The 56,748-nt window shown below is 58.7% G+C and carries 54 protein-coding genes (2 of these 54 cut by a window edge); 31 read left to right on the top strand and 23 right to left on the bottom strand.

All coding sequences use genetic code 11. The annotated features are described in order from the left end of the window. Positions 1–472, top strand: the 3' portion of a protein-coding gene (locus ACFWW2_RS14685) for a lytic transglycosylase domain-containing protein (RefSeq protein ID WP_393929010.1). 119 nt of this gene lie to the left of the window's left edge; 472 of the gene's 591 nt are visible here — the last part of the coding sequence; its start codon lies beyond the left edge, outside the window; it ends in the stop codon at positions 470–472. Here ACFWW2_RS14685 and ACFWW2_RS14680 read toward each other — a convergent pair. From ACFWW2_RS14680 to miaA, 7 genes are all read right to left on the bottom strand, one after another. Beyond that, the gene (locus ACFWW2_RS14680) at positions 469–1,299 is read right to left on the bottom strand and encodes a DUF1206 domain-containing protein (protein WP_393929008.1); all 831 of its coding nucleotides are present in this window, start codon (positions 1,297–1,299) and stop codon (positions 469–471) included. The genes ACFWW2_RS14685 and ACFWW2_RS14680 overlap by 4 nt on opposite strands. A gap of 52 nt (positions 1,300–1,351) precedes the next feature. Next, entirely contained in the window at positions 1,352–3,436 is a 2,085-nt protein-coding gene (locus tag ACFWW2_RS14675) for a dipeptide ABC transporter ATP-binding protein (protein WP_393929006.1), read from the bottom strand. A gap of 98 nt (positions 3,437–3,534) precedes the next feature. Beyond that, positions 3,535–4,980: an ABC transporter permease gene (locus ACFWW2_RS14670; RefSeq protein WP_393929004.1), complete on the bottom strand. Its 1,446-nt coding sequence runs from the start codon at positions 4,978–4,980 to the stop codon at positions 3,535–3,537. Between the two features lie 12 nt (positions 4,981–4,992). Continuing rightward, complete coding sequence (locus ACFWW2_RS14665) at positions 4,993–6,039, bottom strand: ABC transporter permease (protein WP_393929002.1); 1,047 nt, start codon at positions 6,037–6,039, stop codon at positions 4,993–4,995. 124 nt (positions 6,040–6,163) lie between these two features. Beyond that, entirely contained in the window at positions 6,164–7,819 is a 1,656-nt protein-coding gene (locus ACFWW2_RS14660; protein WP_393929000.1) for an ABC transporter substrate-binding protein, read from the bottom strand. 218 nt (positions 7,820–8,037) lie between these two features. Beyond that, positions 8,038–8,856, bottom strand: coding sequence for a helix-turn-helix domain-containing protein (locus ACFWW2_RS14655; protein ID WP_393928998.1), 819 nt, complete (start codon positions 8,854–8,856; stop codon positions 8,038–8,040). A gap of 54 nt (positions 8,857–8,910) precedes the next feature. Further along, a complete protein-coding gene (gene miaA, locus ACFWW2_RS14650; RefSeq protein WP_393929419.1) occupies positions 8,911–9,813 on the bottom strand; it encodes a tRNA (adenosine(37)-N6)-dimethylallyltransferase MiaA in 903 nt (300 codons plus the stop codon). A gap of 105 nt (positions 9,814–9,918) precedes the next feature. Here miaA and pyrH point away from each other — a divergent pair, with 105 nt between their 5' ends. The 14 genes from pyrH to lpxB all read left to right on the top strand — a co-directional run bounded on the left by pyrH (position 9,919) and on the right by lpxB (position 22,598). Next, positions 9,919–10,665: a UMP kinase gene (gene pyrH, locus ACFWW2_RS14645; RefSeq protein ID WP_393928996.1), complete on the top strand. Its 747-nt coding sequence runs from the start codon at positions 9,919–9,921 to the stop codon at positions 10,663–10,665. An 8-nt stretch (positions 10,666–10,673) separates the two neighbouring features. Continuing rightward, positions 10,674–11,321, top strand: coding sequence for a hypothetical protein (locus ACFWW2_RS14640; RefSeq protein WP_393928994.1), 648 nt, complete (start codon positions 10,674–10,676; stop codon positions 11,319–11,321). Between the two features lie 110 nt (positions 11,322–11,431). Then, positions 11,432–11,995: a ribosome recycling factor gene (gene frr / locus ACFWW2_RS14635; RefSeq protein WP_393928992.1), complete on the top strand. Its 564-nt coding sequence runs from the start codon at positions 11,432–11,434 to the stop codon at positions 11,993–11,995. Positions 11,996–12,029: 34 nt separating this feature from the next. Then, positions 12,030–12,755, top strand: a complete 726-nt coding sequence (locus tag ACFWW2_RS14630) for an isoprenyl transferase (RefSeq protein ID WP_393928990.1) — start codon at positions 12,030–12,032, stop codon at positions 12,753–12,755. Positions 12,756–12,757: 2 nt separating this feature from the next. Further along, positions 12,758–13,561, top strand: a complete 804-nt coding sequence (locus tag ACFWW2_RS14625) for a phosphatidate cytidylyltransferase (RefSeq protein ID WP_393928988.1) — start codon at positions 12,758–12,760, stop codon at positions 13,559–13,561. Then, positions 13,558–14,727: a 1-deoxy-D-xylulose-5-phosphate reductoisomerase gene (dxr, locus tag ACFWW2_RS14620; RefSeq protein ID WP_393928986.1), complete on the top strand. Its 1,170-nt coding sequence runs from the start codon at positions 13,558–13,560 to the stop codon at positions 14,725–14,727. Before ACFWW2_RS14625 ends, dxr begins: the two co-directional genes overlap by 4 nt. A gap of 3 nt (positions 14,728–14,730) precedes the next feature. Further along, positions 14,731–16,062, top strand: coding sequence for an RIP metalloprotease RseP (gene rseP / locus ACFWW2_RS14615; RefSeq protein WP_393928984.1), 1,332 nt, complete (start codon positions 14,731–14,733; stop codon positions 16,060–16,062). A 78-nt stretch (positions 16,063–16,140) separates the two neighbouring features. After that, positions 16,141–16,266 carry a hypothetical protein gene (locus ACFWW2_RS14610; RefSeq protein WP_393928982.1) on the top strand — a complete coding sequence of 42 codons (126 nt, stop codon included), beginning with the start codon at positions 16,141–16,143 and terminating at the stop codon, positions 16,264–16,266. Positions 16,267–16,387: 121 nt separating this feature from the next. Beyond that, positions 16,388–18,691, top strand: coding sequence for an outer membrane protein assembly factor BamA (gene bamA, locus ACFWW2_RS14605; protein ID WP_393928980.1), 2,304 nt, complete (start codon positions 16,388–16,390; stop codon positions 18,689–18,691). Then, a complete protein-coding gene (locus ACFWW2_RS14600; RefSeq protein ID WP_393928978.1) occupies positions 18,691–19,218 on the top strand; it encodes an OmpH family outer membrane protein in 528 nt (175 codons plus the stop codon). Before bamA ends, ACFWW2_RS14600 begins: the two co-directional genes overlap by 1 nt. Positions 19,219–19,304: 86 nt before the next feature. Next, on the top strand, positions 19,305–19,766 hold the full coding sequence (gene fabZ, locus ACFWW2_RS14595; RefSeq protein ID WP_393928976.1) for a 3-hydroxyacyl-ACP dehydratase FabZ: 462 nt from the start codon (positions 19,305–19,307) through the stop codon (positions 19,764–19,766). Beyond that, positions 19,766–20,548, top strand: a complete 783-nt coding sequence (gene lpxA / locus ACFWW2_RS14590) for an acyl-ACP--UDP-N-acetylglucosamine O-acyltransferase (RefSeq protein ID WP_393928974.1) — start codon at positions 19,766–19,768, stop codon at positions 20,546–20,548. Before fabZ ends, lpxA begins: the two co-directional genes overlap by 1 nt. Further along, positions 20,548–21,447: an LpxI family protein gene (locus ACFWW2_RS14585; RefSeq protein ID WP_393928972.1), complete on the top strand. Its 900-nt coding sequence runs from the start codon at positions 20,548–20,550 to the stop codon at positions 21,445–21,447. The genes lpxA and ACFWW2_RS14585 overlap by 1 nt, the downstream gene beginning before the upstream one ends. Next, entirely contained in the window at positions 21,444–22,598 is a 1,155-nt protein-coding gene (gene lpxB, locus ACFWW2_RS14580) for a lipid-A-disaccharide synthase (RefSeq protein WP_393928970.1), read from the top strand. Before ACFWW2_RS14585 ends, lpxB begins: the two co-directional genes overlap by 4 nt. Here the strand turns inward: lpxB and ACFWW2_RS14575 are convergent. The 5 genes from ACFWW2_RS14575 to ACFWW2_RS14555 form a co-directional block, all read right to left on the bottom strand. After that, positions 22,524–23,432 carry a DMT family transporter gene (locus tag ACFWW2_RS14575; protein ID WP_393928968.1) on the bottom strand — a complete coding sequence of 303 codons (909 nt, stop codon included), beginning with the start codon at positions 23,430–23,432 and terminating at the stop codon, positions 22,524–22,526. The two genes, lpxB and ACFWW2_RS14575, sit on opposite strands and share 75 nt — an antisense overlap. A gap of 121 nt (positions 23,433–23,553) precedes the next feature. Beyond that, positions 23,554–24,708, bottom strand: coding sequence for an OmpP1/FadL family transporter (locus tag ACFWW2_RS14570; RefSeq protein ID WP_393928966.1), 1,155 nt, complete (start codon positions 24,706–24,708; stop codon positions 23,554–23,556). A gap of 156 nt (positions 24,709–24,864) precedes the next feature. Beyond that, entirely contained in the window at positions 24,865–25,722 is an 858-nt protein-coding gene (locus ACFWW2_RS14565; RefSeq protein WP_393928964.1) for a DMT family transporter, read from the bottom strand. Beyond that, positions 25,719–26,063 carry a hypothetical protein gene (locus ACFWW2_RS14560; RefSeq protein ID WP_393928962.1) on the bottom strand — a complete coding sequence of 115 codons (345 nt, stop codon included), beginning with the start codon at positions 26,061–26,063 and terminating at the stop codon, positions 25,719–25,721. Before ACFWW2_RS14560 ends, ACFWW2_RS14565 begins: the two co-directional genes overlap by 4 nt. Before the next feature lie 38 nt (positions 26,064–26,101). Then, positions 26,102–26,878, bottom strand: a complete 777-nt coding sequence (locus tag ACFWW2_RS14555; RefSeq protein ID WP_393928960.1) for a YdcF family protein — start codon at positions 26,876–26,878, stop codon at positions 26,102–26,104. On the opposite strand from ACFWW2_RS14555, the gene ACFWW2_RS14550 reads away from it, so the two are divergent. Together ACFWW2_RS14550 and ACFWW2_RS14545 are read left to right on the top strand one after the other, a co-directional pair. Next, complete coding sequence (locus tag ACFWW2_RS14550) at positions 26,781–27,389, top strand: hypothetical protein (protein WP_393929433.1); 609 nt, start codon at positions 26,781–26,783, stop codon at positions 27,387–27,389. The two genes, ACFWW2_RS14555 and ACFWW2_RS14550, sit on opposite strands and share 98 nt — an antisense overlap. 124 nt (positions 27,390–27,513) lie before the next feature. Next, complete coding sequence (locus tag ACFWW2_RS14545; RefSeq protein ID WP_393928958.1) at positions 27,514–28,188, top strand: YrbL family protein; 675 nt, start codon at positions 27,514–27,516, stop codon at positions 28,186–28,188. A gap of 31 nt (positions 28,189–28,219) precedes the next feature. On the opposite strand, the gene guaA is transcribed toward ACFWW2_RS14545, so the two are convergent. After that, on the bottom strand, positions 28,220–29,779 hold the full coding sequence (guaA, locus tag ACFWW2_RS14540) for a glutamine-hydrolyzing GMP synthase (protein ID WP_393928956.1): 1,560 nt from the start codon (positions 29,777–29,779) through the stop codon (positions 28,220–28,222). Positions 29,780–29,917: 138 nt separating this feature from the next. Here guaA and ACFWW2_RS14535 point away from each other — a divergent pair, with 138 nt between their 5' ends. Then, positions 29,918–31,468, top strand: a complete 1,551-nt coding sequence (locus tag ACFWW2_RS14535; RefSeq protein WP_393928954.1) for a trimethylamine methyltransferase family protein — start codon at positions 29,918–29,920, stop codon at positions 31,466–31,468. Here ACFWW2_RS14535 and ACFWW2_RS14530 read toward each other — a convergent pair. Continuing rightward, entirely contained in the window at positions 31,461–31,757 is a 297-nt protein-coding gene (locus ACFWW2_RS14530) for a DUF6477 family protein (protein WP_393928952.1), read from the bottom strand. The genes ACFWW2_RS14535 and ACFWW2_RS14530 overlap by 8 nt on opposite strands. A 247-nt stretch (positions 31,758–32,004) precedes the next feature. Between ACFWW2_RS14530 and ACFWW2_RS14525 the strand changes: the two genes are divergently transcribed. Both ACFWW2_RS14525 and lipA read left to right on the top strand, forming a co-directional pair. Continuing rightward, positions 32,005–33,126: a DUF6456 domain-containing protein gene (locus ACFWW2_RS14525; RefSeq protein ID WP_393928950.1), complete on the top strand. Its 1,122-nt coding sequence runs from the start codon at positions 32,005–32,007 to the stop codon at positions 33,124–33,126. Positions 33,127–33,280: 154 nt separating this feature from the next. Then, a complete protein-coding gene (gene lipA, locus ACFWW2_RS14520) occupies positions 33,281–34,240 on the top strand; it encodes a lipoyl synthase (RefSeq protein WP_393928947.1) in 960 nt (319 codons plus the stop codon). A gap of 3 nt (positions 34,241–34,243) precedes the next feature. Here lipA and ACFWW2_RS14515 read toward each other — a convergent pair whose 3' ends face one another. From ACFWW2_RS14515 to hpt, 3 genes are all read right to left on the bottom strand, one after another. Continuing rightward, positions 34,244–35,095, bottom strand: a complete 852-nt coding sequence (locus ACFWW2_RS14515) for a c-type cytochrome (protein ID WP_393929417.1) — start codon at positions 35,093–35,095, stop codon at positions 34,244–34,246. A 34-nt stretch (positions 35,096–35,129) separates the two neighbouring features. Continuing rightward, positions 35,130–35,606 carry a c-type cytochrome gene (locus ACFWW2_RS14510; protein ID WP_393928945.1) on the bottom strand — a complete coding sequence of 159 codons (477 nt, stop codon included), beginning with the start codon at positions 35,604–35,606 and terminating at the stop codon, positions 35,130–35,132. A gap of 150 nt (positions 35,607–35,756) precedes the next feature. Further along, positions 35,757–36,305, bottom strand: coding sequence for a hypoxanthine phosphoribosyltransferase (hpt, locus tag ACFWW2_RS14505; protein ID WP_393928943.1), 549 nt, complete (start codon positions 36,303–36,305; stop codon positions 35,757–35,759). Between the two features lie 84 nt (positions 36,306–36,389). On the opposite strand from hpt, the gene ACFWW2_RS14500 reads away from it, so the two are divergent. Both ACFWW2_RS14500 and ACFWW2_RS14495 read left to right on the top strand, forming a co-directional pair. Next, positions 36,390–36,833, top strand: coding sequence for a type II toxin-antitoxin system RatA family toxin (locus tag ACFWW2_RS14500; RefSeq protein ID WP_393929415.1), 444 nt, complete (start codon positions 36,390–36,392; stop codon positions 36,831–36,833). Then, positions 36,833–38,197 (top strand): MmgE/PrpD family protein, encoded by a 1,365-nt coding sequence (locus tag ACFWW2_RS14495; RefSeq protein ID WP_393928941.1) that lies wholly within the window; start codon positions 36,833–36,835, stop codon positions 38,195–38,197. Before ACFWW2_RS14500 ends, ACFWW2_RS14495 begins: the two co-directional genes overlap by 1 nt. Here ACFWW2_RS14495 and ACFWW2_RS14490 read toward each other — a convergent pair. The 4 genes from ACFWW2_RS14490 to ACFWW2_RS14475 all read right to left on the bottom strand — a co-directional run bounded on the left by ACFWW2_RS14490 (position 38,187) and on the right by ACFWW2_RS14475 (position 41,614). Continuing rightward, a complete protein-coding gene (locus ACFWW2_RS14490) occupies positions 38,187–39,368 on the bottom strand; it encodes an ammonium transporter (RefSeq protein WP_393928939.1) in 1,182 nt (393 codons plus the stop codon). The two genes, ACFWW2_RS14495 and ACFWW2_RS14490, sit on opposite strands and share 11 nt — an antisense overlap. 148 nt (positions 39,369–39,516) lie before the next feature. After that, positions 39,517–39,999, bottom strand: coding sequence for a CinA family protein (locus ACFWW2_RS14485; RefSeq protein WP_393928938.1), 483 nt, complete (start codon positions 39,997–39,999; stop codon positions 39,517–39,519). Positions 40,000–40,001: 2 nt separating this feature from the next. Then, positions 40,002–40,484 (bottom strand): phosphatidylglycerophosphatase A, encoded by a 483-nt coding sequence (locus tag ACFWW2_RS14480; RefSeq protein WP_393928936.1) that lies wholly within the window; start codon positions 40,482–40,484, stop codon positions 40,002–40,004. Next, positions 40,481–41,614 carry a bifunctional 2-C-methyl-D-erythritol 4-phosphate cytidylyltransferase/2-C-methyl-D-erythritol 2,4-cyclodiphosphate synthase gene (locus ACFWW2_RS14475; RefSeq protein ID WP_393929413.1) on the bottom strand — a complete coding sequence of 378 codons (1,134 nt, stop codon included), beginning with the start codon at positions 41,612–41,614 and terminating at the stop codon, positions 40,481–40,483. The genes ACFWW2_RS14480 and ACFWW2_RS14475 overlap by 4 nt, the downstream gene beginning before the upstream one ends. Positions 41,615–41,799: 185 nt before the next feature. Here ACFWW2_RS14475 and dusB point away from each other — a divergent pair, with 185 nt between their 5' ends. The 9 genes from dusB (at position 41,800) to hflX (ending at position 53,530) form a co-directional block, all read left to right on the top strand. Continuing rightward, entirely contained in the window at positions 41,800–42,801 is a 1,002-nt protein-coding gene (dusB, locus tag ACFWW2_RS14470) for a tRNA dihydrouridine synthase DusB (protein ID WP_393928934.1), read from the top strand. Beyond that, complete coding sequence (locus ACFWW2_RS14465; protein ID WP_393928932.1) at positions 42,798–43,874, top strand: two-component system sensor histidine kinase NtrB; 1,077 nt, start codon at positions 42,798–42,800, stop codon at positions 43,872–43,874. Before dusB ends, ACFWW2_RS14465 begins: the two co-directional genes overlap by 4 nt. After that, complete coding sequence (locus tag ACFWW2_RS14460) at positions 43,874–45,247, top strand: response regulator (protein ID WP_393928930.1); 1,374 nt, start codon at positions 43,874–43,876, stop codon at positions 45,245–45,247. The genes ACFWW2_RS14465 and ACFWW2_RS14460 overlap by 1 nt, the downstream gene beginning before the upstream one ends. Positions 45,248–45,446: 199 nt before the next feature. Further along, positions 45,447–47,600 carry a sensor histidine kinase NtrY-like gene (locus ACFWW2_RS14455; protein WP_393929411.1) on the top strand — a complete coding sequence of 718 codons (2,154 nt, stop codon included), beginning with the start codon at positions 45,447–45,449 and terminating at the stop codon, positions 47,598–47,600. An 8-nt stretch (positions 47,601–47,608) separates the two neighbouring features. Continuing rightward, positions 47,609–49,009, top strand: a complete 1,401-nt coding sequence (locus ACFWW2_RS14450) for a sigma-54-dependent transcriptional regulator (protein ID WP_393928928.1) — start codon at positions 47,609–47,611, stop codon at positions 49,007–49,009. Beyond that, on the top strand, positions 49,009–50,385 hold the full coding sequence (trkA, locus tag ACFWW2_RS14445; RefSeq protein ID WP_393928926.1) for a Trk system potassium transporter TrkA: 1,377 nt from the start codon (positions 49,009–49,011) through the stop codon (positions 50,383–50,385). The genes ACFWW2_RS14450 and trkA overlap by 1 nt, the downstream gene beginning before the upstream one ends. Next, entirely contained in the window at positions 50,385–51,905 is a 1,521-nt protein-coding gene (locus ACFWW2_RS14440; RefSeq protein ID WP_393928924.1) for a TrkH family potassium uptake protein, read from the top strand. The genes trkA and ACFWW2_RS14440 overlap by 1 nt, the downstream gene beginning before the upstream one ends. 114 nt (positions 51,906–52,019) lie before the next feature. Beyond that, positions 52,020–52,253: an RNA chaperone Hfq gene (gene hfq, locus ACFWW2_RS14435; protein WP_007204924.1), complete on the top strand. Its 234-nt coding sequence runs from the start codon at positions 52,020–52,022 to the stop codon at positions 52,251–52,253. A gap of 5 nt (positions 52,254–52,258) precedes the next feature. After that, entirely contained in the window at positions 52,259–53,530 is a 1,272-nt protein-coding gene (gene hflX, locus ACFWW2_RS14430) for a GTPase HflX (protein WP_393929408.1), read from the top strand. Here the strand turns inward: hflX and ACFWW2_RS14425 are convergent. Next, positions 53,527–55,989 (bottom strand): penicillin acylase family protein, encoded by a 2,463-nt coding sequence (locus ACFWW2_RS14425; RefSeq protein WP_393928922.1) that lies wholly within the window; start codon positions 55,987–55,989, stop codon positions 53,527–53,529. The genes hflX and ACFWW2_RS14425 overlap by 4 nt on opposite strands. A 57-nt stretch (positions 55,990–56,046) precedes the next feature. Further along, positions 56,047–56,748, bottom strand: the 3' portion of a protein-coding gene (locus ACFWW2_RS14420; RefSeq protein WP_393928920.1) for a branched-chain amino acid ABC transporter permease. Its footprint extends 600 nt past the window's final position; the window shows 702 of its 1,302 coding nt (coding positions 601–1,302); its start codon lies beyond the right edge, outside the window; the stop codon is at positions 56,047–56,049.

The following is a 56,748-nucleotide window of genomic DNA, read 5'->3' as shown; positions in this document are numbered from 1 at the left end:
TTTGGATGGACGCGCGGCGCAGCAATACAACAATTCCGTTCGTCTTCAGCCGCCGCGCATCGAGGTGCCGGGCGCACCGGGGTCGGTACCTGCCTATACAGGCGGCTATCGCGGGCAGTATCTGGATGTGGCCCGGTCTGCGGCGCGTCGATACGGTGTGCCTGAGGACCTTTTCCTCCGGCTGGTGCAGCAGGAAAGCGGGTGGAACCCGAATGCCCGATCGCACAAGGGCGCGCTTGGCCTGGCGCAGTTGATGCCGCAAACGGCGCGGGCTTTGGGCGTGGACCCAAGCGATGCAGCGCAGAACCTCGATGGCGGTGCGCGCTACCTGCGCCAGCAATATGACAAGTTCGGCAACTGGCGGTTGGCGCTAGCCGCGTATAACGCTGGGCCTGGCGCGGTGGAGCGGTACAAAGGTGTGCCGCCATATCGCGAGACCCAGAATTATGTGCTGGTCATTTGGGGTCGTTAACGCAGTTCGTCGGCAAGTGATTTGATGTCGGGGTCTGACAGGCGCGGCACTGTGCGGTAGGCAGCGTTGACAAAAAGAAATAGCGCAAAACCCAGAAGCCCGACACAGAGGAAGGTCACGAGGATCTGTCCATAGACCTGATCAGACAGCCAGTCGAATGTCTGATCCAGCCCCCCGGCCTGATCGGCGTCATTGACCCAGAATGCATAGATCAGAAAGACGCCGATGATGGTGACAACAATGCCCTGCGCCGCCACACCGAGCCGCAGCAGGCCATCCCAATGGGTTGTGAAATGGTTTGCGGCCAGTTTCTGGCGGTAGGATCGCGACCACGCCTTGTGCAGATAATAGAGGCCAGATCCTAGCGTCAGCAGACCGGCGATGCCGACAAGCCAGACGCCGAACGGCGCAGACATGATGGTTTCGGTGGCCTGTACGATGCGGGAATTGCCGCCATCGCCGCTGTCGCGTCTGAATACCAGCGTAAGGGCGGCGATGCCGATTGCGGCGTGGATCAGGCCGGTTGTGATCATGCCGGCCCGACCGATGATGCCGGTGGCGTCCGATCCTTCTTCCTCAAGATCGGCAACGCCATCGATCACCCGCCAGAGCGTGTAGCTCAGCAATCCCGCACCGATGATCAGCAGGATGATCATGCCAAAGGGCGACGTTTCGATCTGGCGCAGTGCCGCCGATGTGCCTTGCGCATCGCCGCCTTGCGAGATGGCCCAGAGCGACAGGCCTGCAATCGCCAGATATGTCAGCCCGCGGCCTGCGTAGCCAAGCCGCATGACCGGAAGCGCCCAGTTCATCTTGTCGGTTGCCATTGAAAATCCCCTTTGTTCGAAGGGACAATCGCTGAGTGCCGACAAGGTTCCCTTATTCAGCGGCGATCTGGATCACGGGTTCCATATTGGCCAGTTCTGCATCGCTCAGATGGCATTTGATTTGATGACCTTCTGCCACCATGCGGACCGGTGGCACCTCTCGCTCGCAAAGGTCACCGGCGACCTGCGATTTCCAACGACAGCGCGTCTGGAATGGGCAACCGCTGGGCGGGTTCATGGCTGAGGGGATATCACCCTCCAGCACGATATGTTTTTTCTTTACCGATGTGTCGGCGATGGGAACGGCGGATAGCAAAGCCTCTGTATAGGGGTGGTAGGGGGGCGAGAATACCTGATCGGTGGTGCCAAGTTCGACGACATGGCCCAGATACATGACCATGACGCGGTCACTGAGGTAGCGCACGATCGACAGGTCGTGGCTGATGAACAGCAGCGTTGTCTTATGTTCGCGTTGAATTTCCATTAACAGATCGGTCACTGCCGCCTGAACGGACACATCCAGCGCCGAAACAGGTTCATCCGCGACCACGATCCGGGCGTCGCCTGCAAAGGCGCGTGCGATGCCAACCCGTTGTTTTTGCCCGCCTGATAGCTGTCGTGGCATCCGGTCGGCGAAGGCGCGGGGGAGTTTAACAAGGTCGAGCAGGTCCAGCATGCGGTCGCGCCGTTCGGCATCGTTATTACCGATCCCGAAGATTTCCAGCGCCCGCATGATCTGGCGTCCGACGGTCATTGAAGGATTGAGCGTATCGAACGGGTTTTGAAAGACCATCTGGATGTCGGCCACCGTTTTGGTGTCGCGGTTTTCGATGGCGACATCACCAATGGATTGATTGTCCAGCAGAATTTGGCCTTCGGTCGCCGTCTCTAGCCCCATCAACACCTTGGCGAAGGTGGATTTGCCGCAGCCGGATTCCCCTACGATGGCGAGCGTTTCGCTTTCGCGGGCCTCGAACGACAGGGTTTCGTTGGCTTTGACCACCTTTTTGTCGCCGCCGCCGAAAAGGGCATTGGCCGCGACCTCGTAATATTTCTTGAGGTTGTCCATTTTCAGAACCACCGGCCCGATATCGCCTTTCTGTTTCTTTTCAGCAATTTGCGGCGGTGCGGCCCAGTCGATTTCCTCGTGTCTGAGGCAGCGGGTCTGGTGGCGATCATTGCCTTTGACCTGCACCATGGGCACGAAACCGGCGTCGCAACGCCCTTCTTCGAAATAGTCGCAACGGGGGCCGAAATTACAGCCTTTGGGGCGTTCGTGGGGCAGGGGGAAATTGCCGGGGATCGCGATGAGCGGGCGCGCGTTCTTATCCGCGCCGGGCAGTGGGATCGACCGGAACAGGGCCTGTGTGTAGGGGTGCTGCATTTCGTCGAACACGTCTTCGATACTGCCGCGTTCGACGGCCTCGCCGGAATACATGACGCAGATTCGGTCACAGGTTTCCAGCACTAGGCCTAGGTTATGGCTGATAAAAAGCATCGATGTGCCGTATTTCTTGCCCAGATCCTTGACCAGTTCGACGACCGCTGCTTCGACTGTCACGTCAAGCGCCGTGGTCGGTTCATCAAGGATCAGAAGCGCCGGTTTTGACATTAGTGCCATGGCGATGACGATGCGCTGTTGCTGCCCGCCGGAGAGCTGGTGCGGATAGCTTTTGAGCATGCGTTCGGGGTCTGGCAGTTTGACGTCTGTGACGACTTCCAATGCCCGCGCATAGGCCTCTTTTTCGGAGACACCTTCGTGGATCATCGGGACTTCCATCAGCTGTTTGCCGATCTTCATCGCGGGATTCAGGGATGCCATAGGTTCTTGATATATCATGGCAATTTCGTTGCCGCGGATGTCGCGCAGCCGTTCGGGCGACATCGTGTTCATCTCTTCGCCCTTGAACTTGATCGAGCCGCCGACGATGCGCCCATTCACGCCCAGATCCTGCATGACCCCAAGTGCCACGGTGGATTTTCCGCAGCCGGATTCCCCAACAAGACCAAGGGCTTCGCCTGGCATGACCTTGGCGGAAAAGTCCATCACCGCGGGGATTTCGCGCAGGCGGGTGAAGAAGGAAATGGACAATTTGTCGATTTCGAGGATGGGTTCGGCTTGATCGAGCGTGGCCATTAACTTTTTCCTTTCAGCGCCGATTTTTGCTGTCGGCATCGCGTCGGACTTGCGTCGGCAAAACGTCGGACCCCACCGCACGCGGGGTCCGTTAACTATTAATCTTTCAGGCTTTCCTCGCGCAGTCCGTCGGCCAGAAGGTTCAGCCCCAGAACGAGGCTGAGGAGCGCGACGGCAGGTGGCAAGGCCGGGTGGGCGAAGATCAGAAGCAGCTTGCGCCCTTCATTGATCGTGGTCCCCCAATCGGGGCTTTCGGACGACAGGCCCAGACCGAAGAAGCCGAGGGTCCCGAGCAGGATGGTCGTGTAGCCGATCCGCAGGCAGAAATCGACGATCAGTGGTCCGCGTGCGTTGGGCAGGATTTCCCACAACATGATGTACCACGCGCCTTCACCCCGCGTCTGGGCGGCGGCCACATAATCGCGCGTCCGCAGATCGAGGGTCAGGCCCCGCACGATCCGGAAGACCGTGGGTGCGTTCACGAAGACCACCGAGACGAAGACGACGAGGATGGAGATATCAAAGAGGTCGAACCATTCAGGCAGGAAATCGATGACCGTGCCTTTCTGGTTGATCACTGACAGATAAAGCCAGCCGAGGATGCCCAGCACCGGGATCAGAATGGCGTTACGTTTGGCCGGTTGGGTGTAGTAGCGCGAGTTCAGCAGCACGCCGAAAAAGATCAGCGGGAAGATGAACAGGAACGCGGCCATATATGAGGGGATGCCCGTCAGCACGATTTCCGGTGTGACCAGCAGGTAAAAGAGCAGGATCACAGGGAAAGCCAGGATCAGGTTGGCAACAAAGGAGAGGAACGTGTCGAGCTTACCGCCATAATAGCCTGCGGGCAGGCCCAGCGTAATGCCAACCATGAAGGCAAAGACCGTGGCCAATGGCGCGATGGCAATCACGAAGGTGGACCCGACAACGACCCGGCTGAAGATATCGCGGGCGAGGTTGTCACCCCCAAGAAGATAGTGGGGAATAGCCCCGTCTGTGCCTTCCGGCACGGGGATGCCGGGGCCCTTGTTCTTGAGCCCGGAGACCTGGCTCAGATAGTCATGTGTCGCGATCAGATCGAACAGGCCGACAAAGAGTGCGGTGAACACCCAGAACATGACGATCCCGAAGCCGATCATGCCAACCGTGCTGTCAAAGAGTTTGCCATAAAGGCCAAGCTTGCGTTTGTAGAGGATCGAGAGGCCGAAGGTGACCAGAAGCGCGACCCAGACGGGCAGGAACTGGCGTGACATTTCGCCAATGATGCCGCCGGTGCCATAGGGCGTGACGATTCCGCCGATCAGGTAGGCAAGTACCAGTACCAGAACGAAGAGGAAAAGATACTTGTTCACCGTTTCGACGGTGCCCAGAAGCCCTTCGCGCCCTTGCAAGGTACCATCCGCATTGGCCTGCAGCGTCATGGGCGCGGTGAAGAAGCCAAGCACGATCTGTGCAAAGATCCCGATAGCGAGGATTACAACGCCCAGCCCGAGTGCCGGGTTGAGGAATGCGCCGAGCGCGCCTGTCCATGTGAGAGGTTCCATGTCCATTTCCCCTTAAGAAATACGAATGCGTGGGTTGAGGAAGACGTAGCCGATATCGGAAATCAGCTGTGTGATCAGCACCACGAAGACAGAGACGACCGAGACGCCGAGCAGCAATTCGATGTCGTTATTGCCGGCGGCCTGCACCAGCACCCAACCGAAGCCTTTGTAGTTGAAGAGCGTTTCGACGATCACGACCCCATTCAACAGCCACGGGAATTGCAGCATGATCACCGTAAAGGGTGCGATCAGGGCGTTCCGCAAGGCGTGTTTCAGCACGATCTTGGGGAAGCTGACCCCCTTGAGCCGGGCCGTGCGGATGTATTGTGCTGTCATCACCTCAGTCATCGAGGCCCGCGTCATACGGGCGATGTAGCCCATCCCGTAGAGCGCAATGGTGATCACCGGCAGGAAGAAGTTTTCGAAGGTCGCGTCGTCCATTGCCGCGGTCGCCGTACCCTTGAACCATTGCATGCCGAAGGTGGCGGTGGCGAACACGGAGATAAAGACAACACCAGAGACGTATTCGGGCGTCGCGGTAGAGACGATGGACACTGTGGAGAGGGTGCGGTCTGTCCGCGACCCTTCACGCATCCCAGCAAGCACACCAATAATCAATGCGCCGGGCACCATGACCATCATCACCCAGAACATCAGTTTTCCGGTCAAGCCAAGCCGGGTCGCGACTATGCTGCCCACCTCATCCTTGAACACCGTGGAAAAGCCCCAGTCACCTTGCAGGATACCGCAGAAAGTCGATACCTCGTCCAATGGTTGGCCCGGTTCCTGACAGCGCGCGCGCGTTTCTCCATCGGAGCCATCGATGACGTAGCCGGGCAGCACGCCGAGCCATTGGCCATATTTGACGGGCAGGGGTTGGGAATAGCCGCGGTTTTCCAGCCAGCTGACAACCGCGTCGTCTGTCATCCGGGCATTGCCCTGGGTCTTGGCCAGTTTTTCGAGATTTGGCCCCAGATTGGTTAGCCAAAAGACGATAAACGTCAGACATAAAGCCGTGAGGAGCATCACCCCAAGGCGGCGTAAAATAAACAGTCCCATAAAGGCCCCTGTTGGTCAGCAGCGTCAGGTCATTGCCCGACTTCTTGTTTTGGGCGGCCCCGGTTCACCGGTGATCCACCTGTCGTGAAAAGGGCCGCCCCATCGCTGGGGCGGCCCGAAGGATTTAGGCGGCAAATGCCATCTTGTAGACCTGCGGCAGATACGCGATGTGCATATCCCAGCCCACGATGCCCGGCTTGGCGTGCCGGTAGAGCGAGCGCCAGTACGGCTGGATCGTCACGCCTTCGTCACGCATGATCGCCTGCAGCTTGGCCATCACTTCGCGCCGTGCATCAGCATCAGCGATGGAGTTGGCTTCGGCCAGCAGCGCGTCGAATTCGGCGTTGGCAAAGCCGCTTTCGTTCCAGGCTTCGCCGGACCGGTAGGCCAGTGCGAGGATCTGGGTGCCAAGTGGCCGGTGGTTCCAGTTGGTCGAGCTGAACGGGTATTTTGTCCAGTCGTTCCAGAAAGTGGAGCCGGGGATGATCGTCCGCTTGACGTTGAAACCGGCGTCGCGCAGCTGGGCTGCCACGGCATCGGTGGTGTTCTTGCGCCAGTCATCGTCGATCGAGATGATTTCCATCTCGAAATCGGCCATGCCTGCCTCTGTCAGCAGTGCAAGCGCACCTTCGGGATCGTATGGCATCCCTTCGATGTCAGCATATTCGGGGTGCATTGGCCCGACATGGAAGTTTTTGGCGGTCTGGCCGCGATTGGCGTAGCCGAGTTCGAGGCAGACCTCGTTATTGACGGCCATGGCGATCGCCTGCCGCACCCGCACGTCTGCATAGGGCTGTTTGCCGTCCACTTCCGCCAGTTGGTTGGGCCGGATGGCGATAGTGGCACCTGATGCCACTTCGGACCGTTCCCAACCGATGCTTTCCATGATGTCAACGAAATCGCCGACTGTTTCATAGAGCATGTCAACCTCGTCAGCCGAGGCTGCTGCGACCCAGGCCGATGGGTCCGTGCCGTAGTCGATGAATTCGACGCGGTCGAGGAAGGCGCCTTTGCCAGCCTCGTAACCCCACCATTCGAAGCCTTCGTTGCGGACCAGCACGCCTTTGACCCCGACCTCGAGGCTTTCGGGTAGGTATGGCCCGGTGCCCACAGGATTGCCCGTCATGTTTTCAGGATCGAAATCGGCCGGTGTGATGGCCGCGGGGTAGTCTGCCATGCCTGCGATCAGCGAGATGTCGGAGGCGGGCAGGTTCAGTTTGACGGTGCTGGCGTCAACCACTTCGATGCCGCCTTCGACGGCCTGACCGGTGGCTTCGTCGATCAGTGTGGCGAAACGCCCGGCCATGGAGTTGCCTTCGACATTCTTGTCACACCAGCCGGCGATGTTGCGCGCCACGTCTTCGGCGGTGAAGTCATCGCCGTTGTTCCACTTGACGCCCTGGCGGACGTTGAGTGTGTATTCGGTGGCGTCTTCGTTGACTTCCCAGCTTTCCAGCAGCATCGGCGCGAACGACCCGTCATTGTTGTATTCGACGAGATACTCCAGCCAGCCGTTGGAGTAATAGGCGATCTGGGTCCAGTCATAGGTGCGCGGATCCTTGAGCGCGCGGACTTCCATCTGCATGCGCAGCGTGCCGCCTTGCTGGGCGTGGCCATCTGCCTTGGCAGGTGCGGTAAGGCCCAAAAGGCCATAGGCTGCCGTCGCTGTCAGGCCGAGGCTGGTGGCCCGCGTCAGGAATTCCCGGCGGCTGAGTTTGCCCGCCTTTTCCTCGGCGGCGTACATAAGCGCGGCTGGATGAATTTTCGTGGATTGCGTCATTCTGTTCTCCCTGTGACACATCTTTGTTTTGAGGATGGAGAATAGATCGCCTTGGCTGCGTTTACGCTTCATCCCGTCCCGCGCTATCACCGCATAAGTTGGGGGGGCAGGTCAACCGACGCTTTTGTCAAACATATGTCATTTACGACAGGTCACCCACCAAAAAACGACATGTTGGGTCTGTGAAAATCAAAGCGCTTTGGCGCTGCAATGCAGCGTCAGCTGCGGTTGGAGCCGCCTCTGCTGCGCCGGAATTCGGAGGGTGTCAGGCCTGACTTGCACTGGAAACTGCGTGTGAAATAGGCCGGTGACTGGAACCCAAGCGCCTTGGCCACATCCTGAATGGGTGTTGCCGTATCCCGCAACAGGGTGCAGGCCTCAAAATGGATCCGGTCGTTGAGAAGGTCCAGCGCTGATCGGTCGCAGGTCTGCTTGCAACAGCGGGTCAGATGGGTCGGGGTGACGCCGAGTGCTGCCGCGTAGTCGGTCACGCTGCGGTCTGAGTGAAAATCGCGGGCGATCATCTGTGTATAGCGCGCGACCAGTTTGGCTGCAGCACTGTTGCGCCGTTTGTCGATGGTCTGTGGATCGCGCGCCTGCAACTGCCGTTCGACAAAGATGCTGAGCAATCCAAGATGACAATGGGCCGCGCGGCTGTCGCCTGTCGGTTTCAATTCGCTTTCGATGGCTTCGATCAGATTGCTCAGGTCCTTTTGCGGTACCACGTCGAGCAATCGCAGATGGAACGGTGTATCCGGCCAGTCGCCGGTATTGGGCAAGGACAGGATTTGTCCAAAAACGGTCGGCCCGACCTCGATCCCGTACATGGTGTGTGGCGGAATGAAGATCAGGTTGTTGGGCCCATAACCGTTGGTCAGACCCGCAACAATGATCCGCCCCTGTCCCTTGGTGATATGGATCAGACGCGGCGTGTCGTGGCTGCGCATCGCCTCGGTCCGCCAGCGCAGGGCCGGGCCGCCATAGGTCAAGGGCGTCAGCGCAAGCGCCGACGGCTGGATTTCCGTCATCATGGTCATCAACTTTGCCTCAATGTTGATTTTTGACAAGTCTTGGCAGAAAGCCCTGTCAGATCAATCCATTGGTTGATCGGCGAATCGCAGTGTTGCGGAAATGTCAGGTTGGCTGGCGTCGATATGTGCCCATGCTTTGTGCCGGGACCGGAACCATGTGCGTTGCCGTTTTGCATATTGTCGCGAGGCGATGATGGCGGCAGCGCGGGCGTCCTGAAGGCTGATTTCGCCCTTTAGATGAGCGATCAGTTCCGGCGCCCCGATGGCCTTGGCCGACTGGTGGCCAGAGTCCCAGCGGGGCAGCATGACGCGGGCCTCGTCCAGGGCACCGTGTTGCAGCATCAGATCGAAGCGTTTTTCGATCCGTGCGTTGAGCCAGTCTTTGGGTGCGTCCAACGTGATGGCGATGGTTTGGGCCAGCGGCAGAAGGGGCGGCGGTGTCGTATCCTGCCATGACGCAAGGCTGCGCCCGGTGTTCTGCAGCACTTCCCATGCCCGCTGCACACGCATCCGGTTTTGCGTGTCGATCCGCGCCTTTGTGTCGGCATCCAGATCGGTCAGTAAGGCGGGCAGGGGGAGGGCGTTCGCCTGTTGGCGCAAGGTAGCCGGGGTGGCCGGAATGTCGACCAGCCCGTTGGTGAGCGCATTGAAATTCAGGCCGGTGCCGCCGACGATGATCGGGCGTTTGCGCCCCTGCAGGAAGGGCGCCACGTCCCGCAGCCAGTGACCCACCGAATAGTCGGCATCGAACGGCACGTGCCCGTAAAGTGCGTGTTCGGCCAGTGCCAGATCGGCGTCGTCCGGTCGTGCGGTCAGGATGCGCCAGCCATCGAACACCTGCAGCGCGTCGGCGTTTACGATCACGCCGCCTTGTTCCTGTACGATCCGCAGGGCCAGCGCGGACTTGCCGGATGCTGTTGGTCCGGCAATCAGTACCGGCATGTCGGGGTAAATCGTGATCATCGCGCTATTACTGCCGAACCTGTCGAATATGGGCAAGCGGCCATTGAACACCGCCCGCTTTTCCGACATTTTGCGCGCTAACATTCTGCGCTTCAGGGGGACGCCATGACCGACACCGCAATTCAGCCCGCGCCGGCGGCTGAGACCACGTATAAACGCGTGATGCTCAAGATTTCGGGTGAGGCGCTGATGGGCGACACGTCCTTTGGGTTGCATCCGCCCACGGTGCAGCGCGTCGCCCGCGAGGTGAAATCCGTGCATGATCTGGGCGTCGAGATCTGCATGGTGATCGGCGGCGGCAATATCTTCCGCGGCTTGCAAGGCTCTGCCCAAGGCATGGAGCGGACGACGGCCGATTACATGGGGATGCTGGCGACGGTGATGAACGCGCTTGCGATGCAATCCGCGCTGGAGGAATTGGGTATTCATACCCGTGTGATTTCGGCGATCACCATGAACGAAGTGGCCGAGCCCTACATTCGACGCCGCGCGGTGCGCCATTTGGAAAAGAAACGTGTTTGTATCTTTGCGGCAGGGACTGGCAATCCGTATTTTACGACCGATACCGCCGCAACGCTGCGTGCAAATGAAATGGCCTGCGAGGCGATTTTCAAGGGCACCAAGGTGGACGGTGTCTATGACAAGGACCCGGCCAAACACGATGATGCGGTCCGCTATGAGAGCGTCAGCTATGACGAGGTGTTGCAGAAACATCTGGGTGTGATGGATGCGAGCGCGATAGCACTGGCGCGCGACAACGCCCTGCCGATCATTGTCTTTTCACTGGATGAACCCGGCGGGTTCCGTGGCATTCTGGCGGGCGAGGGGACTTATACGATTGTGAAGGACTGATTTGGACCATGACTGCTTTTGATCCCGATGTCTTTGACACTTTATGCCGTGTTCTGGCGGATGAATTTGGTGCCGATCCCAAACAGTTGACGCCGGATCTGGAATTGATTGCCTTGGAATTGGATCAAGAGGAGTATCATCGACTTTACGAGCGCATGGCGGAAGAAACGGGCGTTCACTTGCACAAGATCGTCAACTCGATGCCTATCTATTCGATGGATGAAGGTGAGTGGACAATGAGAAGCCTTCAGAATTTGGCGGCGTTCAGTGATGATGCAGCGAAATACCTAGATCGTTGTGACGTGCGATCAGAAAAAGAAACCTTACGCAGCATTGCGCAGTCTTTTGCTGAGGGGCGGTATGTGTCGTCCGGTCAGTTCTTCGATCCATTCTTTCCGCCGCGCAGCAAGACCTATGTTATTGGGTGGTCGGTTGGCATCGTTCTTGCATTGGTAATCATTGGCCCCATGATCTGGGCGCTTTGGCCTTGCAACCCGTTCCGCTGGGCCTGTCACGGAGGGCCGATGGGGCGATATCTTTTTGTAGTACCGTATACGGGTGGGCTTGCTGCGTTTCTTCTGGCTTCTACATATGTGCCGGGTCTGCTGGCATTACGTTCAAAGCGCTTGCGTCGCGATCGGCGGGCGTCAAGATAAACCTGATCGAAAAATGCCGAAACGGTACGCATATCCCGACCTATACAAGTGCAGGCTATTCCCGTAATACGATGAAAAGCCGGGCAAAGCCCGTAGTGGAAGAGCAGAAGATGTCAGACGATTTTGAACTTGATACCGATGATCTGGCCCGCCGGATGGATGGGGCCATTGCCAATCTGCGCACCGAACTGGCCTCATTGCGTACGGGCCGCGCGTCCGGGTCCATGCTGGAGCCCGTGATGGTGGATGCCTACGGGTCGATGACCCCGATCAACCAGGTGGGCACTGTCAACGTGCCCGAACCCCGGATGGTCACGATCAACGTGTGGGACAAGGGTTTGGTCGGCAAGGTCGAAAAAGCCATTCGTGAGAGTGGGTTGGGTATTAATCCTCAGCTCAACGGTACGATCATCATGCTGCCGATCCCTGAGTTGAACGAGGAACGCCGCCGCGAGCTGACCAAGGTCGCCGGCCACTATGCCGAGAGCGCGCGCGTGTCCATTCGCAACCTGCGCCGCGACGGGATGGATCAGATCAAGAAAGCCAAGTCCGACGGTATGTCGGAAGACGATCAGAAGTTCTGGGAGAGCACTGTGCAGGAAATCACAGACGCCCACATCAAGATCGTTGATGAAACGCTTGAAACGAAACAAGCGGAAATCATGCAGGTTTAAAACTCTGCCCCTGACGCGCAGAAAGGCGGCCGGAATGCCCAAGGACATCGACCCCAAGACCAACCCGCATCACGTGGCGATTATCATGGATGGCAATGGCCGATGGGCCCAGCAACGGGGTCGCCCACGCCTGTTTGGCCATCATGCCGGTGCGCGCCGCGTGCGCGAAATTGTGGCCGCCTGTCCGGGGCTGGGTGTCAAATATCTGACGATCTTTGCCTTTTCGACGGAAAACTGGAAGCGGACCCAGACCGAAGTGGCCGGTCTGATGAGCCTGTTTCGCACCTATCTGGAACGTGAGGCGAAGGCTTTGTTAGAGAAGGGTGTTCGCGTCCGCTTTATCGGGGACCGTATTCGCCTGGATGACAAGCTCGTTTCTTTGATGGATGATTTGGAGCTGCTGACGGCTGACAATGACACGGTGCATCTGACTGTCGCTTTGAATTACGGGGGTCGCGATGAGGTGACCCGTGCGGCCAAGCGGCTGGCCTATGAGATTGAGCAGGGCCGTCTGACCCATGATGAGGTCGATGCCGAGACCCTATCGAAATTCCTGGATACCCATGTGTTGCCCGATCCTGATCTGGTGATCCGCACCAGCGGCGAAGCGCGGATTTCGAACTTCTTGCTGTGGCAGTCGGCCTATTCCGAGTATGAGTTTGTCGATACCCTGTGGCCCGATTTCACCAAGGCCGAGTTTGCCCGTGTCCTGGCGAGTTTTGGTCACCGTGACCGCAGGTTCGGGGCAGTTCCGGCCTGACAATGGAAACACCCCCGCAAAACCCGACAAAGTGGGATGATCTGACCGTTCGTATTGCATCAAGTGCGGCGATGACAGTGATTGGTGCGGCGGGTGTGATCCTGGGTGGTGTCTGGTTTCAGATGCTGGTTGTCTTTGTCTCGGCCGTCACGGTCTGGGAAATCTGGATGATGATCCGCCCGGCAGAGCCTACCAAGGGCATGCTGATGGCCGCACTTGTGGCGTCGATCATGTCGGGCCAGCTGGCCAATGATACCGGCTGGACGTTGCTGTTATTTCTGGTGGTGCCGATCATCGGGGTGACCCAGTTGCGTACAGAGCAAAAGACGTTTTTCATCTTTGCCCTAGGGATCCAGATTGCCGGGTGGGGTCTGGTCCATTTCCGCATGGATTTCGGGTTTGTCTGGCTGCTTTGGCTGATGTCAGTGGTGATTATCACGGATATCTTTGGCTATTTTGCAGGCAAGTCGATCGGGGGTCCGAAATTCTGGCCCAAGGTCAGCCCCAAGAAAACATGGAGCGGGACTGTTGCCGGTTGGATCGGGGCAGGAATTATCGGGTTCATCTTTACCCTGTTTACCAATGCCGGTCTTGTCATCGTGCTGATTTCCATGGTGCTGAGCTTTGCCGGGCAGATGGGTGACATCGCCGAAAGCGCGCTGAAACGTCGTATGGGGGTGAAGGACAGCTCAACCCTGATCCCGGGCCATGGCGGGTTGTTTGACCGGTTTGACGCCTTGCTGGGTGCGGCGCTGTTCATGCTGCTGGTGGCTGTTGTCTTTAACGTACCGGGAGTGGCCTTTTGAGGCGGATCACGCTGTTTGGGGCAACCGGGTCTGTGGGGCAAAGTGCGATTGACCTGATTGCGCGTGATGCTGATGGTTATGATGTGGTGGCGTTGACGGGAGGGCGCAACGTCACGCAGTTAGCGGCGGATGCGCGCCGGTTGGGTGCTGATCTGGCGGTGACCTGTTATCCAGAATGTTACAATGAATTGAAGGATTTGCTGGCCGGAACGGATGTTGAGGTGGCGGCAGGGCCGGATGCCATTGCGGCCGCGGCGGCCCGGCCGGTGGACTGGGCGCTGTCGGCGATTGTTGGCTCTGCCGGGCTGGTGCCCGGTCTGGTCGCGCTGGAACATGGCACCAAGCTGGCGCTGGCCAACAAGGAATCGCTGGTGACAGCTGGGCCGCTGTTGCTGGGCACCGCCAAGGCGCATGGGGCTACCGTTCTGCCAGTGGATAGCGAGCATTCGGCTGTGTTTCAAGCGTTGGTGGGCGAGGATATGGCCGCCGTGGAGCGTGTTGTTATCACCGCCAGTGGCGGGGCGTTTCGGGATTGGCCGGTGGAAAAGCTGGCGACGGCGACATTGGCCGAAGCATCCAGCCATCCCAATTGGGACATGGGGCAGCGCATCACCATTGACAGCGCGTCGATGTTCAACAAGGCGATGGAGCTGATTGAAACTAAGGAGTTTTTTGGCGTTTCCCATGACATGATCGAGGTGCTGGTGCATCGCGAAAGCCTGATCCATGCGATGGTGGGCTTTCGTGACGGCGCGCTGATGGCGCATGTGGGGCCGCCCGATATGCGCCACGCCATTGGCTACGCGTTGCATTGGCCGGACCGCAAGCATCTGCCGGTGGAGCGTCTGGACCTTGCAAAGATCGGGTCGTTGACCTTTGAGGCCCCTGATGATGCCCGTTATCCGGCGTTGGCGCTGGCCAGGCGGGTGATGCAGGAGGGCGGTCTGTCGGGGGCCGTGTTCAATGCCGCAAAGGAACGTGCGTTGGATGGGTTCATTGCGGGTGACATTGGGTTTCTGGATATGGCAAGGGTTGTTGAGACGACGCTCGACAAAATGTCATCATCTGACGGGCTGCAAAATGCCGAAATCACGTTAGATAACGTGCTAGAAACAGATCGGCTGGCCCGCATACGTGCGGCCGAAGCCATCAGCCATATGGGATAAAACGTGGAATTGATGCAAATCGTGCCGATGTTCGGCAACCTGGCCTTTACGATTGTCGCGTTCATCGTGGCCTTGTCCGTGATCGTGGCCATCCATGAATATGGCCATTATATCGTTGGGCGATGGTGCGGCATCCATGCGGATGTGTTTTCGCTGGGGTTTGGCCCCGTCATCTATAGCCGGGTGGACAAGCGCGGCACGAAATGGCAGGTCGCCGCCTTGCCGATTGGCGGCTACGTGAAGTTCATGGGCGATGCAAATGCTGCGAGCGTGGGGTCGGACGGGTCAGTGGACCCTGCTGATGCCCGCAAGACGATGTTAGGCGCCCCGTTATGGGCGCGCACGGCCACTGTTGCTGCTGGCCCGATTTTCAACTTCATCCTCGCCATTGCGATCTTTGGCGGCACGATCATGTATCAGGGCCGGGTGGCTGAACCGTTGGCGATTGGCGAGTTGCGCCCACTACCTGCGGCTGAGGCATCTGCGCTGCAGGTGGGCGATGTGCTGTTAGCGATTGAGGGTGTGCCGGTCACCGAGGAAGGTCGCGAAGACAGCGTAATTGATCTGGTGCCGGTGAAAGAGCAGTTGGATTACACCATTTTGCGCGATGGCAGTGAGATGGTTGTGCAGGGCCCCTATATCATGCCGCCGATTGTGGCCGGAGTGACCCCGCGGTCGGCCGCCGATGATGCAGGCATCAAGGTTGGCGACGTCATGACGGCCATTGATGGCGTGCCGGTTTTTGCCTTTTCGCAAGTGCAGGATATTGTCAGAGCTGCTGAGGGCGGCGATCTGGCGCTGCAGCTGTGGCGCGACGGCACAACGGTCGACGTGACGCTTGCCCCGCGCCGGGTTGATGTGCCAATGGATGGAGGGTTTGAGACCCGCTGGCTGATGGGCATCAGCGGAGAGACGTTCTTTCGCGAACAGACTGAATTTGTTGGCCCATGGGATGCAGTCAAGATCGGGGCAGAGCGGTTCTGGTTCCTGACGACTACATCGCTGTCGGCGCTGAAACATATCATCGTGGGCGAGATTTCGACCTGTAATCTGGGTGGCCCGGTGGCCATCGCCGAGACCAGCGGGTCAATGGCATCGCAGGGCGCGCAAAGCTTTATCTGGTTTATCGGGGCGTTATCCGCTGCGGTCGGTTTGATTAACCTGTTCCCGATCCCGGTGCTGGATGGCGGTCACCTAGTGTTTTATGCCTATGAGGCCGTGACCCGCCGCAAACCGAATGATCGTGTGGTGCAGGTTTTCATGTTTGTCGGCCTTGCGCTGATCCTGTCGCTGATGTCCTTCACGATCCTGAACGATACATTGCTTTGTCCGTAAACTCCGCAATTGGCGCCACTGTTTTGCCGCATTTTGCCCTTACGTTAATCTTGAGTTTATCTAAGACGGAGTGGTGCAATGGAAACGTTGACAGCGGGATATCGCGGCCTGCGGATACTGATCCGGCTGAATATTGACTGGTTGCGTTTTGCCCTTATTCTTACGATTGCGCTTTATAGTGCGTCATACGTGATGTTGAGCTAGTCCCAGCTTACATCACCAAATACAGTAGGAAACGCGCCTTCGGGCGCGTTTCTTGTTTTTGACAATGTGTCGCAGACGGGCTACTCCGGTAGAAAATGGGTTGGTAGCACAGGCGATAATAATGAAAAAAATTTGGGGGCGCGCATTGGCGCAGGGCGTAACACTGGTGCGGCGCGCCAGTTTTGTGTTGATTTTGGCGGGGATGGGCGGTGCCGCGCTGGCGCAAAGCTTTGCCTTCAATGCGGTTAATATCGAAGGCAACCTGCGTGTTGCCGACGGCACGATTCTGACATTTGCGGGTATCGAACGCGGCGAAACCCTGTCGGCGGGTGAATTGAACGATGCCGCCCAGCGTATTCGCGACTCAGGTTTGTTCGAAAGCGTCGAGGTCACGCCGGTTGGGCGCACGCTGCTGATCAATGTGGTCGAGTTTCCGACCATCAACCGCATCAACATTGAAGGCAACGCCCGTATTCGCGATGAGCAGTTGCTGACGCTGGTTCAGTCGCAGCCGCGCCGCGTCTACAACCCGTCACAGGCCGAACAGGACACGGCCGCCATCACGCAGGCCTATGCCCAGCAGGGCCGCATCAATGCTGTGGTGACCCCGCGCATCATTCGTCTGCCGGAAAACCGTGTTGATCTGGTGTTCGAAGTGGTCGAGGCGGGCGTGACCGAGATTGAGCGGATCAGCTTCATCGGTAACCGCACCTATTCGGAACGCCGTCTGCGTCTGGTTCTGGACACCAAGCAGGCGGGCCTGTTGCGCAGCGTGATTGCCCGCGACACTTATTCGCCAGAGCGCATTGCACGGGATCGTCAGTTGCTGACCGATTTTTACCGGTCGCGCGGCTATCCTGATTTTGTTGTTCAAAACGTTGATGTCGCCCTGACCCGCGAACGCGACGCCTATCTGGTCACGTTCAACCTGCGCGAAGGTCAGCAATTCACCTTTGGGAATGTGTCTATCCGCAGCGAAATTCCGGGTGTTAATGGCGCTGACTATGAACAGGCGCTGCGTATCCGAAGAGGTGCGACCTATTCGCCGGAACCGATTGAGACCGACATTTCCCGTATCGAGATACTGGCACAGCGGCGCGGGGTCCGTTTTTTGCAAGTCGAACCGCGCATCACACGCAATGACCGCGCATTAGAGTTGAACGTTGAATATGTACTGGTGCCGGGCCGTCGCGTGTTTGTCGAGCGGATTGATATCGAAGGCAATGGTACGACGCTGGACCGTGTGATCCGCAACCAGTTCCGGGTGGTCGAAGGTGATCCCTTTAATCCACGCGAGATCCGTGAAAGCGCCCGCCGCATCCGGGCGCTGGGTTTTTTCCAGAATGCCTCTGTCGATGCGCGTGAAGGATCATCGCCTGAACAGGTGGTCATTGATGTCGATGTGGAGGAGGGACCCACGGGCACCCTTTCATTCGGTGCCAATTACAACAGTGATACGGGCGCCGGTCTGGTTGCATCCTACCGTCAAAGCAACTTTCAGGGGCGTGGACAGCGTTTGAGCTTTGAAGTGTCGACGGCTCGAAGCAACCGCCGTTTTGCATTTGGCTTCTCTGAGCCACAATTTCTCGGCCGCGATCTGCGCTTCGGCATTGATCTGTCGTATCGCACCACAGATAACGAAAACGCGCTATATGACACCGAAGCATTGCGTTTCAGCCCGTCGCTTAGCTTTCCGGTCAGCGAAAACGGGCGGTTGTCAGTCTTTACCGCTTATGAGTTTACTGATCTGACCGATGTGTCGACCACGGCCAGCCAGATTATTCAGGATGAGGCGAACCGGGGTAAGGTTGCCAATACCTCGGTCGGATATCGCTATAGCTATGATACCCGGCGCACCGGGTTGAACCCCAATGCCGGTATCATCTTGCGGTTTGGCCAAGAATTTGGATTTGGCGACACGCAGTATATCAAGACAACCGCCCTAGCCGGAGCCGAAACCAAGGTGTTGAACGAAGAATTGACACTGCGCGCCACTGTCGAAGGCGGGTATCTGGAGTATCAGGAGGGGAGCAGCCGGGTCACGGATCGCTTTTTTCTGGGCGGTCGTGTGATGCGTGGTTTTGAGCCGGGCGGCATTGGTCCACGCGATGATGTGACAGACGATGCGCTTGGCGGTAACGCATTTGCGGTTGCCCGTCTGGAGGCCGAGTTCCCGCTGGGTCTGCCCAGCGAATACGGCATTACCGGTGGCGCGTTCATTGATTATGGATCGGTCTGGAGCGTTGGCGAAACAGGAACATCGACCGTTCTTTATGACGATTTCACGCCAAGAACAGTGGCCGGGTTATCGATTTTCTGGACCACCCCTGTGGGCCCGCTGCGCTTCAACTTTACAGAGGCGCTGGATTCGCAGGATCGTGATGAGCCGAAGAATTTTGACGTGACCATCTCGACCAGTTTCTGATGCGTTTTCTGGGGGCGATCGCTGTCTGGTTTGTGCTGGCCTTGTCGGGTGCAGCTCAGGCACAGGGCGCGTCCCCACAGGTGTTGATCATAGACAGTGAAAGGCTTTATGAAGATACGCTTTATGGTCGCCGTCTGGACGCGGAACTCGCATCATTGATGATGGAGTTTCAGGCCGAAAACGATCGTATCGCCGCCACATTGCGTGAAGAGGAATTGAGCCTGACCGAGCGTCGCCCCGGCATGACCCGTGAGGCATTTCAGGCCGAGGCCGCTGCGTTTGATGCAAAGGTGCAAGAGGTGCGCCGTGCCCGTGACGCCAAGAATCTGGAATTGCAGGCCGTGAACCGGTCGGCCCGCGCCACATTCGAAAGCCGGGTTCAGAACATCGTTGCCGACGTCATGATCGAGCGTGGCGCCGCCCTGGTGATGGAGCAGGACAATGTCGTGATGTCGATCCGCGCGGTCAACATCACCGATGATGTGATTGTCCGGATTGATGCGCAGCTGGGCGACGGGACGCGGTAGCCTTCTGCTTGCCCGCTGCCGGTGGGCTTGCTAGTCAGATATCAAGCGGGCCTGAGAACCGCGGGAATAACAAGGAGCTGCCCTTCATGTCCGAGCCGGTGACCGAAGCTGATATCCAGCTGATCCAGAGAATTCTGCCGCATCGCTATCCGTTTCTGCTGGTCGACAAGGTGCATAGTATTAATGGCACCACATCCGCTGTGGGCATCAAAAACGTGACAATGAACGAGCCGCATTTTCAAGGCCATTTCCCGGGCAACCCGATCATGCCCGGCGTCACGATTGTCGAGGCGATGGCCCAGACCACTGCGGTCATGGTAGGGGCCTCGCTTGGCCTGACGGACGGCAATCTGCTGGTGTATTTCATGGCGATTGATGGCTGCAAATTCCGCCGCAAGGTGGTGCCCGGTGACGTGCTGGAAATGCATGTCGAGACGACCCGGGGCAAGCCCGGCGGCAAGGTCTGGCGCTTTAAGGGTGTCGCTTCGGTCGGGGGTGAAATGGCTGCAGAGGCGGAATTTACCGCGATGATGGATTTGCAGGGTTGATGTGTGACATCCACCCATCTGCCGTTATTGCGGATGGTGCCGTGATTGGTACCGGATGTCGTATTGGTCCGTTTTGCGTGATTGGTCCCGAGGTTGTTTTGGGGGAACGCGTTACGCTCAAGAGCCATGTGGTTATTGATGGCGACACCCATATCGGGGACGAGACAGTGGTGTTTTCATTTGCCGTGATCGGTGAGATTCCACAGGACCTGAAGTTTGGTGGCGAAAAGAGCCGCCTGCGTATCGGCGCCCGGAACCGGATCCGTGAACATGTGACGATGAACACGGGCACTGCCAATGGCGGGGGTGAGACGCGGATTGGTGATGATGGTCTGTTCATGGCGGGCTGCCACATTGCCCATGATGCCCAGATAGGGGATCGGGTGATCATCGTGAATTCATCGGCTATCGCCGGCCATTGCATTATCGAGGATGATGTTATCGTTGGCGGTTTGTGCGGCGTGCATCAGTTTGTCCGCATTGGGCGTGGGGCAATCATTGGCGCTGTCACCATGGTGACAAAGGATGTGGTTCCGCATGGTCTGGTGCAGGGGCCGCGCGGCGTTCTGGATGGATTGAACCTGGTCGGGTTGAAGCGCAAGGGCGTGGCGCGGGCCGATATCACCGCACTGCGCGCAGCGTTTCAGATGCTCAAGGATGGTGAGGGGACGTTTCAGGATCGCGCGCATCGGTTGGCGGACGAAAGCGACAGCGCCTATGTGCAGCAGATGGTGGCCTTTATCCTTGGCGATACGGACCGCAATTTCCTGACCCCCGGTTGATGCTGGCGCTGATCGCAGGGATGGGGGATTTGCCGCCCGCGCTGGTGGCACGTCTGCAGGAACGTCCGCTGGTCTGCGCGCTGGATGGGTTTGAGCCTGCTCTGGACGTCGACATCCGGTTTCGGCTGGAGCAACTGGGCACATTTCTGGCCGAACTGAAGGCGCATGGAGTGACACGCATTTGCATGGCCGGCGCTGTGCGCCGTCCGCAGATTGATGCCGCGCAGATTGATGCCGCCACACTGCCCCTTATCCCGAAGGTGCAAGCGGCCATGGCCCAAGGCGATGATGGCGCGTTGCGGGCGATCATAGCGGTGTTGGAAGAGGCGGGATTCGCTGTGGTTGCGGCTCATGAGATTGCCCCTGATCTGCTGCCGCCTATCGGGGTTTTGACCCAGGCCAAGCCTGAGGATTGGCACAAGGCGGATGCGGCAGAGGGTGAGGCTTGTGTTGTAGCGATGGGGCAGGCTGACAGCGGTCAGGCCTGCATTGTCAGGGTGGGCCGCGTTCTGGCCAAAGAGGATGCGGAAGGCACGGATGCCATGCTGGCGAAGTTTTTTGAGGCATATGATGCGCCAATGGCAGGCGATCCCTTGGAATATATCGTGGATTTGGGTGTCAGCGCCGTGGAAACGGTCAAGGATTGGCTGTCAGGTCTGGAGGACACCCCGGCAACAGCAGATGACGGGATTCTTTTCAAGGCCCCGAAGCCGCAACAGGACCGCCGTGCTGATCTGCCATTGATTGGTCCGGCGACCGCGATGAAGGCCGCAGAGGCCGGGCTGTCCGGGATCGTGATTGAGGCCGGGGGCGTGATGGTGCTGGATATGGAGGCCGTTTGCCAAATCCTTGATGCGCAGGGCATGTTTCTGTGGGTCCGCCCCAGAGGTGACGCATGAGAGTATTTGTGATTGCGGGCGAGGCGTCGGGCGACAAGCTGGGTTCCGCTTTGATGGCGGGGATGAAGCAGTTGCGCCCGGAGGTGGCATTTGATGGGGTCGGCGGCCCGTTGATGCAGGCCGAGGGGCTGGTCAGCCGCTTTCCCATGGATGAGTTGAGCGTGATGGGTTTGGCAGAGATCCTGCCGAAATATCGCGCGTTGAAGGCCCGGATCCGGCAGATGGCCGAGGCGATTATTGAAACCCGACCTGATATCCTGATCACCATCGACAGTCCGGATTTTTGTCTACGGGTCGCCCGTCTCGTCAAGGCGGCCAGCGATATTCGCACGGTGCACTACGTGGCCCCCACGGTCTGGGCCTGGCGCCCGGGGCGCGCGGCGAAGATGGCGCAGCATATTGATCATGTGCTGGCGCTGTTTCCGTTTGAGCCGCCCTATATGCAGGCTGCGGGGATGGATTGCGACTTTGTCGGTCATCCTGTGGTGGCGGAACGTGTGGCATCAGACGACGATGCCGCCGCTTTGGGGGTGGATCGCACGGTGGTCATGGTGCTGCCCGGCAGCCGCAAGGGAGAGGTATCGCGCCTTGCCGACCGGTTTGGCGAGGCCGTGGGGCGAATTGCAGCAGCAGTTCCGGATGCGACATTTGTCATTCCCACCACGCAGGGCGTTTTCGATCTGGTCTGCGACCAGGTAAAGAATTGGCCGGTTCCGGTGACGGTGTTGGAGCCAGGTGTTCCCAGCCGTCCGGCGTGGTTCAAGCGGGCGGATGTGGCGCTGGCCGCCTCTGGCACGGTGTCGCTGGAACTGGCCGCAAGTGGCACGCCGATGGTGATTGCCTATGATATGGCCTGGTTGAGCCGGATCATTATTCGTCGGATGTTGCTGGTGGACACGGTGACGCTGGTCAATCTGGTTAGCGAGACACGGGTTGTGCCGGAGTTCATTGGCAAGAATTGTGAACCCGGCCCGATTGCCGAGGCGGTTCTGCAGGTGTTGAAAGATCCCGGCGCGCAGCGCGACGCAATGGCGATGACAATGGAACGGTTGGGGCAGGGCGGAGAGCCACCGGGTTTACGTGCCGCCCGCGCGGTTCTGGATCGCCTTGAGCACGCGACCGTCAAGAATGATCAGGCCGAGGGCGAGTAACCCGAAGCCCGCATAGGCCCGCAGGGGCAATGCCTCCTCCAGCACGATGGCGCCGAGGACGATGGCGACCGGTGCGACCAGCAAAGTGCACAGCATCAGGTTACCGCTGCCCGCCATTGCCAGCACCCGATAATAGAGCAGGTACGCGATGGCCGTGGCGATGATGGCGTAATAGGCGATGGCGGCCCATGTCTGCGGTGCAAGCGTCAAGCTGATCGGTCCTTCGATCATCCAGGCGACAGGCAGAGTGATCAGGCTGGACCCGGTGAGCATGCCCGCGGCCGCGACCTGTGGTGGTAGACCGCCAAGGGTCTTGCGCGCCCAGACCCCGGCCAGCGCATAGCTGATCGTGCCGCCAATGACGGCAAGTTGTCCAAGCGATCGGATATCGAATTGGGTCAGCGCGGAGAGACCAATCGCTGTGGCCACCCCGAAAAATCCCAACGTGACGCCGATGGCCTTGCGCGGTGTAAGCCGTTCATCGGCGAAGAAGAGTGCTGCGGCAATCACCCCAAAGATGGCGGTGGCCGCGTTCAGGATGGAGGTGAGGCCGGTTTCGATATGCAACTGCCCCCATGCCATCAGGCTGAACGGGATGACGTTGTTCAGAAGACCCATGATCAGGAACGCGCCCCAGATTTTTGCGCTTTGGGGGACGGGCAGGCGGCGCAGGGCGATATACGCCCAAAGGATCAGCATGGCCCAACCGGTGCGATGGGCGACAGCCGTGAGCGGCCCGATTTCGTTCAGCGCGATGCGGATCGACAGGAACGACGCCCCCCAGATCAGCCCAAGGAGGAGCAGTTCGGCCCAAGCGCGGGGTGATATGGTCATTTGGACGGGTGTCATTTGGGGGACTTGATCGGGTTGGCGAGGGAGGCGCAACCCGGATCATGCTTTTGGAACGAAAAAGCCCCGCCGGATAGGCGGGGCCTTTGTTAGAAATCCAATGGTCTCAAAAGTTGTATGCAATTCTTAGGCCAGCAGCCCACGCTGTGTTGTCTTCGAATTCGCCCAATGTTACCCCCGGAGTTCCTCCGGTGAAGGCAAGGGGTGCTTCGGTGTCAGCATCTCCAATCCAGATGTAACGAACACCGCCGGTGATACGTACCGCATCAATTGTACGGGTGACTGCAACACCTAGCGACGTATTGCCGTCCGTTGGGCCAAGGTTGCCTGCGAAGCCACCATTGGCTGCTTCATAACCAGCAGTGACCGCTCCGGACCAGTCATCGTTGAAACGGCGCCCAAGGCCGAGATTGTACGTCACGCTGTCGTCTTCGTAGTCAACAAGAGACGGATTACCCGCTCCGCTACCGAAAATCGTTGGCGAAATGTCGAACTCGGACCAGTCAACCCAGCGGATCGAGCCAAACAGCAACGTGTCGGCTGCCACACCGGTTTGGCCTTCCAACGTCACAGACTGAGGGATAGTGGTCGAGAACTCGGTATCTGTCGGAGGTACAGCAGGACTTAGCGATGCCTCTGTTGCGGTAAAATCATGAGTGACTTCGCTGTGGTATGTAAGCGCGACCCGCGCCGCGATCTCGGGACGCTCCCACGCCGCACCAACCACATAGCCGTAATCTGTTTCAGTTGAAGTGGACATCGAATAAGTATTGAACAGCGCGACTTCGCCAGATGTCTGGATTGCGCGCACGCCGCCGTAGACAGTGATGTTTTCTGCCGCTTCATAGCTCAGCAGAGCAGTTAGGCCCACACTGTCAATGGTAGCGGTTGAGCCCAGACCCGAAACGCCACCACCGTAGGCATAGTTGGTGTCTTCGGAGTAGTTCACGTCAGCGCCGATTGGCTGATCGATGATGAGCGCCAGCGCAAGTTGGTCGGTCAGATCATTCTTGTAGCCGAAACTCAGTTGCGAGTAATCCTCGGAAATATCACCCGAGTCTGCACCAACCGGTGAGCCAGGACCTGCTGGAATCGCTTGTGTGCCGCTAACCTCCGGTGCGATGAACCCGAAGTTCAACTCCAAATAGTTTCCCTCTTCGAACAGCAATGCTACCGATGGTGCCGAACGCTCAACGCCCCCCGCGCTTGCAATGCTCGTGCTCAGCAGCAGTGCTGCGCCTGCCGTCAATACGTTTTTCATGTCCTCATCCCTGTCATGAATACTCTGGTGTACGGGCGACCCTAAAGAGCGGTTGACTAAAGCGTCAATTCTTGACGCCACGTCATAGAGTGTCGCGGGTCGCAACGTCACAAAAATGCACTACTCGGGCGAGTCGCGCAACTTTTGTAAATGACCTCAGTTGTGTTGCCTGCGGGTAATGTTGAGGTAGTTGGCCGCAAAGATCAGGGCGGCGCCGACAAACACAAGTGTATCAAGGGGTTCGTTGTAGAATGCCATCCCGACCACAGCGATGACCGGCAACCGTACGAAATCAATAGGCATGACCACGCTGGCGGGGGCGATGCTGAGGGCGGTGGTCAGGCAGAAATGGGCCAGCAGCCCGGCACATCCGATCAACACCACCCAGGGCAGTCCCGCCAGCGATGGAACCGCGATGTCCCCGTCATAGCCCGCGAAGATCAGCCCGAAGACGGCTTGCATGACGGTCAGATAAAAAAGGATTGTCGTGATCGTCTCGGTCCGGGTGAGCTTGCGGGTGAAGATGGCGGTCAGCGCAAAGAAGACCGCGCAGGATGCGGCTGCAATCAGGCCGGGGCTGATGGCGGCCGCATCGGGGCGGGCCACGATGAGGATGCCCAGAAAACCAAGGCCCGCGCAGAAGAGCCCCATGGCGGTCAGCCGTTCCTGCAGGATCAGGGGCGACAGCAGAATCACCCAGATCGGTGTGGTGAATTCGAGTGCAAAGACCTGGGCAAGCGGGATGAGGGTGATGGCGTAGAACCACAGGTTCTGGCCAGCAAAATGGCAAATGTTGCGGGTGAAATGCAGGCCTAGTTTCTGTCGTCGGACCTGACCGAGCGTTCCGGCCGCAAAGGCCACGCCCAGCACAATCACGATGCCGGTCAGGCTGCGAAAGAGCATGATCTCGAATGTATCAAGCTCCAGGCTGATGGCCCGGCCAGCGACGGCCATCGCGGTGAAGGAGGTAATGGCCCCGATCATCCACAGGGCCGCGCGCAGGGTGTCGTTCATGGGGCGACCGCGCAGCAGCCGGTGAGCAGGATCGGGGTTTCGCCACGCTGTGTCAGTACTTCGACTGTATAGGGGGCGGTGCCGCATTGCCGTTGGTCGATGATCACGATGGCGGTGTCATATCGGCTGATCAGGGTGAGGGCCTGCGGCCAGTCTTGGCCTTCTGCCGTGGTGCGATGCGGAATGGTCATGTCGCTTTGCCGCTGGAACTCAAAGCTGGCCGTGTCATCGGCCACGTTGAGCGTCCAGTCGGGTGCCTCACCGCTGCAAGCCAGCGGAGGCAGCGTGTCTGCCTGGGCGCAGAGCGGCATGGCCACGGCAAAGGCGATGTGTCTGATCATGGCCGGAGTAGTGCCTTGGCAGGCCCGATTTGCAACCCTTATTGCAGGATGTCGTCATGCCGACGACCGGTCGCGGACCAGAGGATCGCACGGCCCAGATTGAACCAGACCGCCAGCGTTTCGCGCCCGATCATAGTCAGGCTGATTGTGTTGTCCGGTGCCCTGCGGAAGCGCCCGGAATGGGCTGTCTGGATATTGTCGTATCCCATCCACCAGAAGCCGGCTTTGGCGCGTGGCAGATGGAAAGCTTCGGTGACGAGCAGGATGGATTGTGCGTCGGCCAGCATCGGCTTTGAAAACAGCGCATTTTGCAGGGTCGAGAGGGAGCGTTCTTCGATGCTGATTGCAGCCGCCGGAATCCCCTGAGCCATGGCATGCCGGGCCATCTGGGCACCCGCACTTGGACCGTCCGGTGTGGCCCGACCGCCGCTGAAGTGGATCCGCGGGGCGAGGTTTGCGGTGAAGAGTGCGACACCTTTGTCGACACGGGTCAGACTTTCGCGGTGCAGTTTGCCATTTGCCGACATGCGGGCACCGATGACGACGATGACATCTGCGGGCGTTTCGGTGTCCTGATGGGTGAGTGTGAAGCCGATGGTAGAAAGGGCAGTCAGACCCAGAAGGGCAGCCCCCGTCGTCAGGATACGGATCAGTGTGCGGATTGGTTCCCCTTTCGATCTTTGGCCGCTATGGTCCTGAAAACTTTGGGAGAAGGCAATGCGCTTTGTTCTGGCATTGATGTGTCTGGCTGGCCCGATTTGTGCCGATCCGGTAGCGGACGTGGCTGCCGCTGCGCGCGTAGCATTTGACGGCATGCCGCGTGTGGCGCGCGTTGATGCGATTGAGGGTCAGTGCGGCGCTGATGCGCATGTGAATAATCAGGTGGCCTATTGCGCCACACGTAATGTGATCTTTGTGACCGATGCGGCGGCTGCGTTGCCCGAAGCCGGTTATCTTGTGGCCCATGCCTACGGTCATGCAGTGCAAGTAAAGCATGGTGTCGCGGATCTTGCGCTGGCTCAGATCCGGTCGCGGGCTGGCGAAGAGCAGATGTTGCGCGGATTGGTGGCGCGTCAGGTGGATTGTATCGCCGGGTTTTTGTTGGCCCGCGCTGGGTTGCCGGATGCACGGTTGACCGATTGGATGACAGAGGAACCTTTTGCAGGAACCCATTGGGGCCGGGATCCGTTACGCATCGGTCCAGAGGTCAGCATAGGGTTGGCCGCGCGCGATGAGTGGTTTCAGTTGGGGCAGGGCGGTGATCTGGCGGCTTGCGCGCCAGGAGAGTTTTCGGCAGATCTTTTGTTGGCAGCGCTGAAACCGTAGGCGCGGTGATTTTGTTGGGGCGTCGGGTTGAGTGATCTTGCCGCAATCTTTCCAATAAATGCGAAGTTTTTTGGACAATTTACATGCGGTGGCGGCCGTTAATCTAACAGGATGAATATGACGCATGGCCTTTGATTTTTCAGACCTCACCCTGACTGACGCCGACATTGTTGCCGAAGGTGGCGAGCGATGGATCTATTGCTCGGAGCTTTATCCGTCCTTTGTTTTCAAGAAACAAAAACCGCCGCAGAGCCGTGACTTGAAAAATAACCTCAAGGGAAACTCCATGAAGATGTTTCCGTCTTTGGCGGATCGTATCGTGCGGAAAGAATACAAGGCTTACGTTGATTGCTGCCTGTCAGCCAACCGAAATCTGGAGGATATCCCTGTCAGCAGATTATATGGTTTTGCACAATCAAGCATCGGGATTGTCCAAGTGGCCGAAAAGGTCTCGTTGGATGGCGAAAGCCTTGGCCCCACGCTTGCCAGTATTTACCGGGACGGTCGATTGACCGAAGGCCGGTTGAAATTGCTGAATGAATTTGTGCAGCTTTTGCTGGACTGGGAGATGCCGACCAATGATATCAGTGCTGCGAATATCGTTCTTGGTATGCGCGGCGGTCAGGAAAAGTTTCTTGCTGTCGACGGGTTTGGGGACATCCATGTCGTCCCGGTGCGCACCTATTTCCAAAAGTCGAGAAAGCACCAGTTGCGCTACCGCATGACCAAGGTGGCCCGCAGTTTGGGCATACATTTTGATCCGGAACGTTTTGCGTTTGGATTGAGTGATTTGGTCTGAAAGGCTACCAGCGCCAAGCGCTACCGCTGCATTATTCCCACTCAATCGTGCCTGGTGGTTTGCTGGTGATGTCGTAGGTCACACGGTTGATCCCCTGCACCTCGTTGATGATCCGAGTGGCGGTTTCGCCAAGGAAGTCGTGGCTGAACGGGTAGTAATCCGCTGTCATGCCATCGACCGACGTGACCGCGCGCAGGGCGCAGGCATAGTCGTAGGTACGGCCGTCCCCCATGACACCGACGGTACGTACCGGCAGGATGGCGACGAAGGCCTGCCAGATTTCATCATACAGCCGATGTTTGCGTATCTGGTCGATATAGATCGCGTCGGCCTTGCGCAGGATGTCCAGCTTCTCGCGGGTGATTTCACCCGGACAGCGGATTGCAAGGCCGGGGCCGGGGAAGGGGTGGCGCCCGATGAATGACGCAGGCAGACCAAGTTCGCGACCCAGCGCGCGCACTTCGTCCTTGAAAAGCTCGCGAAGCGGTTCGACCAGTTTGAGCCCCATCTTTTCAGGCAGGCCACCCACATTGTGGTGCGACTTGATCGTGACGGATGGCCCGCCGGAGAAACTGACGCTTTCGATCACATCGGGGTAGAGCGTGCCTTGGGCCAGAAATTCGGCACCTTCGATCCCGTTGGCGTATTTCTGGAAGACGTCGATGAAGAGCTTGCCGATGATCTTGCGCTTGGTTTCGGGGTCGCTGACGCCTTCGAGTTCGCCCAGAAACAGCTCTTGTTCTTCGGCATGGATGACGTGCAGGTTCATGTGGTCGCGGAACATGCCCACAACTTCTTCGGCCTCGTTCTGGCGCAGCAAGCCGTGGTCGACGAAGACACAGGTGAGTTGGTCGCCCACGGCTTCATGGATCAGAGCAGCGGCGACGGATGAGTCGACGCCGCCGGATAGCGCGCAGATCACCTGTTTGTCGCCCACCTGTTCCTTGATCAGGCGGATCGCTTCTTCGCGGTAGGCGCCCATGGTCCAGTCCCCGGTGAATCCGGCGAGCCGCACGAAGTTTTCATAGAGCTTGGCGCCGTTCGGGGTGTGGTGCACCTCGGGGTGGAATTGGACGGCGTAGAAGTTGCGGGCGATGTCGGCGGTGATGGCGAAGGGGGCGTTGGGCGAGGTGCCGTAAACCTCGAATCCCGGTGCAATTTCAGAGACATGATCGCCATGGCTCATCCAGACTTGTTCTTTATCCGTCTGAAACCAGCCGTCGAGGAGGGAGAGCTTGCCTCCGGGTTTGACATAGGCCCGCCCAAATTCGGCGGTGCCGTGGCCACGGACCACCTTGCCGCCCAGTTGCTGCATCATGGTTTGCTGGCCGTAACAAATACCGAGCACAGGTATTCCCATGTCGAACAGGCTGTCAGGCGCGCGCGGCGATCCTGTGCGGGTCACACTGTCAGGGCCGCCTGACAGGATGACCGCTTTGGGGGCGAAATCGGCCAGAAAATCGTCCGTGACATTCTGATAGGGGTGAATCTCGCAATAGACATTCAGTTCGCGCAGGCGCCGGGCGATCAACTGGGTGACCTGGCTGCCGAAATCGACGATCAGAAGGCGTTCGTGGGTGCTTTGTTCCATGTTGGCCTCTATATCCGCTCTGCTTGGCGGCGCAAGAGAGGCCGATGTCGCTTTTGCGCGCCAAGTGGCGCAAACTTGGTGAGGTGTTGCGATGTGCCGGGGTATTGATGCCTCACCATTTACGAGCGGGGTAGTGAGATGTCGGACGCACCGGTGAAATCAGGACGCAGAGCACGCGGCGGCGGCGGTGCGGCGCGCCGGGCAGAGCGGACGGCGGTCAGTGTTGAGACGGCAAAGTACATCGAACGGAATGTGCCCAATTACGAGGTGCTGACCGAAGAAGCGCTGGAGGTCATCGAGGCGAATGCTGAGACGGTGCTGGCCGAGATTGGTGTAAACTTCGTCGAAAACCCCGAAGCGCTGGTCCGCTGGAAGGAGGCGGGCGCTGATATTGATGGCGAGCGTGTGCGTATTCCGCGGGGCTTGGCACGCAAGCTGTGTGCGACGGCCCCGTCAGAATTCACCCAACATGCCCGCAATCCAGAGCGTAACGTGGTGATTGGTGGCAGGAATATGGTGCTGGCCCCCGTTTATGGCCCACCATTTGTGCGCGATGCCGAAGGTGGCCGCCGCTATGCGACGATGGCTGATTTCGAGAAATTCGTGAAGCTGGCCTATATGTCGAAATGGTTGCACCATTCAGGTGGCACGGTTTGCGAGCCAACGGATGTGCCGGTGAACAAGCGGCATCTGGATATGCTGCTGACCCATATGATCTATTCCGACAAGCCGTTCATGGGGGCGGTGACCGAGCCCAGCCGGGCGCAGGATTCGGTCGAGATGTGCGAGATTCTGTTTGGCAAGGAGTTCGTACAGGACAACACGGTGATGACTTCGCTGATTAACATCAACTCCCCCCTGACATTCGATAACGTCATGATGGGCGCGTTGGAGGTGTTTGCGAAAAATAATCAGGCGTCGATCATCAGCCCGTTTATTGTGGGCGGGGCGATGGCCCCTGTTTCGGTTGCCGGAACGCTGACGCAAGTGCTGGCCGAGGTGATGGCCGGTGTAGCCTATAGCCAGTTGATCCGCCCGGGCGCCCCGGTGATCTTTGGCGCATTTGTGACGTCGATTGATATGAACTCGGGTGCGCCGACATTCGGCACGCCAGAGGCCAGCCATATCACTTATGGCGCTGGTCAACTGGCGCGCCGGATGGGACTTCCATACCGATCGGCCGGGTCATTTTGTGGCTCAAAACTGCCCGATGCGCAGGCCGCCTATGAGACCGCCAACAGCCTGCAGATGGGGTTGCTGGCCGGTGTCAACTTTATGCTGCATTCCTGCGGCTGGCTGGAAGGCGGGCTTGTGGCATCGTTCGAGAAGTTCGTGATGGATGCCGATCAGCTTGGGACGCTGCATCATTTTGCCAAGGGGGTGGATATCTCGGAAAACGCGCAGGCGATGGATGCCATTGAAGAGGTGGGTCCGGGTGGTCATTATCTGGGCTGCGCGCATACGCAGGCTAACTTCAAATTGGCGTTCTGGCGGTCTGACCTGTTTGACTATAAGCCCTTCGAGACATGGGCTGAAGAGGGTGAGCGTGACACCCAGGCCCTTGCCACGGTCCGGGTCAAACGCATGTTGGACACTTATCAGCAGCCCGCGTTGGATCCAGAAATCGAGGCGCAGCTGCGGGCTTATGTCGCCGAAAAGAAGGCCAGTATGCCGGATGCCTTCACGTAAGCCTAAGGGCTGTCATCTGCAAAAGGCGACCTTCACCAGCAATGGCGATCAGCACCTCTACATGGCGGGCGGGTGAATAGTTGCCGGACTTTGCCAGGCGGGCATCGTTCATTTCGTTCTCTATATCAAAGAGTTGCATCAGCGCCTGCGCGTGACGTGGCAGATCATCGCAATCCAGAAGGCGGCGCAGGTGGACGTTTCTGCGGTAATCGTCGACCCCGAAGCGCGCAGCGCGTGCCAGAAGTTGCGGACGTTTCAGCGTGGCCAGTCTTGTATGGATATCGAACATTTTGTAAATCTTCCTTTACTCGGGTGAGTCGGTGAAGATTGACACATGTTTAGCGGGTGTTGCGGAAACGCTATTAGTTAAGCGCGCACCGGTCAGAAATGTTTATCTTTTCGAAAGAATAGTTGACGGACGAAACAAGCCGTTAACATTTGAGTAACCAAACACGCTTAGGTTGAATCGTTGACGCGCTGACTAAGTCGGCGTTTTGCTCTTGCGTATTGGGACTTTCGGTGAGGGGACGAGTGACATGACTGCACGACCAGGACCGGTTCGGTCCGAAAGGCTTCCGCAATGGGTACCTGATGCTGCCCGCCATTATCTGGTACATACTGAAGCTGGCCTTTCGATCCGGGCACTGGCCCGCGCTAGCGACTGCCATCCATCCACGGTCTTACGTCAGGTCCGCCGGTTTGAAGGCAGGCGTGATGATCCGTTGATTGATGCTGCTCTCAAATCCCTTTCGACCACGGTCTCCGCACGTGATGTTGACCACAAAAGGGAAAAGGGACAAATGAATATTGAGTGCTGGAAAGGCGAGCCAACGCAGGCCGCCGGTTTAACGCAAGCCCGGATTGATCAGGAGGCAAAACGGGTTTTGCGCCGTCTGTGTGAGCAGGGCGCGGTGTTGGCCGTCGCCCGCGAGATGGAAACATCCGTTGTCGTCCGCGAGACCGGAGAGGGTGAACAATTGCGCACAGCGGTTGTTGATCGTGAGATTGCTCAGGCGATGGCGTTGAAGGATTGGATCAGCTGCCCTGATCCGGGGCAGCGGCTTTCGCGTTATTTTATTACGAATACGGGCCGTATGGCGCTGCGTCGCCTGACCGCCGAAGAGGAGAACCGCGCGAGCGGTTTTGCAGAGAAGCGCAGCCGTTTTGACAGTGATGCCAGTTGGGACCTGGCGGAGATCGAAGGCGTCGTCCGCCAGCCTGCACGCTATTATGCAACCGAAAGCCCGTTGGTCGGGTTGGCCCGCAGAAAGGACCGCGATGGCCAGCCGTTTCTGAAGCGTGATCTGGTGGCTGCCGGTGAGCGTCTGCGTGAAGACTACGAACTGGCGCAGGTCGGGATGGAGCCGGTTGAAAGCTGGGATTGTTTCATGTCTGGCGATGTTGTCGAGATCAAGGTTGATGGCCCGCCAGGATCGGTCGCGGCGCGCGCCCGGGTCAAGGGCGCTTTGTCCGATCTGGGGCCGGGCCTGGGTGATGTCGTCCTACGGTGCTGCTGTTTTCTAGAAGGTCTGGAGCAGACCGAGAAGAAGATGGGATGGTCGGCCCGGTCCGGCAAGATTGTCCTGCGCATCGCACTGCAGCGGCTCAAGCGTCATTATGAAGAAACACATGGCCAGTTTGGTCCGATGATCGGATAGGCCAAGGAATGTACACGCGGTAATTGTATCGCGTGCGTTAACGAGTGATATGTTTTCTTATGCATCCGGCGCAGTGCCGCCATGCATGGACCCAAGATGATTGGACAATTTACGCGGCTGAGACTACGTAGGGGCAAGATAATTGGAGTATCCGATGCCACCGCGCGACCTGAAGATTCCAGCCCAACGTCATCCGGAAAAGCAGCGTCGCCCTGATGCGCCGCAGCCGAAGAAACCGGATTGGATCAGGGTCAAGGCACCGACCTCTGAAGGATATAAAGCGACGCGCGATATCATGCGCGAGCACAAGCTGGTGACCGTTTGCGAAGAGGCGGGATGCCCCAATGTGGGCGAATGCTGGTCGCAAGGTCACGCCACCATGATGATTATGGGCGAGGTTTGCACCCGCGCCTGCACATTCTGCAACATCGCCACCGGTAAGCCACCCGAAGCGCTGGATGTTTTTGAGCCCGGTCGCGTGGCGGATGCGGTTAAGAAACTGGGTTTGAACCACGTTGTCATCACCTCGGTGGATCGCGATGATGTCGAAGATGGCGGGGCGGAGCATTTTGCCCAAACCATCCGCGCTGTCCGCCGCCAGTCGCCCGGCACCACCATCGAGATTTTGACCCCTGACTTTATTCGTTGCGACCCGGCGGTTCTTGAGGTCGTGGTGAAGGCCAAACCGGATGTGTTCAATCACAACCTTGAGACGGTTCCGGGCCTTTACCCGGAAGTGCGCCCCGGCGCGCGCTATTTCCATTCCCTGCGTCTGCTGCAGCGGGTGAAAGAGCTTGATCCATCAATGTTCACCAAGTCGGGCATCATGGTGGGACTGGGAGAGGATCGTCAGGCCGTTATCCAGGTGATGGAAGACATGCGTGCCGCTGACATCGATTTTTTGACGATTGGTCAGTATCTGCAGCCAACGCCAAAGCACCACAAAGTAGATCGCTTCGTGACACCCGAGGAGTTCGCGTCTTATGAAAAGGCGGCTTATGGCAAGGGTTTCCTGATGGTGTCTGCCACGCCTCTGACACGGTCATCTTACCACGCGGGTGAGGATTTTGCGCGGTTGCGCGAAGCTCGTCTGAAAAAGCTGGGCGCCGTCTGATCCTTATTCGCCAACCCCGGGGATAGCCTTCAGATAGGCCGCGATGGCGGCCCTGTCGGCATCGGTCAATTGGCTTGTATTCCTGATCACGGCGGTCATTTCCCCGCCAGCGGTGTCGAAGTCGGGCGTAAACCCGCTTTTGAGGTATTCAGCGATTTCGCCTTCTGACCAGTCCAATCCGACCGGTGTGATGTTTGGAATGCGCCCCTCGCCGGACGGGTTGGGCGCGCCAGCAAGCCAACGGTTGCGTTTCAGACCACCCAGCGCGTTGCGTTCGGTGTGGCATTCGGTGCAATGGCCCAATGCCTCGACCAGATAGCGCCCGCGCGAGATTTCGGGTGTTGTTGTATCGGATAGCGCCCAGTCGTCGCTGAGAAACAGCAGCTTCCAGCCCCCAAGCGTTGCCCGGATGTTGAACGGAAAGCCCACATCGTGCGTCTGCGACGGTTCAGTGGACGGGGGCAGGGTGCGCAGATAGGCTATCAGGTCGACGATATCGGCCAGTTCCGCCTTGTTATAGGCGCTGTAGGGGAAGGCGGGATAATAATGCGCCCCGCCCGGTGACACGCCCCGTGTGATCGCGCTGGCAAGGTCCAGATCGGACCATGCGCCAATACCATGCACCGGATCGGGCGAGATATTGGGCGCGATGAAGCTGCCGAAATCGGACGGGAATGTGCGCCCCCCGGCAAGGATCAGTGGGTCCCCTTCCGGTGCGCTGTGGCAGGAGCCACAGCCCGCGGCGGCAAAGATGGTTTCACCATTAACAGGATCGCCCGCAAGCCCGTCAATGGCAGCAGCTGGCAGTGGCACCGGCCGTGTGATGAACCACCCCACGCCCAGTCCTGCAATCATGGCCAGAATGATCCAGCGTAATGCTTTCACGAAGTCATTCGCGTGGCGCGCGATAGTCTTCGTGACATGCGCCACAAGCCTTGCCGACCGGTCCAAATGCGCCCTTTAGGGCATCAAGGCCATCTCCGGCGACAGCGGCAAGTGCCACCGTTGCTGTCCCAAGATCGGCATTGTCCTGCTCGAACCCCGCGAAATCGGTCCAGATTTCAGGCTTGGCGCGGCTGCCCTCGACGCTGGTATCGGTACCCTCGACCCAATAGCCATCCTGGCTGATGCCGGCCACAGCGGCGAGGTTGGCGGCAGCGGTTGCCGCAGCGGCGGCATCATATGGTGCCTTGTCCTGCGCCATTGCCCCCAGAATGCCGAGGTTGAAGGAATAAAGCTGCATGTGACCGTTGCGGACTTTCATGGCTTTTTCCTGATCCCCACTGAGGTGACCGCCGGCGAGGGCGGCGCTGCCAAGCACAGCAAGTGTTGTGATCGTGAGAATTGCGTTGCGACCGATTATCATTGGGGTTCTCCCTTGTTGGTGCGTGACCTAGGGTAAACCTGATTGGCCGAAGATGCGTGCTCAAAAAATATGCACAAAAATGGTGCGTCAGCGCACGGATCACCTGTTTCCGTAACCTGTGAAGAGGGCGGGAAGGGTGGCCCCCGGGTCTCAGGCGGTTTCGTCGGTGAACCGCACCTTTCCTATAAAGGGGAGATTCCGGTTGCGTTGGGCAAAATCGATCCCATAGCCCACAACAAACTCATCGGGGATTTCAAAGCCGGTCCAATCCGCCCGAAAATCAACCTCGCGTCGTGCGGGTTTATCGAGCAGGGCAATGGAGCGAAGCCGCGCGGGATGTTTGGTCTGAAGATAATGGCTGACATGGCTCAGCGTGTGCCCGGTGTCGATGATATCTTCGACGACAAGGACGTCGCGGCCTTCAATCTGTCCGCGCAAGTCCTTGAAAATGCGCACTTCTCGACTGCTTTCCATGGCGTCGCCATATGACGAGGCCTCAAGAAAGTCGACCTCGACCGGGAGGTCAAGTTCGCGCACCAGGTCGGCGATAAACACGAATGATCCGCGCAACAGACCGACGACGACCAGCTTGTCCGTTTGGGCAAATTCGGTCTGAATCTCTTTAGCAAGATCCTCGATCCGGGCCGCGATGGATTTGGCGCTGATCATTTCGTCGATGACATAAGGTCTGTGCGGCATGTGGACATCTCGCGCGTTAGTGGGTTGATTTTTCGGGCGGAGTTTACGACATCCAGTGGTGAAGTCACCCGTGAAAGCCTGTTGATGCCGACCCATTCCGAGACCAAGACGCTGCCTTATTCAGCGCAGCAAATGTACGATCTGGTCGCCGATGTGGCCGATTACCCCAAGTTTCTGCCGTGGACCGCCGCTGCCCGCATTCGCAGTGTGACCGAGGAGGGTGAAAAACAGGTGATGCTGGCTGATCTGGTCATTTCCTTCAAGGTGTTTCGCGAGACATTCGGCAGCCGTGTCACCCTGTGGCCCGCGCAGAAAAAGATCGGGACGGAGTATCTGGACGGGCCGTTCCGCCATATGGAAAGTGAATGGAATTTCAAGGATATAGAGGGCGGGTGTGAAGTGTCGTTCTATGTCGACTTTGAATTCCGTAACAGGTTGCTGCAGGGTGCCGCGACGATGTTTTTCAACGAGGCGATGCAGCGGGTTGTCCGGTCATTTGAACGCCGCGCCGCGGAGCTTTATGGCTGATGGGCGCGCCGGGAATGCAGATCGAGGATCGGCTTGCCCGCTTTGCGACGACCAATATTCTGGATGATCATGCGCGCCGGATCATGCGACTTTCGATCTTTGATTGGACGGTTTGTGCCCTGGCCGGGCAGACCGAGCCGGTGGCCAAAATATTGCTGCGAAAGGGCCGGTTTGAGGGCGGTCTGGAGCAGGCAACGGTTATTGGCGGGACCAAGCTGCCAGCAGCACGGGCGGCACTGATTAACGGCGCGATCAGTCACGCGCTGGATTATGATGATACGCATTTTGACCATATCGGCCATACGAGCGTCGCGGTTGTGCCTGCCGCACTGGCCACCGCGCAGGCGCAGGGCCGGACCATGGCGGAGTTTGTCGATGCAGCATTGATCGGCTCCGAAGCCGCAGTGCGGGTGGGGACGTGGCTGGGCCGCGATCATTATCAGGTGGGTTTTCATCAGACCGCGACGTCGGGTGCCTTTGGTGCTGCCTTGGCGAGCCTGCGCTTGATGGACGCGCCACGCGACAGGATCGTGGCAGGGCTTGGTCTTGCGACGACCCGCGCGGCCGGTCTGAAGTCGCAGTTCGGGACCATGGGCAAGCCACTGAATGCTGGGCTGGCAGCAGAGGCGGGGGTCGAGGCCGCGTTATGGGCGGTGGCGGGCCTGACATCGGCGGATCATGGGTTGGGCGGGCCGTTGGGGTTTGGCGCGACCCATCACGGGCATGCCAATGCGGCGGCCCTTGACGGGTTGGGCGATGAGTGGCGCATGAAATCGGTCAGCTACAAATACCATGCCTGTTGTCATGGGCTGCATGCCATGCTGGAGGCGTTGGGATCGTTGCAGCTTGATCCCGCAAAGGTCGCGCAGGTGCAGATTGCCACCCATCCGCGCTGGATGTCGGTCTGCAACAAACCGGCCCCGCAGACCGGGTTGGAGGCAAAGTTCAGCTATGCCCAGACCGCCGCGATGACGCTGGCGGGCGTGGATACGGGTGCAATTCAGTCATTCAGTGATGACATTGCGACCCATTCCGTGCTGACGGTTTTGCGGCAGCGTGTGCAGGTCGTGGAGGACGACACCCTGACCGAAATGCAGGCGCGGGTGGTGGTCACGATGGCGGATGGGGGTGAGCGGCAGGCGTTTCAAGATCTGGCCGCACCGGTGCCTGTGCAGGAATTAGAAAGCAAGCTGCGCCACAAGGGGCGCGCGTTGGTTGGTGCGGATCATGCTGACCGGCTGTGGGGTGCGGTCAACGGTGACAGCCTGTCGGCCTACGTTGATCTGCTGGGTGCCCCGGACCTGATAGACAGGTCCGAGAGCATTGATATCGCGCGACAAACGCTGGACGGGTTTATGAGTTGAACTCGTAAGCGCGTTCGCCATGCACGCTGAGGTCGAGGCCGTTCACCTCTGTTTCGTGATCGACCCGCAGGGATGTGACCAGACGGCAGGCAAAGATCAGCACGGTGGTGATGACGATCGTGTAGACACCCACGATGACAAGCGCGCCAAGCTGGGCCGCCCATGCACCGGCGCCGAAGGCCGCGATCATGATCGTGCCGAAGATACCGCCGACACCGTGGACAGCGAAAACGTCAAGCGTGTCATCGATCTTGAACACGTTGCGGATCAGCACGACGGCCTCCTGACAGAGGATACCGGCGATGGAGCCGATGATCAGCGCCTCGACCGGGCCGACAAAGCCGGAGGCAGGCGTGATGGACGCAAGGCCTGCGATGGTGCCGGTGACCATGCCGACAAGGGATGATTTGCCGAACTTCACCCGTTCCCACAGCGCCCATGTGAGTGATCCGGCAGCGGCAGAGATATGCGTGACGGTGATCGCCATCGCCGCACCGCCATCTGCGGCGAGCTGGCTGCCGCCGTTGAAGCCGAACCAACCAACCCACAGCATGGCAGCCCCGATCATGACCATGCCGGGGTTATGCGGCGGCTTGGACGGATCGCGGCGGGCACCAAGGAAGATCGCGAGGATCAGGGCGGCGAGGCCAGCGGTTTCGTGAACGACGATACCACCCGCGAAGTCCCTCACCCCGGTTGCACCGAAGATTCCGTCATCGGCCAGCATGCCGCCACCCCAAACCCAATGCACAACAGGCGCGTAGCAGAGCAGCATCCAAAGCGATGAGAAAAGCAACACAAAGCCGAACCCGATCCGTTCGACATAGGCGCCCACGATCAGGGCAGGGGTGATAATGGCGAATGTCATCTGGAAGGCAAAGAACAGGACTTCCGGCAGCGTGCCTGACAGCGTGTCGGCATCGATGCCGGCAAGGAACATCTTGTCCAGCCCGCCCCAGAACCCGGTTTCACCGGACCCGAAGGCGATGGAATAGCCGAATGCGAACCACAGAATGCTCATCAGACAGGCGATGGCATAGCAATGCATGAAAACGGTGAGCACGTTGCGGGCGCGCACCAGCCCGCCGTAAAACAGTGCCAGACCCGGCAGTGTCATGAATAAAACAAGCGCCGTGGCCACGAGGATCCACGCGGTATCCGCTCCGTTCATTGTCCCTTCCCTCCGTCATTGGGGTATCCCGTGCGGGGGTTAGGGCGGATTCGGAATGCTTGGAAAAGTGGCGGGTGTGGCCCGGTGTGCTTATCTTTGCGGCAATTATGACAACGCACCATTTTAGTGCGCGTTTGGCGGCTCTTGCCTAATTATCGGGCGCATATGAATCGACCGCCTGCTGGAGCAACGCAAGTGCATGTTCTGTCGCCACCCGCCGCACCTTGTCGCGCCCCAATGCCCCGAAATCGCAGGTTTCGGTCCTGGTCATGCTGGGGCTGGCCACGCCAAAGCAGACCCGCCCTTCGGGTTTGTGGTCGGACCCGCCGGGCCCTGCGATGCCGGTGATCGACACCGCGATCCGGGCGTCCGATTGCGCCAGCGCGCCTGCGGCCATTTCGGCGGCGACCTGTTCGGACACCGCGCCATGGGCGGCGAGCGTCGCATCGGCCACCCCCAGCATCTGCCGTTTGGCGGCGTTGGTATAGGTGACAAACCCCCGGTCGAAAACGTCGGAACTGCCCGGAATGTCGGTGATGGCCGCGCTAACCATGCCGCCTGTGCAGCTTTCTGCCGTAGCGATCATCAGGCCCTGGGCCCGGGCGGAATTGAGCAATGCGCTGGCGTCCATGATCAGAAGATATGGTAGAGTGCTGCCAATCCAATGACGCCCAGTGCGGCAAAAACGCCCGCGATCACGTCATCCAGCATGACCCCGGTCGGCCCGTGCATACGGTCGGCCCAGCCGACCGGCCCCCATTTGGTGATGTCGAACAGCCGGAATAGCGCAAAAGCCGCGATCCAGCCGGGCCAGAGCGCGGTGATATCGCTGGCGGTGTAATAGGCGCCGAAGGCCACGGGCAGCAGGGCGATCCATTGGCCGCAAACCTCGTCAATGACAATCTCTGACGGGTCGTGATTGTCCTTGCCTTTGGTTTCCACTGCGGTTGCCCAGACCCCAAGGACATATGACGCAATGGCCCCGACCACCAACCCCCAAGGGCCGGTCAGGACATAGATGACCCAGGCTGCAGGCAGAGCCGCCAGCGACCCCCATGTGCCCGGTGCGGGGCGCAGATGGCCGACATAGAAGAACGTGGCGATAAAATGGGTCATGGTTTCACCAATGTGACGGTGGCCAGCGCGGCGATCCCTTCGCCCCGGCCGGTAAAGCCGAGCCGTTCGGAGGTTGTGGCCTTGACGCTGATCCGGGTGGCCTCAAGCCCCATGATCCGGGCCAAGGCGGATTTCATCGCGGGCTGATGCGGCCCGATCTTGGGGTATTCGCAGACCAGCGTGCAGTCCGCATTGCTGATCCGGTAGCCGTTTTCGGCGGCAAGGCTGACCGCATGTTCCAGAAAGATATGGCTGGCCGCACCCTTCCATTGCGGATCGGACGGGGGGAAATGCTGGCCGATATCGCCCATGCCAAGTGCCCCATAGATTGCGTCGGTCACCGCGTGCATCCCGACATCGGCATCAGAATGCCCCTGCAAAGCGCGGTCGTGCGGCAACTTCATACCACACAGCCAAACATGATCGCCCGGCCCGAACCGGTGCACGTCATAGCCATTGCCGCATCTGACATCCATTTGATATCCCATCAATTTCTTTGCCCGGGCAAGGTCGCCCGGCATGGTGATTTTGATGTTCTCTTCATCGCCTGTCACGATGGCCACGTCCAGCCCCGCAGCCCGGGCAACCGCTACATCGTCTGTCGCGTCAGCGGTATTGGCGCGATGTGCGGCGAGAAGAGGGGCGAGGTGGAAACCCTGGGGGGTTTGCGCGCGGTAAAGCCCATCGCGGTCCTGCATGCCAGTGACCTGTCCGTTTGCGCCGTGCCAGAGGGTGTCGATGACAGCAATGGCTGGTGCCGCACCGTCATGTGTGTCGAGGGCAGCGAGCACATCGTCAATGATCGTGGGGCTGATCAGCGGTCGGGCGGCATCGTGGATAAGCACAATGTCAGCCTGGCCTTCGGCGGCTTCCAGTCCCGCCAGAACCGAAGCACGGCGCGTTTTGCCACCTGTGACGAGGTCGGCGGCGGGGTCTGATGGCCAGAGATTGGTTTCCAAATCATCGGGGTGAAGCACGAAGATCAGTTTATCGATGAGGGGGTGATCTGCAAATGTCTGCATCGCATGACCAGCGACCGTGCGATCCCCTAGATGTTGCCATTGCTTGGGGATTTCCCCACCGGCCCGTGTGCCGCGCCCGGCGGCAACGATGATGGCTACTGTTGTCATGGTCATCCCGTCATTCCTGAGCACAGGTTTAGGGGGTGTGATGCAAACACGCAATTCGTCAGTTTTTCAACCAGGATGCACAATATTTAGGCACATGCTGGTTTTTTCGTATTTCCTGACGCTGGTTTCGTTGTGGCGCCCCGTGTTTCCTCTTACTTCAAATGCAACGCATACCCTTTAGGCGAATGACTGTTCCATTGGCACACGACGATACGATCCAACTCGACAATGTGGTTTTGCAACCACCGGTCGCGCTTGCTCCGCTTGCGGGAATCACGGATTTGCCGTTCCGCCAATTGGTTACATCGTTTGGTACGGGCTGGGTTGTCAGCGAAATGGTGGCCAGTCAGGAGATGGTGCAGGCAAAGCCCGGTGTGCGCGAACGCGCCGAACTGGGGTTTGATCAGGCGGGCACTGCCGTGCAGATCGCCGGGCGCGAGGCCTGTTGGATGGCCGAAGCCGCCCGCATGATTGAGGCGAACGGCGCGGCGATGATTGATATCAACATGGGCTGCCCGGCCAAGAAGGTGACCAATGGATATTCGGGATCGGCCTTGCTGCGCACGCCTGATCACGCGCTGACATTGATTGAGGCGGTCGTGAATGCGGTTGATGTGCCGGTGACGCTGAAGACCCGGTTGGGATGGGACGATGATTGCCTGAATGCGGCAGATGTCGCGCGCCGCGCCGAGGATGCGGGGATCCGCCTGGTGACTATTCATGGACGCACCCGGTGCCAGTTTTACAAAGGCAATGCCGATTGGGCAGCGATCCGGGCGGTGAAGGATGCGGTGAGCATTCCCGTGATTGCAAATGGCGACATCGTTGATGCCGCGACTGCGCGCGACGCATTGCGTTTATCCGGGGCAGATGGCGTGATGATTGGGCGGGGCGCGCAGGGGCGGCCCTGGCTGCTGGCGCAAGTCGCGGCTGATCTGTATGGGCGTTCAGCGCCTGAGGTGCCACAGGGCGACGATCTGATTGACCTGGTGTGCCGTCACTATGAAGCGATGCTGGCGTTTTACGGTGAAGAGCTGGGCCGCAAGGTCGCGCGCAAGCATCTGGGCTGGTATATGGATGATGCCCGGACCGAACCTGCGCCGCGCAAGGCGATCCTGACCCATGTCAGCCCGCGCGATGTGCTGCGCGATCTGCCTGATGCCCTCAGCATGAGGCAGGCCGCGTGATCATCGATACAGCACTATGGTCATCCTTGCCTGTTCCGGCGCTTTTGCTGGACGCGGAGGATGTTATTGTTCTTAGCAATCCTGCAGCCGAAAGCTTTCTGAACATGTCGGCCAAGTCGCTGAGCGGTCAGCGGTTGTGGGAAAAGGTGATGATCGACGCACCGCTTGAGGCGCCGTTCGCGCGCGCGCGCAAGAACCGCACGTCGTTGTTCGTGAATGATGTGGATGTGGGCGGTGGGGAACGGCCCCCGATGCTGTGCAACCTGCAATTCGCGCCGCTGCAGGGCACCGAAGACGCGATGATCGTCATGATCAGCCCGCGCGAGATTGCCAGCCGCATCAACCAGAACCATTCGTCCGAAAAGGCCGCGAAATCTGCAATCGGCATGGCCGAGATGCTGGCGCATGAAATCAAGAACCCGCTGGCCGGAATCACAGGTGCCGCACAGCTTTTGTCGATGGGGTTAAGCCCGGAAGATCAGGAGATGACCGACCTGATTGTAGAGGAAAGCCGCCGTATCGTGAAACTGCTAGAGCAGGTGGAGCAGTTCGGCAATCTGCGCCCGCCGGTGCTGAAACCGGTCAACATCCACGATGTGCTGGATCGCGCGCGACAGTCCGCCGCCGTTGGCTTTGGCGCCCATATGCTGTTCATCGAAGAGTATGATCCGTCATTGCCGCAGACCATCGCCGATGCGGATCAGTTGTTACAGGTGTTTTTGAACCTGCTTAAGAATGCGGCTGAGGCGAACAAGGCGGGGGGCGCGATCCGGCTGCATACCTTCTACGACGCGTCGTTGCGGGTGCATCGGTCTGATGGGACGCAGTCTCGGCTGCCATTGCAGATCGAGATCATTGATGACGGGCCCGGACTGCCCCCGGAAATTGCCGACGATATCTTTGAGCCGTTCATATCCGGCAAAGAGAATGGCACGGGTTTGGGGCTTGCCCTTGTTTCCAAACTGATCGGCGATGCGGGTGGTTGGATTTCGGTCGATAGCGTGCCGGGTCGGACAGTGTTTCGCATCTCACTGCCGCTTGCCCCCAAAGACATCCAAACAGGAGAGAATTGATGGACGGAACCGTTTTAGTTGCCGATGACGACCGGACAATCCGGACTGTCCTGACGCAGGCACTGACCCGGGCGGGCTGCAAGGTGCATGCCACGTCATCCCTTGTGACGCTGATGCGCTGGGTGGATGAAGGGAAGGGCGATCTGGTGATCTCGGACGTGGTGATGCCTGATGGGAACGGGTTGGAGCAATTGCCCCAAATCTCTGAGGCACGGCCCGGTTTGCCGGTAATTGTGATCTCCGCGCAGAACACGATCATGACGGCGATTCAGGCAGCGGAGGCGGACGCCTATGATTATCTGCCAAAACCTTTTGATTTGCCTGACCTGATGAAACGGGCTGCGCGCGCGCTGGAGGTCAAGCGCCGGGCACCTGTGACACGTGCCGGGACTGCCGGCGCGGCCGAGCAGGGGGATGATCTGCCATTGGTGGGGCGTACAGCGGTGATGCAGGCACTGTATCGTCTAGTGGCCCGGGTGATGAACACGCAATTGCCCGTTCTGATCACTGGGGAAAGCGGCACTGGCAAGTCATTGATTGCCCGTGCGGTTCATGATTTCTCTGATCGCCGGAGCTTGCCGTTTGTCACTGTCGCCGCCGCCGATCTGGAGGGGATGGACGGCCCATCGACTGTATTGAGCCGGGCCAAGGGTGGATCGATCCTGTTTGATGAGGTCAGCGACCTGACCGATGAAGCGCAAGGCCGGATCGTGCGGATGCTGGATACGCTTGCAGACAATGCCCCGCGGATCATGGCGACATCGCAATCTGATCTGATGGCCCGCATGGAAGAAGGCAAGTTTCGCGAAGATCTGTTCTACCGTTTGGGCGGGGTTACGGTTGACGTGCCATCACTACGTGAACGGGTCGATGATATTCCGCTCCTAGCCGAGCATTTCTTGGTCCGTGCAGAACGTGACGGGGCACCGGCACGACGGTTTGGTGATGCGGCCCTCGATCTGGTGCGTGCCTATAGCTGGCCCGGCAACGTGCGTCAGTTGGAAAACGCGGTACGACGGCTGGTCTTTACCGCCGCCGAGGAAGAGATCACGCGATCTGAAGTGGAAATGGTCTTGGGCAACCAGCCCGCGATCGAACCGCTACGCTCTGGTGGTGAGGGTGAGAAGCTGTCGGCGAGCGTGGCCAAGCACCTGCGGCGCTATTTCGATCTGCATGGGGGTGTGTTGCCTCCGCCGGGGCTTTACAACCGGATCCTGAAAGAAGTTGAGGCGCCGCTGATCGAAATTGCGCTGGATGCAACCGGTGGCAACCAAGCAAAATGCGCTGATTTGCTGGGGATCAACCGGAATACCTTGCGTAAGAAGATCACAGATCTCGATATCCGCGTGACACGACGCCGTAAGTTGATGTAAAACCGCAACAGAACCGTGGCGGTGCTGCGTCAACGTAGCATAAAGACCACAGAATTTGGCGGTATCGTGAGGGTGACCTCACCTCAGTAGCAGGGCTTGGCGCGTGCGGCGTACCCTTTTGGGACTGAATTTCCAGCGCTTCAGCCGGTGGCAGCGCCAGCGTCATGTACGCAATGCGGTGACCGTCGGTCTGGTGCTGATGGCGCCGATTCTTGCGGCGATCACCTATTTTGTCGTTGGACCCTTGGATCAGGGTGCCGCATCCGCGCAGTTGCGTATGGTGCTGCTGGTCGACCTTGTTTACGTGCTGGTGGTCATGGCGCTTGTCATGGGGCAGGTGGCCCGTATGGTCGCGGCGCGCCGGGCGAAATCGGCAGGGTCGCGGCTGCATCTGCGGCTGACCGGGGTTTTTGCCCTGTCAGCGCTGATCCCCACCGTTCTTGTGGCCGTCTTTTCAGTCTTGCTGATTTCCATCGCGTTGGAAGGGCTGTTTTCAGAGCCCGTGGGCAATGTTCTTCGCACCTCTTTGACGACGGCAAGAGCCTATGAAGATGAACACCGGCAGGAACTGAGCCGCGATGCGCGGGTATTGGCCGGTAATCTGAACCGCGAACGCCAGGCCAACCTGTTCATGGATGACGGGGAGGTGCGCCGTGTTCTGGGTGAGGTCCAAACACAGATTAAACTTGGTCTGAGTGAGGCCTTTGTTCTGGACGCCCTTGGCAACATCACCGCCCGCGGTCTGAACTCTTATGAGTTTGGGTATGAATTGCCCGGCCCTGACGCCTTTGAACAGGCGGAAAAGGACGGTCTGGCGATTATCGAAGATTTTGAGAATAACGAATTTCGCGCTTTGGTTCCGCTGCCGGCCTTTCCCGACCGGTATCTTTATGTGACCCGCGAGGTCGACGGAAGTGTGTTGTCTTTGCTGGATGATACGACTGAAACTGTCGAACAATACGAAGAATTGGCCAATGAACGTGGCCAGCTTCTGTTCCAGTTTGGCCTGCTTTATCTGGGCTTTGCGGTAATCCTGATCCTTGGCGCGATTTGGGGCGGGCTGTGGTTTGCAGAGCGTCTGTCGCGCCCCGTGGGGCGGCTGGTGTCAGCATCGCAGCGCGTTGGGTCGGGCGATCTGGATGTGCGTGTGATTGAGGATGATGGCGATGACGAGATTTCGCAGCTGGGCCATTACTTCAACCAGATGACCAGCCGGTTGAAAGGGCAAAGGGACGAATTGCTTGAAACGAACCGTTTGACCGAGCGGCGCCGGCGTCTGTTCGATTCCGTGCTAAGTTCGGTCACATCCGGGGTGGTTGGTCTGGATCCGGATGGCCGGGTCGCCTTTGTTAATCCGTCGGCAAAGCGTCTGCTTTCGGTCGGACCGGATTTGGCCGACAGTGCATTGTCTGTCGCCGTGCCTGAATTTGCAGATCTTTTCGAGCGTGTGCGCAGCGCCAACAGCGAAGGTGTACAGGATCAAGTGAACCTCTTGCGCAAAGGCCAACAGGAAAGCTTGCTGGTCCGCATGTCACCGCGCCAGAACGCTGACGGTGCGCTGGAAGGGTATGTGGTGGCGTTTGACGACGTTACCGATCTGGTCAGCGCCCAACGGATGGCCGCGTGGGGCGATGTTGCCCGCCGCATTGCCCATGAAATCAAAAACCCGCTGACGCCGATCCGTTTGTCGGCGGAGCGTATTCAGCGAAAGTTCGGCAAACATGTTGGTAAGGATGCGGCGACGCTGGAACAGATGACAGACGTTATCGTCAGACAAACCAACGATTTGCGGCGCATTGTTGATGAGTTTTCGAAGTTTGCCCGCATGCCGGAACCCAAACTGACGATAAGCGACCTGACCAAATTGACAAATGATGCGGTGGCACTGCAGCGGGCCGGTCAGCCGGGTGTGAAAATCAAGGCGGATCTGCCGAAAGAGGCCATTCTGGCGGAACTGGACGGTACGATGATTTCGCAGGCGCTGACAAATCTGATCAAGAACGCGGGCGAAGCGACCGAAACGTACATTGAAAAGCATGGGCGCGACGGATACCAACCAGAGGTGCGTGTCGCGATGTCGCACACGGAAAATACGGTGACGATCACGATTGTCGATAATGGCATTGGGTTGCCGGAAGACCGCAGCCGCCTGTTTGAACCCTATGTGACAACACGTGACAGCGGTACCGGGCTTGGCCTGCCGATCGTCAAGAAAATCATCGAAGAGCATGGCGGCAACCTGTCGCTGACAGGCGCAGACAAGTTCGACGGGCAAAACCACGCGGGTGCCTGCGCCACAATCCAACTTCCTGTGATGCGAGCGGGCACGCAGGCAACAAAAATACCAGCATGAGGGCAAAGATGGGCGATATTCTGATCACTGATGACGAACGCGATATCCGAGAGCTGATTTCCGAAATCCTGCAGGATGAAGGGTATACCACCCGGCTTGCCGGAACATCCGACGAATGCATGGCGCAGATCGCGGCCGAACCGCCTGCGCTGATGATTTTGGATATCTGGCTGAAAGACAGCAGCATGGATGGCATCGACATCCTGAAATCCGTCAAGCGCGACCACCCCGACATCCCGATTGTGATCATTTCCGGTCACGGCAATATCGAAATCGCGGTCGCAGCCATCAAACAGGGCGCTTATGATTTCATCGAAAAGCCGTTTAATATTGATCAGTTGATGGTTGTCATACGCCGGGCGATGGAGACATCACGGTTGCGTCGCGAAAATCTGCAACTCAAGCGTGGTGAAGTCGCCGGCGCCGAGATGTTGGGCGACAGTGCGGCCTTCCGCAATCTCAAATCGCAATTGGACAAGGTGACGAAGTCAAACGGGCGGGTGATGCTGACCGGCCCCGCCGGTGTCGGCAAGGAGATTGCGGCGCGCTATATCCACGCCAACTCCAACCGATCATCTGCCCCTTTTGTGACGGTCAACTCTGCCTCGATCGAGCCTGACCGTATGGAAGAGGTGCTGTTCGGTCGCGAGGACAGCGGGCGGGGTATTGAACCGGGGCTGCTGGAAGAAGCCAATGGCGGTGTCATTTATTTTGACGAAGTAGCCGATATGCCGTTGGGAACACAGTCGAAAATCCTGCGAGTCCTGGTTGATCAGCGGTTCCAGCGGGTGGGCGGCACCGACAAGATTCAAGTGGACCTGCGCGTGATCTCCAGCACAAACCGCGATCTGCCAGCAGAGATTGAGACAGGAAACTTTCGCGAGGAACTGTATCACCGTTTGAATGTGGTTCCGATCGCTGTGCCGTCCCTTGAGGAGAGGCGCGAAGATATTCCCGTTCTGGCCGAACATTTCATCGAGGTCTTCAACAAAGCGCAGGGCCTGCCGCTGCGCAAACTGGCAGATGATGCGCGGGCCTTGCTGCAAACTATGTTGTGGCCGGGTAATGTCCGTCAGTTGAAGAATGTCGTGGAACGCGTTCTTATTCTTGGTGAAAATGGCGATGATATCACCGCCAAGGAGTTGCCGTCGGCAGAGGATGCTGGCAGCGAGGAAGGGCGGATCGTTCTGGCGGGGGGCCTTGCGACCCTGCCGCTGCGCGAGGCGCGCGAGTTGTTCGAGCGCGAATACCTGCTGACCCAGATCAACCGGTTTGGTGGGAATATCAGCCGGACCGCATCCTTTGTGGGGATGGAACGGTCGGCTTTGCACCGCAAATTGAAATCGCTGGGGGTTGTCACCACAAATAAGGCGGGTGGCCGCGTTGCCTATGTTGAAGGCGACGCATAATGAAAGTCATCATTTGCGGTGCAGGCCAGGTTGGCTGGCAGATTGCCCGCCATTTGTCCGGCGAAAACAATGACGTAACCGTTGTTGATAACAATCCGGAACTGGTGCGCCGTGCGACTGATACGCTGGATGTGCAGGGGATTGCCGGGTTTGCGAGCTACCCTGATATCCTGGACCGCGCCGGGGCAAGCGACGCAGATATGATCATCGCCGCCACCCATTCGGACGAAGTGAATATGGTCACCTGTCAGGTGGCCCATTCGGTGTTCGCCATCCAGCGCAAGATCGCGCGCCTGCGCGCTCAAAGCTATCTGGATGCGATTTATTCCGATCTTTATCGCCGTGACCACCTGCCTATTGATGTCGTCATCTCACCCGAAAAGGAGGTGGCGGAGGCCGCTCTGCAACGGCTGGCCGCCCCTGCCGCGTTTGATACCGAAAGCTTTCTGGAAGGGCGTGCGCAGCTTTTGGGGATCACGATTGATGAAGATTGCCCGGTCATAAATACGCCACTGCGCCAGCTCACAGACCTATTTTCGACCCTGCGTGCGATTGTGGTTGGCATTCGCCGCGATGGTGCACTGTTCGTGCCAGCCCCCGGCGACCAGATCTTTGCGGGCGATGATTGCTATATCTTCACCGTGACGGAGGATATGACCCGTACACTGGAGATCTTCGGAAAAACCCAGTCGAAACAAGAGCGTATCGTCATTATTGGCGGTGGGAATGTTGGTTTGGGTGTTGCGCAGGCGCTTGAGGCCCGGACAGAACGCGTGCGGGTCAAGGTGATTGAGAAAAGCCGCGTTTGCGCCGAGCGCGCTGCCGATGCCTTGGACCGCACGATTGTGCTGAATGGCGATGGGCTGGATAGCGGTCTTTTGGAAGAGGCGAACATTGCCACGGCCGATGCCGTTCTGGCGGTGACGGATGATGACAAAACCAACCTGCTGGCGTCGGTCCGGGCCAAGGAAATGGGCTGCCCGATGTCGATCTGTCTGATCAATGATCCAACGCTTGTTCCACTGATGGGGCCGTTGGACATTGACGCCTATATCAATCCGCGGGCGACAACCGTGAGTTCGATCCTGCGCCATATCCGCCATGGCCGGGTGCGCGGCGTCTATTCTATCGGTGATGCCGAGGCAGAGGTGATCGAGGCGCAGGTGCTGGGTACATCCCCCATATCTGGTCAGCGGATCAAGGATGTCTCATTTCCAGAGGGCGCGATTGTCGGCGGTGTCGTCAAGGGCGGCAAGATCGTCAAACCAACCGGTGAAACGCGCATCGACGAGGGCGACGTCATCACCATCTTTGCCATGGCAGAGGACGTACCCGAAGTTGAGCGCCTGCTGCAGGTGACGATCGACTTTTTCTGATGAACTGGATCACGCGCCTGCCATTCTTTGTGGTCCTGATGGGCTTTGGCGCTTTGGCGATGCTGGTGCCCGCCGCGCATGGTGCCATCATGGAAGATTTCATGACCATGCGCGTGTTCTTTTACGGCTTTATCCTATTTTCCATCCTCACCCTGATGATCGCGCTTGCAACAGCAGGCTATACGCCCCCCAGCGTTGCCCGCAGTCAATTGGTGGGCCTGTTGGCGGCCTTTACCGTGTTGCCGTTGATGTTTGCCGTCCCGTTTTACGAGGCGGTCGGAAATACGACCTATATCAATGCATGGTTCGAAATGGTGTCGAGCTTTACCACCACCGGTGCCACTGTTTACGAAAATGCTGGTCGGTTGACCCCATCTTTACATCTTTGGCGGGCGCTAGTGGGTTGGCTGGGTGGATTGCTGGTCTGGATCACCGCCGTTTCCATTTTTGCCCCCATGAACCTGGGCGGGTTCGAGGTGCGGGCGGCAGCCGGTGGCAGCGGCGGTGCGGTCAGGTCGTTCACGCAGATCGCAAAGATCGCCGACCCATCCGAGCGGCTTGTGCGGTACACCCTGACACTGACGCCGATCTATGCGGGGCTGACGCTGGCGCTGTGGATCGGCCTCGTCATTATGGGAGAGTTTCCTTACATCGCGCTTTGCCACGCAATGTCGGTTCTGTCGACATCCGGCATTTCACCGATTGGCGGACTGTATTTTGCCGCCTCCCGGTTTTGGGGTGAGTTGCTGATCTTCTTTTTCTTTGCCTTTGCGCTGTCGCGTTTGACATTCAGCCGGGGGCTGACGGGGGAGGGAGAGCAAGGATTGCGCCGGGATCCGGAGTTTTTGACCGCGCTGGTGTTGATCGGGTCAGTCACCGCATTGCTGTTTCTGCGCCATTTTATCGGTGCGTCTGAAACTGAGGAACGTGCGAACCTAGTCGAGGTTGCTTCGGCTCTTTGGGGTGCGCTTTTTACGGTGACGTCTTTTCTGACAACAACAGGTTTTGAATCCCATTATTGGGACGGCGCGGCGGACTGGTCGGGGCTGGATACGCCCGGTCTGTTCCTGATTGGCATGGCCCTGATCGGGGGCGGGGTGGCCACCACGGCGGGCGGGGTCAAATTGCTGCGGATCTACGCGCTTTATCGTCATGGTGAGCGTGAGCAGGAGCGGCTGCTGCATCCCTCATCCGTTGGTGGCGGTGGAAGGGAAGCGCGACGCATTCGCAAACAAGGCGCCTTTATCTCTTGGGTGTTTTTCATGCTTTTCGCACTCAGCATTGCGACCATCATGTTGCTGCTGTCACTGACAGGGGTACAATTCGAAACGGCGATGGTACTGGCTGTGTCCGCGTTGTCGACAACCGGGCCGTTGGCGTCGGTCGCTGCAGAAACCCCGATCTCATATGCTGGCATTCCTGATGGTGCAAAAGCGATCCTGGCGGCGGCCATGGTTCTTGGGCGGCTTGAAACACTGGCGATTATCGCACTTTTCAACCCTGAAATCTGGCAGCGCTAAACACCAGAAAAACAAGTGCTTTTTTGGGCTGGAAACTCTGGTACGGCCACGACATACTGCAAAATGAACGATGGGGGGCCGTTGCGCGGCCGCAAGAATAAAAAGGGTGACGTAATGGCCGCCGATAAAGCGAACCTGCAAGACGCATTTCTCAACCATGTCCGGAAAACAAAGGTCCCTGTGACTATTTTCTTGGTGAACGGCGTTAAGCTGCAAGGCGTGATCACATGGTTTGACAGCTTTTGTGTATTGCTGCGCCGCGACGGGCAGTCCCAACTGGTCTACAAGAGCGCCATTTCCACCATTATGCCTGCGCAGCCGATCAGTCTTTACGAAGGCGAAGAATAAGATTGCTGGAACACGATCAGCCCATCACACGGGCTTGGGTACTGCATCCTGATCTGAAATCCGACACGACACGCCGCGATGCAGAGCCTGCATTGGAAGAGGCTGAGGCACTGGCCGCAGCCTTGCCTAATCTGGAGGTCGTGGATGGGTCAATCGTGCGTCTGCCCAAGATCCATCCAGGGATGTTGTTCGGCAAGGGCAAGATCGAAGAACTGAAGGCCATATTCAAGGCGGCAGAAATCGAATTGGTTCTGATTGACGGACCGGTTACGCCGGTTCAGCAGCGCAATCTGGAAAAAGCATGGGGCGTGAAACTGCTGGATCGCACCGGGCTGATCCTGGAGATTTTCAGCGACCGGGCGCGCACGTCAGAAGGTGTGCTGCAGGTCGAGATGGCAGCGTTGTCTTATCAACGAACCCGCCTTGTCCGCGCCTGGACCCATCTGGAACGGCAGCGGGGTGGGCTGGGCTTTGTCGGCGGTCCGGGTGAGACGCAGATTGAGGCGGACCGCCGCGCCATTGATGAACAACTTGGCCGTCTGCGCCGTCAATTGGCCAAGGTGGTCAAGACCCGTGAGTTGCACCGCGCATCGCGCGCCAAGGTCCCGTTCCCGATTGTTGCGCTGGTCGGCTATACCAATGCCGGCAAATCGACATTGTTCAACAGGCTGACCGGGGCCGAGGTGTTGGCCAAGGATATGTTGTTCGCGACGCTTGATCCCACCATGCGCAAGATCGTTCTGCCGACTGGTGACGAGGTCATCATGTCGGACACGGTGGGTTTCATCAGTGACTTGCCGACCGAATTGGTCGCCGCCTTTCGTGCGACATTGGAAGAGGTTCTGGACGCCGATCTGATCATGCATGTCCGCGATATCAGCCATCCGCAAACCGAAGAGCAGGCGCAGGATGTCAATGCGATCCTCCACAATCTGGGCGTTGCGGATGAGGCGCCGATGATCGAGGTCTGGAACAAGATCGACCTGATGGAAGGCGATGAGCGCGAGGCGATGTTGACGCAGGCCGCACGCACCGATGATCTGTTCGCGATCTCCGCCGTGACGGGCGAGGGGCTGGATGCGTTGTTGGCGGCGATCCCTGACAAGCTGAAAGACCCGCGCAGCGAGGCGTGGTTGCATCTGTCTTTTTCAGAAGGCCGCAAAAGGGCATGGCTGTTTGAGCAAGGCATTGTCACCGATGAACAGCAGGATGACGATGGTTATGCCATGACGGTATTCTGGACCGCCCTGCAGCGGGAGCGTTTCGCGCGGCTTTAATTGGCCGGCCGCAGCACTGAAATCCCCACAGCCGCTGCGCGCGCCAGGTCGGGATCCAGTGACATGGGGATGTATTCACCACGCCGCCAAAGCTCACCCAGATTATCATAATAGCGTGACAGCGGTTGTCCTGACTGTCCAGTCGCGCTGATAAAGACCGAGCTGTCTGGATCGGCAAAGTCATAGACCCCGCGATAGCCCGCAGCATGTACATTCTGGAACGGGGCGGGGCCTGTGCCGGATGTCTTGCCTCGCTGCAGCGTGTGATCGCCGCCGCTGGTCGACTGGCGAATATTTACGATCCAGTTCAGAATCGGCGTAGATCCCAATACAGGGTGATCGTGGGTTGCCTGATGCGCGTCGCCCCAACGGACAGCCTCAATCGCCTCGCCATGGTTTTCGGTGATCCAAAGCAGCGCCTCATCCAGTGCCTGTCTGGCGATGTCGGTACAGGTTTCAATCGGGGCGGATTGGATCACGTCACACCAGACGCTGGCCCCGTCGATATCGCGAAACACCCGTTCGATGAAAATCGGGTCGGCATGTGTGAACTCGGGGGCAAGCGGCCCCAGTTCATCGCGGATCAGACGCTTATTCAACTCGCGGAGCCATGCCGCGTAGATCAGCGGCTCTGGCAGGTGTTCGTTCATTTCGCCGTTCCATGCGGTCAGCAGCAGCAGCGCGTCCTGTCGCCGCCGTTCGGGCGTGCCTGCGGGGGCCGCATCGCCTGTATACGCCAGATTGGCGGTCATCAGGGATGTGAGCGTGCGCGCGGTAAAGCTGACGGTGTCCAGCTGCGCCTCGATAAAGCTGTCGCGGGTGTGGACACCGCGCGCCTGCATCAGCCGCCGCCATCGATAGATGCGCTGCGTGTCACCCCAGAGATGCGAGACATGCTGCGGGAATTCCCGGTCGATGGTTTTATTATTGGTATTGCCGAGAATGCCGCCTTCGGGGTTCACGAATTCGGGATTGTCGCTGTAGGGAAAACGGCCCCTCCAGCGGTTTTCGGGCAGGTAGCCAAAGCTGGGCAGCCGACCCTGACTTTGATGACCTGCATCGCGGGCGGGCAGAGCACCAATGGTTTTCATCGCGATGCGGTTCCGGTCGGCGATGGTTAGGTTCTGTGCGGGGGCGATGTAGTCCTCACCCGCGGCAATCGCTGCGGTGATCGTTTGGGCGCGCATGATCTTCATGGCAGCCGACATGGAGGTGTCGCGGTTTGACAACGCGCTCCATGCTATGGAAGTGACATGCCCACGTGGGGTTATAGTGCCAAGGTCAAACTGATTGGCCGGCATCACCGGACCATTCGCTGTCCAGCGCAGCCTTAGTGTGACGGCGGGGGCGTCTTTGACCGTGATGATGCTGTCACGGCTGCGGAACGGAACCCAACCGCTGACATCCCGATATTCGTTGGGATTGTTCGGGTTGACCTCTTCGATCAGGATGTCTTGATCATCCACATAGGCTGATGTCACCCCCCAACCCAGATCGGCGCTGCGCCCGCTGAGGACGACCGGCATGCCGGGGATCGTGCCACCGATGACCCCACCGGATGACAATTCCAGCCGTGCCAGATACCAGATTGTCGGGGCCGTCAGCCCCAGATGCGGGTCATTGGCCAACAAGGTGGCCCCGGTAGCCGAACGCGCGGCATTGGCAGCCCAGGCGTTTGAGGCACCGGCCAGCTCCCGCGATTTGATTGGTGATAACGGGTCGTAGGCCATGCGGGTGTTTGGGCTGAAGGCTGGCACGTCCGGGACCAATTGCGCATATTCGGGTAAGGCGGCGACCCCGCCTGTCGGATCGTCGGGCATAATATCGGCCAGACGTTCGTTGCTGATCAGCAGGGACGTGCGGGCGCGCAGCACCTCGTTTTCCAGATGCGATGACAGTTGCAGGGCCATCAGCTTCATGATTGCCAGGCTGTCGGCGGGTTGCCACGGGGCCACCGGATGGCTGAACAGCCACATTTCAGGCGCACCGCGCCCACGGGCACCTGCGTTCACTTCGTTGAGCCAGGCATTCACCCCGGCGGAGTAGGCGGTCAGGGCGGATTTGGTCTGGTCATCCTGCGCATCGACCGACGAAACCGCCAAACTATAGATATCAAACCGGCGCAGCACTTCATCAATGCCAACCGTGCGTTCTCCGAACAGTTCGGACAGGCGGCCTTGCGCGGTGCGCCGCAGCATGGTCATTTGCCAAAGCCGATCCTGCGCATGGGCGTAGCCCAGTGCGAAATACACATCCTCGTCCCGCTGGCCAAAGATATGTGGCACATTGGCATTGTCGCGCACGATTTCGACGGGCGCGCTGATGCCATCGACCACACTGCTGGCGTTGTAATCGGGCAGGGAACGCGAGGCGAAGTAGTACGCCAGTACAAGGGCCGCAACTGCGGCGAAAATCAATGCTGAGGCTAGCCGGACCAGCCAGCGAAAGATCAGAGCCATGCGCCCCTCTGGTTTAGTGAACGGCTCTGTTTTAGCAGGGCCATGTGGAAGGGCAAGCTAGCGTTCCGGGATCAGCCCGCGTGGGCTGAAGCGCAGCACCAGAAGCAGGATCAGACCCATGGTCAGCAAGCGCATATGTGCCGCCCCGTCGATCAGCGTATCTTTCAGATTGCTGCCATCCGGCAGACCACTGGCGATAAGGTTCATCAGACCCAGACCAAGCGGTTCGACCATCACCCAGAGCCACCAGATGAGCATGCCGCCCAGCACAGCGCCAAAGTTGTTGCCCGACCCGCCCACGATCACCATGACCCAGACCAGGAAGGTGAAGCGCAGGGGCTGGTAGGTGCCGGGCGTCAACTGCCCATCCAGCGTGGTCATCATGGCCCCGGCAATCCCACAGATGGCGGAACCGAGGATGAAGATTTGCAGGTGGCGGGCGGTGACGTCTTTGCCCATGGCTTCGGCAGCGACTTCGTTATCCCGGATTGCGCGCATCATACGGCCCCATGGGCTGTTCAGCGCCCTTTGTGCCAGCCACAAAAGAATGATCAGCACGATGGCAAAAAGCACACCATAGGCGAGCTTGGTGTAAAGCGTCGATGCAGTGACAGGGTCCAAGCCAAGGCTGATGGCGCGTTCGACAAAGACAGGGTCGCTCTGCAGATCAACCTCGAACGGGACAGGGCGTGGCAGGCCGATCACATTCTTGACACCGCGCCCCAGCCAGTCCTCGTTCTTCATGATGGCAATGATGAT

Source organism: Yoonia sp. R2-816, from assembly GCF_046762905.1.
GTDB lineage: Bacteria > Pseudomonadota > Alphaproteobacteria > Rhodobacterales > Rhodobacteraceae > Yoonia.
Note: the sequence above shows the minus strand (reverse complement) of the source record. Positions and strands in the feature narration are given on the sequence as shown.

Bases quoted from the DNA above. Each gene is read 5' to 3' on its own strand.
- ACFWW2_RS14535 (WP_393928954.1), top strand. From the start codon at position 29,918: ATGTCGGACGCACCGGTGAAATCAGGACGCAGAGCACGCGGCGGCGGC.
- ACFWW2_RS14530 (WP_393928952.1), bottom strand. From the start codon at position 31,757: ATGTTCGATATCCATACAAGACTGGCCACGCTGAAACGTCCGCAACTT.
- ACFWW2_RS14675 (WP_393929006.1), bottom strand. From the start codon at position 3,436: ATGGCCACGCTCGATCAAGCCGAACCCATCCTCGAAATCGACAAATTG.
- hpt (WP_393928943.1), bottom strand. From the start codon at position 36,305: ATGCCGCACAGACCTTATGTCATCGACGAAATGATCAGCGCCAAATCC.
- hfq (WP_007204924.1), top strand. From the start codon at position 52,020: ATGGCCGCCGATAAAGCGAACCTGCAAGACGCATTTCTCAACCATGTC.
- ACFWW2_RS14500 (WP_393929415.1), top strand. From the start codon at position 36,390: ATGCCGACCCATTCCGAGACCAAGACGCTGCCTTATTCAGCGCAGCAA.
- ACFWW2_RS14475 (WP_393929413.1), bottom strand. From the start codon at position 41,614: ATGACAACAGTAGCCATCATCGTTGCCGCCGGGCGCGGCACACGGGCC.
- ACFWW2_RS14655 (WP_393928998.1), bottom strand. From the start codon at position 8,856: ATGACCATGATGACGGAAATCCAGCCGTCGGCGCTTGCGCTGACGCCC.
- ACFWW2_RS14670 (WP_393929004.1), bottom strand. From the start codon at position 4,980: ATGGAACCTCTCACATGGACAGGCGCGCTCGGCGCATTCCTCAACCCG.
- ACFWW2_RS14680 (WP_393929008.1), bottom strand. From the start codon at position 1,299: ATGGCAACCGACAAGATGAACTGGGCGCTTCCGGTCATGCGGCTTGGC.
- ACFWW2_RS14460 (WP_393928930.1), top strand. From the start codon at position 43,874: ATGGACGGAACCGTTTTAGTTGCCGATGACGACCGGACAATCCGGACT.
- miaA (WP_393929419.1), bottom strand. From the start codon at position 9,813: ATGATCACGATTTACCCCGACATGCCGGTACTGATTGCCGGACCAACA.
- ACFWW2_RS14660 (WP_393929000.1), bottom strand. From the start codon at position 7,819: ATGACGCAATCCACGAAAATTCATCCAGCCGCGCTTATGTACGCCGCC.
- ACFWW2_RS14565 (WP_393928964.1), bottom strand. From the start codon at position 25,722: ATGAACGACACCCTGCGCGCGGCCCTGTGGATGATCGGGGCCATTACC.
- ACFWW2_RS14560 (WP_393928962.1), bottom strand. From the start codon at position 26,063: ATGATCAGACACATCGCCTTTGCCGTGGCCATGCCGCTCTGCGCCCAG.
- ACFWW2_RS14600 (WP_393928978.1), top strand. From the start codon at position 18,691: ATGCGTTTTCTGGGGGCGATCGCTGTCTGGTTTGTGCTGGCCTTGTCG.
- ACFWW2_RS14425 (WP_393928922.1), bottom strand. From the start codon at position 55,989: ATGGCTCTGATCTTTCGCTGGCTGGTCCGGCTAGCCTCAGCATTGATT.
- ACFWW2_RS14585 (WP_393928972.1), top strand. From the start codon at position 20,548: ATGCTGGCGCTGATCGCAGGGATGGGGGATTTGCCGCCCGCGCTGGTG.
- ACFWW2_RS14495 (WP_393928941.1), top strand. From the start codon at position 36,833: ATGGGCGCGCCGGGAATGCAGATCGAGGATCGGCTTGCCCGCTTTGCG.
- ACFWW2_RS14525 (WP_393928950.1), top strand. From the start codon at position 32,005: ATGACTGCACGACCAGGACCGGTTCGGTCCGAAAGGCTTCCGCAATGG.
- trkA (WP_393928926.1), top strand. From the start codon at position 49,009: ATGAAAGTCATCATTTGCGGTGCAGGCCAGGTTGGCTGGCAGATTGCC.
- ACFWW2_RS14485 (WP_393928938.1), bottom strand. From the start codon at position 39,999: ATGGACGCCAGCGCATTGCTCAATTCCGCCCGGGCCCAGGGCCTGATG.
- ACFWW2_RS14515 (WP_393929417.1), bottom strand. From the start codon at position 35,095: ATGATTGCAGGACTGGGCGTGGGGTGGTTCATCACACGGCCGGTGCCA.
- ACFWW2_RS14570 (WP_393928966.1), bottom strand. From the start codon at position 24,708: ATGAAAAACGTATTGACGGCAGGCGCAGCACTGCTGCTGAGCACGAGC.
- ACFWW2_RS14450 (WP_393928928.1), top strand. From the start codon at position 47,609: ATGGGCGATATTCTGATCACTGATGACGAACGCGATATCCGAGAGCTG.
- ACFWW2_RS14575 (WP_393928968.1), bottom strand. From the start codon at position 23,432: ATGACCATATCACCCCGCGCTTGGGCCGAACTGCTCCTCCTTGGGCTG.
- ACFWW2_RS14480 (WP_393928936.1), bottom strand. From the start codon at position 40,484: ATGACCCATTTTATCGCCACGTTCTTCTATGTCGGCCATCTGCGCCCC.
- dusB (WP_393928934.1), top strand. From the start codon at position 41,800: ATGACTGTTCCATTGGCACACGACGATACGATCCAACTCGACAATGTG.
- ACFWW2_RS14610 (WP_393928982.1), top strand. From the start codon at position 16,141: ATGGAAACGTTGACAGCGGGATATCGCGGCCTGCGGATACTGATCCGG.
- ACFWW2_RS14440 (WP_393928924.1), top strand. From the start codon at position 50,385: ATGAACTGGATCACGCGCCTGCCATTCTTTGTGGTCCTGATGGGCTTT.
- lpxB (WP_393928970.1), top strand. From the start codon at position 21,444: ATGAGAGTATTTGTGATTGCGGGCGAGGCGTCGGGCGACAAGCTGGGT.
- ACFWW2_RS14665 (WP_393929002.1), bottom strand. From the start codon at position 6,039: ATGGGACTGTTTATTTTACGCCGCCTTGGGGTGATGCTCCTCACGGCT.
- guaA (WP_393928956.1), bottom strand. From the start codon at position 29,779: ATGGAACAAAGCACCCACGAACGCCTTCTGATCGTCGATTTCGGCAGC.
- ACFWW2_RS14510 (WP_393928945.1), bottom strand. From the start codon at position 35,606: ATGATAATCGGTCGCAACGCAATTCTCACGATCACAACACTTGCTGTG.
- ACFWW2_RS14640 (WP_393928994.1), top strand. From the start codon at position 10,674: ATGACTGCTTTTGATCCCGATGTCTTTGACACTTTATGCCGTGTTCTG.
- ACFWW2_RS14550 (WP_393929433.1), top strand. From the start codon at position 26,781: ATGCGCTTTGTTCTGGCATTGATGTGTCTGGCTGGCCCGATTTGTGCC.
- pyrH (WP_393928996.1), top strand. From the start codon at position 9,919: ATGACCGACACCGCAATTCAGCCCGCGCCGGCGGCTGAGACCACGTAT.
- ACFWW2_RS14490 (WP_393928939.1), bottom strand. From the start codon at position 39,368: ATGAACGGAGCGGATACCGCGTGGATCCTCGTGGCCACGGCGCTTGTT.
- lipA (WP_393928947.1), top strand. From the start codon at position 33,281: ATGCCACCGCGCGACCTGAAGATTCCAGCCCAACGTCATCCGGAAAAG.
- ACFWW2_RS14625 (WP_393928988.1), top strand. From the start codon at position 12,758: ATGGAAACACCCCCGCAAAACCCGACAAAGTGGGATGATCTGACCGTT.
- bamA (WP_393928980.1), top strand. From the start codon at position 16,388: ATGAAAAAAATTTGGGGGCGCGCATTGGCGCAGGGCGTAACACTGGTG.
- lpxA (WP_393928974.1), top strand. From the start codon at position 19,766: ATGTGTGACATCCACCCATCTGCCGTTATTGCGGATGGTGCCGTGATT.
- fabZ (WP_393928976.1), top strand. From the start codon at position 19,305: ATGTCCGAGCCGGTGACCGAAGCTGATATCCAGCTGATCCAGAGAATT.
- ACFWW2_RS14630 (WP_393928990.1), top strand. From the start codon at position 12,030: ATGCCCAAGGACATCGACCCCAAGACCAACCCGCATCACGTGGCGATT.
- ACFWW2_RS14545 (WP_393928958.1), top strand. From the start codon at position 27,514: ATGGCCTTTGATTTTTCAGACCTCACCCTGACTGACGCCGACATTGTT.
- frr (WP_393928992.1), top strand. From the start codon at position 11,432: ATGTCAGACGATTTTGAACTTGATACCGATGATCTGGCCCGCCGGATG.
- ACFWW2_RS14555 (WP_393928960.1), bottom strand. From the start codon at position 26,878: ATGCCGTCAAATGCTACGCGCGCAGCGGCAGCCACGTCCGCTACCGGA.
- ACFWW2_RS14455 (WP_393929411.1), top strand. From the start codon at position 45,447: ATGGCGCCGATTCTTGCGGCGATCACCTATTTTGTCGTTGGACCCTTG.